The 55207-nt window shown below is 62.3% G+C and carries 55 protein-coding genes and 1 riboswitch (2 of these 56 only partly in view); of the genes, 25 read left to right on the top strand and 30 right to left on the bottom strand.

From position 1 onward, the window contains the following. Nucleotides 1–100 carry the final stretch of an apolipoprotein A-IV repeat region-like domain-containing protein gene (locus tag AC1D3C_RS07690; RefSeq protein WP_477482484.1) on the top strand. It extends 6236 nt beyond the left edge of the window, so the window shows 100 of its 6336 coding nt (coding positions 6237–6336); its start codon lies beyond the left edge, outside the window; it ends in the stop codon at nt 98–100. A gap of 444 nt (nt 101–544) precedes the next feature. Here the strand turns inward: AC1D3C_RS07690 and AC1D3C_RS07695 are convergent, their stop codons facing one another. Genes AC1D3C_RS07695 through AC1D3C_RS07710 form a run of 4 tightly spaced genes read right to left on the bottom strand, consistent with a single transcriptional unit; the run spans nt 545 to nt 4530 of the window. Further along, entirely contained in the window at nt 545–1159 is a 615-nt protein-coding gene (locus AC1D3C_RS07695; protein ID WP_151042206.1) for an ABC-type transport auxiliary lipoprotein family protein, read from the bottom strand. Nucleotides 1160–1196: 37 nt separating this feature from the next. Beyond that, nucleotides 1197–2567, bottom strand: a complete 1371-nt coding sequence (locus tag AC1D3C_RS07700) for an MlaD family protein (protein WP_038542820.1) — start codon at nt 2565–2567, stop codon at nt 1197–1199. Between the two features lie 8 nt (nt 2568–2575). Next, entirely contained in the window at nt 2576–3421 is an 846-nt protein-coding gene (locus AC1D3C_RS07705) for an ABC transporter ATP-binding protein (protein ID WP_038542818.1), read from the bottom strand. Further along, nucleotides 3421–4530: an ABC transporter permease gene (locus tag AC1D3C_RS07710; protein WP_247137455.1), complete on the bottom strand. Its 1110-nt coding sequence runs from the start codon at nt 4528–4530 to the stop codon at nt 3421–3423. Before AC1D3C_RS07710 ends, AC1D3C_RS07705 begins: the two co-directional genes overlap by 1 nt. A 154-nt stretch (nt 4531–4684) precedes the next feature. On the opposite strand from AC1D3C_RS07710, the gene dgcA reads away from it, so the two are divergent. Further along, a complete protein-coding gene (gene dgcA / locus AC1D3C_RS07715; RefSeq protein ID WP_247137452.1) occupies nt 4685–5668 on the top strand; it encodes an N-acetyl-D-Glu racemase DgcA in 984 nt (327 codons plus the stop codon). Here the strand turns inward: dgcA and AC1D3C_RS07720 are convergent. From AC1D3C_RS07720 to AC1D3C_RS07740, 5 genes are all read right to left on the bottom strand, one after another. Next, nucleotides 5638–6825, bottom strand: a complete 1188-nt coding sequence (locus AC1D3C_RS07720; RefSeq protein ID WP_247137451.1) for an MFS transporter — start codon at nt 6823–6825, stop codon at nt 5638–5640. The two genes, dgcA and AC1D3C_RS07720, sit on opposite strands and share 31 nt — an antisense overlap. Before the next feature lie 109 nt (nt 6826–6934). Then, a complete protein-coding gene (locus AC1D3C_RS07725; protein WP_080719155.1) occupies nt 6935–7738 on the bottom strand; it encodes a UDP-2,3-diacylglucosamine diphosphatase in 804 nt (267 codons plus the stop codon). 91 nt (nt 7739–7829) lie between these two features. Further along, complete coding sequence (locus AC1D3C_RS07730; protein WP_477482485.1) at nt 7830–8597, bottom strand: glycerophosphodiester phosphodiesterase; 768 nt, start codon at nt 8595–8597, stop codon at nt 7830–7832. An 8-nt stretch (nt 8598–8605) separates the two neighbouring features. Beyond that, nucleotides 8606–9433, bottom strand: coding sequence for a carbohydrate ABC transporter permease (locus tag AC1D3C_RS07735; protein WP_477482486.1), 828 nt, complete (start codon nt 9431–9433; stop codon nt 8606–8608). Continuing rightward, a complete protein-coding gene (locus tag AC1D3C_RS07740) occupies nt 9420–10289 on the bottom strand; it encodes a carbohydrate ABC transporter permease (protein ID WP_038542808.1) in 870 nt (289 codons plus the stop codon). Before AC1D3C_RS07740 ends, AC1D3C_RS07735 begins: the two co-directional genes overlap by 14 nt. Nucleotides 10290–10470: 181 nt before the next feature. On the opposite strand from AC1D3C_RS07740, the gene AC1D3C_RS07745 reads away from it, so the two are divergent. The 3 genes from AC1D3C_RS07745 (at nt 10471) to AC1D3C_RS07755 (ending at nt 15065) form a co-directional block, all read left to right on the top strand. Continuing rightward, on the top strand, nt 10471–11730 hold the full coding sequence (locus AC1D3C_RS07745; protein WP_477482487.1) for an ABC transporter substrate-binding protein: 1260 nt from the start codon (nt 10471–10473) through the stop codon (nt 11728–11730). A gap of 178 nt (nt 11731–11908) precedes the next feature. Next, nucleotides 11909–14215 (top strand): NADP-dependent malic enzyme, encoded by a 2307-nt coding sequence (locus AC1D3C_RS07750; RefSeq protein ID WP_477482488.1) that lies wholly within the window; start codon nt 11909–11911, stop codon nt 14213–14215. A 148-nt stretch (nt 14216–14363) separates the two neighbouring features. Then, the gene (locus AC1D3C_RS07755; protein WP_477482489.1) at nt 14364–15065 is read left to right on the top strand and encodes a hypothetical protein; all 702 of its coding nucleotides are present in this window, start codon (nt 14364–14366) and stop codon (nt 15063–15065) included. Here the strand turns inward: AC1D3C_RS07755 and bluB are convergent, their stop codons facing one another. The 5 genes from bluB to AC1D3C_RS07780 form a co-directional block, all read right to left on the bottom strand. After that, complete coding sequence (bluB, locus tag AC1D3C_RS07760) at nt 15066–15752, bottom strand: 5,6-dimethylbenzimidazole synthase (RefSeq protein ID WP_477482490.1); 687 nt, start codon at nt 15750–15752, stop codon at nt 15066–15068. Nucleotides 15753–15846: 94 nt separating this feature from the next. Beyond that, nucleotides 15847–16038: riboswitch (cobalamin riboswitch) on the bottom strand. Nucleotides 16039–16065: 27 nt separating this feature from the next. Further along, a complete protein-coding gene (locus AC1D3C_RS07765) occupies nt 16066–16902 on the bottom strand; it encodes a TolB family protein (RefSeq protein ID WP_477482491.1) in 837 nt (278 codons plus the stop codon). A gap of 9 nt (nt 16903–16911) precedes the next feature. After that, nucleotides 16912–18585 carry an NAD+ synthase gene (locus AC1D3C_RS07770; RefSeq protein ID WP_477482492.1) on the bottom strand — a complete coding sequence of 558 codons (1674 nt, stop codon included), beginning with the start codon at nt 18583–18585 and terminating at the stop codon, nt 16912–16914. 60 nt (nt 18586–18645) lie between these two features. Further along, nucleotides 18646–19056 carry a GFA family protein gene (locus AC1D3C_RS07775; RefSeq protein WP_477482493.1) on the bottom strand — a complete coding sequence of 137 codons (411 nt, stop codon included), beginning with the start codon at nt 19054–19056 and terminating at the stop codon, nt 18646–18648. 159 nt (nt 19057–19215) lie between these two features. Beyond that, entirely contained in the window at nt 19216–20589 is a 1374-nt protein-coding gene (locus tag AC1D3C_RS07780; protein WP_247038314.1) for a class II 3-deoxy-7-phosphoheptulonate synthase, read from the bottom strand. 260 nt (nt 20590–20849) lie between these two features. Between AC1D3C_RS07780 and AC1D3C_RS07785 the strand changes: the two genes are divergently transcribed. Next, a complete protein-coding gene (locus AC1D3C_RS07785) occupies nt 20850–22184 on the top strand; it encodes a TadE/TadG family type IV pilus assembly protein (RefSeq protein WP_477482494.1) in 1335 nt (444 codons plus the stop codon). Nucleotides 22185–22209: 25 nt separating this feature from the next. On the opposite strand, the gene gor is transcribed toward AC1D3C_RS07785, so the two are convergent. The 3 genes from gor to rpiA form a co-directional block, all read right to left on the bottom strand. Further along, entirely contained in the window at nt 22210–23598 is a 1389-nt protein-coding gene (gene gor / locus AC1D3C_RS07790; protein WP_477482495.1) for a glutathione-disulfide reductase, read from the bottom strand. 117 nt (nt 23599–23715) lie between these two features. Beyond that, a complete protein-coding gene (locus tag AC1D3C_RS07795; RefSeq protein ID WP_038542790.1) occupies nt 23716–24408 on the bottom strand; it encodes a DUF2059 domain-containing protein in 693 nt (230 codons plus the stop codon). Between the two features lie 18 nt (nt 24409–24426). Continuing rightward, entirely contained in the window at nt 24427–25122 is a 696-nt protein-coding gene (gene rpiA, locus AC1D3C_RS07800; RefSeq protein ID WP_038542788.1) for a ribose-5-phosphate isomerase RpiA, read from the bottom strand. Nucleotides 25123–25310: 188 nt separating this feature from the next. On the opposite strand from rpiA, the gene AC1D3C_RS07805 reads away from it, so the two are divergent. Further along, nucleotides 25311–26012 (top strand): HAD family hydrolase, encoded by a 702-nt coding sequence (locus AC1D3C_RS07805; protein WP_477482496.1) that lies wholly within the window; start codon nt 25311–25313, stop codon nt 26010–26012. A 56-nt stretch (nt 26013–26068) separates the two neighbouring features. On the opposite strand, the gene AC1D3C_RS07810 is transcribed toward AC1D3C_RS07805, so the two are convergent. Further along, the gene (locus tag AC1D3C_RS07810) at nt 26069–28006 is read right to left on the bottom strand and encodes a L,D-transpeptidase family protein (RefSeq protein ID WP_477482497.1); all 1938 of its coding nucleotides are present in this window, start codon (nt 28004–28006) and stop codon (nt 26069–26071) included. Between the two features lie 382 nt (nt 28007–28388). Here AC1D3C_RS07810 and fumC point away from each other — a divergent pair, with 382 nt between their 5' ends. Next, complete coding sequence (gene fumC, locus AC1D3C_RS07815; RefSeq protein WP_477482498.1) at nt 28389–29780, top strand: class II fumarate hydratase; 1392 nt, start codon at nt 28389–28391, stop codon at nt 29778–29780. 294 nt (nt 29781–30074) lie between these two features. Then, a complete protein-coding gene (locus AC1D3C_RS07820) occupies nt 30075–31145 on the top strand; it encodes a GGDEF domain-containing protein (RefSeq protein WP_477482499.1) in 1071 nt (356 codons plus the stop codon). A gap of 7 nt (nt 31146–31152) precedes the next feature. Here AC1D3C_RS07820 and AC1D3C_RS07825 read toward each other — a convergent pair whose 3' ends face one another. The 4 genes from AC1D3C_RS07825 to AC1D3C_RS07840 form a co-directional block, all read right to left on the bottom strand. Then, nucleotides 31153–31959, bottom strand: a complete 807-nt coding sequence (locus AC1D3C_RS07825; RefSeq protein WP_477482500.1) for a M15 family metallopeptidase — start codon at nt 31957–31959, stop codon at nt 31153–31155. After that, the gene (locus AC1D3C_RS07830) at nt 31943–32332 is read right to left on the bottom strand and encodes a hypothetical protein (RefSeq protein ID WP_038542779.1); all 390 of its coding nucleotides are present in this window, start codon (nt 32330–32332) and stop codon (nt 31943–31945) included. Before AC1D3C_RS07830 ends, AC1D3C_RS07825 begins: the two co-directional genes overlap by 17 nt. 122 nt (nt 32333–32454) lie before the next feature. Continuing rightward, nucleotides 32455–33063, bottom strand: coding sequence for a pyridoxamine 5'-phosphate oxidase family protein (locus AC1D3C_RS07835; protein ID WP_477482501.1), 609 nt, complete (start codon nt 33061–33063; stop codon nt 32455–32457). Between the two features lie 68 nt (nt 33064–33131). After that, nucleotides 33132–34073: an alpha/beta hydrolase gene (locus AC1D3C_RS07840; protein WP_477482502.1), complete on the bottom strand. Its 942-nt coding sequence runs from the start codon at nt 34071–34073 to the stop codon at nt 33132–33134. A gap of 47 nt (nt 34074–34120) precedes the next feature. Between AC1D3C_RS07840 and AC1D3C_RS07845 the strand changes: the two genes are divergently transcribed. After that, nucleotides 34121–34600, top strand: a complete 480-nt coding sequence (locus AC1D3C_RS07845) for a MarR family winged helix-turn-helix transcriptional regulator (protein ID WP_247038430.1) — start codon at nt 34121–34123, stop codon at nt 34598–34600. Here the strand turns inward: AC1D3C_RS07845 and AC1D3C_RS07850 are convergent, their stop codons facing one another. Beyond that, nucleotides 34601–34975: a gamma-butyrobetaine hydroxylase family protein gene (locus AC1D3C_RS07850; RefSeq protein WP_038549149.1), complete on the bottom strand. Its 375-nt coding sequence runs from the start codon at nt 34973–34975 to the stop codon at nt 34601–34603. Between the two features lie 220 nt (nt 34976–35195). On the opposite strand from AC1D3C_RS07850, the gene moaA reads away from it, so the two are divergent. Continuing rightward, entirely contained in the window at nt 35196–36185 is a 990-nt protein-coding gene (gene moaA, locus AC1D3C_RS07855; RefSeq protein WP_477482682.1) for a GTP 3',8-cyclase MoaA, read from the top strand. Between the two features lie 45 nt (nt 36186–36230). Here moaA and AC1D3C_RS07860 read toward each other — a convergent pair whose 3' ends face one another. After that, nucleotides 36231–37577, bottom strand: coding sequence for a lactonase family protein (locus AC1D3C_RS07860; RefSeq protein ID WP_477482503.1), 1347 nt, complete (start codon nt 37575–37577; stop codon nt 36231–36233). 129 nt (nt 37578–37706) lie between these two features. Between AC1D3C_RS07860 and AC1D3C_RS07865 the strand changes: the two genes are divergently transcribed. Further along, on the top strand, nt 37707–38585 hold the full coding sequence (locus AC1D3C_RS07865; protein ID WP_477482504.1) for a LysR family transcriptional regulator: 879 nt from the start codon (nt 37707–37709) through the stop codon (nt 38583–38585). Nucleotides 38586–38596: 11 nt separating this feature from the next. On the opposite strand, the gene AC1D3C_RS07870 is transcribed toward AC1D3C_RS07865, so the two are convergent. Next, the gene (locus AC1D3C_RS07870) at nt 38597–41158 is read right to left on the bottom strand and encodes a methyl-accepting chemotaxis protein (RefSeq protein ID WP_477482505.1); all 2562 of its coding nucleotides are present in this window, start codon (nt 41156–41158) and stop codon (nt 38597–38599) included. A gap of 277 nt (nt 41159–41435) precedes the next feature. On the opposite strand from AC1D3C_RS07870, the gene AC1D3C_RS07875 reads away from it, so the two are divergent. From AC1D3C_RS07875 to mobB, 4 genes are read left to right on the top strand one after another with little or no spacing between them, the layout of a single operon-like run. Beyond that, the gene (locus AC1D3C_RS07875; protein ID WP_477482506.1) at nt 41436–42341 is read left to right on the top strand and encodes a DMT family transporter; all 906 of its coding nucleotides are present in this window, start codon (nt 41436–41438) and stop codon (nt 42339–42341) included. Nucleotides 42342–42391: 50 nt separating this feature from the next. Beyond that, nucleotides 42392–43618: a multidrug effflux MFS transporter gene (locus tag AC1D3C_RS07880; protein WP_477482683.1), complete on the top strand. Its 1227-nt coding sequence runs from the start codon at nt 42392–42394 to the stop codon at nt 43616–43618. Next, nucleotides 43618–44256: a molybdenum cofactor guanylyltransferase MobA gene (gene mobA, locus AC1D3C_RS07885; RefSeq protein ID WP_477482507.1), complete on the top strand. Its 639-nt coding sequence runs from the start codon at nt 43618–43620 to the stop codon at nt 44254–44256. The genes AC1D3C_RS07880 and mobA overlap by 1 nt, the downstream gene beginning before the upstream one ends. Beyond that, a complete protein-coding gene (mobB, locus tag AC1D3C_RS07890; RefSeq protein WP_477482508.1) occupies nt 44253–44765 on the top strand; it encodes a molybdopterin-guanine dinucleotide biosynthesis protein B in 513 nt (170 codons plus the stop codon). Before mobA ends, mobB begins: the two co-directional genes overlap by 4 nt. Here mobB and AC1D3C_RS07895 read toward each other — a convergent pair. The 4 genes from AC1D3C_RS07895 to AC1D3C_RS07910 form a co-directional block, all read right to left on the bottom strand. Then, nucleotides 44762–45220 (bottom strand): DUF2442 domain-containing protein, encoded by a 459-nt coding sequence (locus tag AC1D3C_RS07895; RefSeq protein ID WP_477482509.1) that lies wholly within the window; start codon nt 45218–45220, stop codon nt 44762–44764. The two genes, mobB and AC1D3C_RS07895, sit on opposite strands and share 4 nt — an antisense overlap. Then, nucleotides 45210–45440: a DUF4160 domain-containing protein gene (locus AC1D3C_RS07900; protein WP_038542755.1), complete on the bottom strand. Its 231-nt coding sequence runs from the start codon at nt 45438–45440 to the stop codon at nt 45210–45212. Before AC1D3C_RS07900 ends, AC1D3C_RS07895 begins: the two co-directional genes overlap by 11 nt. Before the next feature lie 108 nt (nt 45441–45548). Then, nucleotides 45549–47972, bottom strand: a complete 2424-nt coding sequence (locus AC1D3C_RS07905) for an OmpA family protein (RefSeq protein WP_477482510.1) — start codon at nt 47970–47972, stop codon at nt 45549–45551. Nucleotides 47973–48050: 78 nt separating this feature from the next. Continuing rightward, the gene (locus tag AC1D3C_RS07910) at nt 48051–48290 is read right to left on the bottom strand and encodes a hypothetical protein (protein ID WP_157885123.1); all 240 of its coding nucleotides are present in this window, start codon (nt 48288–48290) and stop codon (nt 48051–48053) included. On the opposite strand from AC1D3C_RS07910, the gene AC1D3C_RS07915 reads away from it, so the two are divergent. The 4 genes from AC1D3C_RS07915 to AC1D3C_RS07930 all read left to right on the top strand — a co-directional run bounded on the left by AC1D3C_RS07915 (nt 48283) and on the right by AC1D3C_RS07930 (nt 51207). Further along, the gene (locus AC1D3C_RS07915) at nt 48283–49062 is read left to right on the top strand and encodes an ABC transporter substrate-binding protein (protein WP_038542752.1); all 780 of its coding nucleotides are present in this window, start codon (nt 48283–48285) and stop codon (nt 49060–49062) included. The genes AC1D3C_RS07910 and AC1D3C_RS07915 overlap by 8 nt on opposite strands. A 120-nt stretch (nt 49063–49182) precedes the next feature. After that, nucleotides 49183–49965, top strand: a complete 783-nt coding sequence (locus tag AC1D3C_RS07920; RefSeq protein WP_477482511.1) for an ABC transporter permease — start codon at nt 49183–49185, stop codon at nt 49963–49965. Further along, nucleotides 49962–50792 (top strand): ABC transporter permease, encoded by an 831-nt coding sequence (locus tag AC1D3C_RS07925; RefSeq protein WP_477482512.1) that lies wholly within the window; start codon nt 49962–49964, stop codon nt 50790–50792. The genes AC1D3C_RS07920 and AC1D3C_RS07925 overlap by 4 nt, the downstream gene beginning before the upstream one ends. Before the next feature lie 151 nt (nt 50793–50943). Further along, nucleotides 50944–51207, top strand: coding sequence for an usg protein (locus tag AC1D3C_RS07930; protein WP_007764766.1), 264 nt, complete (start codon nt 50944–50946; stop codon nt 51205–51207). Nucleotides 51208–51226: 19 nt separating this feature from the next. On the opposite strand, the gene AC1D3C_RS07935 is transcribed toward AC1D3C_RS07930, so the two are convergent. Then, a complete protein-coding gene (locus tag AC1D3C_RS07935) occupies nt 51227–51949 on the bottom strand; it encodes a DUF2270 domain-containing protein (protein ID WP_477482513.1) in 723 nt (240 codons plus the stop codon). A gap of 136 nt (nt 51950–52085) precedes the next feature. Between AC1D3C_RS07935 and AC1D3C_RS07940 the strand changes: the two genes are divergently transcribed. The 5 genes from AC1D3C_RS07940 to AC1D3C_RS07960 form a co-directional block, all read left to right on the top strand. Then, on the top strand, nt 52086–52907 hold the full coding sequence (locus AC1D3C_RS07940) for a class I SAM-dependent methyltransferase (protein ID WP_477482514.1): 822 nt from the start codon (nt 52086–52088) through the stop codon (nt 52905–52907). A gap of 159 nt (nt 52908–53066) precedes the next feature. Then, nucleotides 53067–53621 carry a DinB family protein gene (locus AC1D3C_RS07945; protein ID WP_477482515.1) on the top strand — a complete coding sequence of 185 codons (555 nt, stop codon included), beginning with the start codon at nt 53067–53069 and terminating at the stop codon, nt 53619–53621. 2 nt (nt 53622–53623) lie between these two features. Then, the gene (locus AC1D3C_RS07950) at nt 53624–54034 is read left to right on the top strand and encodes a CopD family protein (protein ID WP_247138506.1); all 411 of its coding nucleotides are present in this window, start codon (nt 53624–53626) and stop codon (nt 54032–54034) included. A gap of 96 nt (nt 54035–54130) precedes the next feature. Next, a complete protein-coding gene (locus AC1D3C_RS07955; RefSeq protein ID WP_477482684.1) occupies nt 54131–55030 on the top strand; it encodes an NAD(P)-dependent oxidoreductase in 900 nt (299 codons plus the stop codon). Nucleotides 55031–55037: 7 nt separating this feature from the next. Then, nucleotides 55038–55207, top strand: partial view of a DNA alkylation repair protein gene (locus tag AC1D3C_RS07960; protein ID WP_477482516.1) — the beginning only. It continues 520 nt past the right edge of the window; only the first 170 of its 690 coding nucleotides appear in the window; it begins with the start codon at nt 55038–55040; its stop codon lies off the right edge, out of view.

A 55207-nucleotide genomic window follows, 5' to 3' on the forward strand; every position in this document is an offset into this window, starting at 1 on the left:
CCGCACCGATCGCGACAAGACGGTAACCCAGAGCTACCTCACCTCGGATACGGGCAAGGTCTACACGATGCTGGCCCACGCCGCCGGCCGGTTCAACTAAGAGCCGGATCGGAACAACCGATACCTAAAAAGCCGCCTTTCGGGGCGGCTTTTTTGTTGGCTGATCAGTGCAGATTCGTAGAACCTGAGTCGTTTGAACGGGCGGCACCTCCAAGAACCGGAAGAGCTATCGTTCCGGACAGGGTCCAGGTAACCGGTCCATCGCGGTGAACGATATGCCTCATCTCCTGCGAACTGGTGTTGAGAAGGCTACGGAGAGGCTGAGGCTTTAGGTCAAACGCGTTCAAGTTATCGAGCGTTGGTAGCACCCAACCGAAACTCCAGATCGGCTTCGCCGTCACGGCTACGATGGATGATCTTATGTTCGTCGAAAGCGAGAGGTCGGGACAGTTCAGCCTCGAAGCAAAAGCCCCAATGGGCATCAGCAGCGATCTGATTGGATACGAACGATTTTACCCGCCGAAACCGATAGGTCCTGCGAGCATCACATCGACTTCAGCGACCAGTCGACGATCTCCGCGCCGACCTTGGCGAAGGCGCGATCCAAGGCCTCGATGAAATTGCGATTCTCGGCACCCGAGACCGGGGCCGTCGCCTTGAACACGCTCTGGGCGCGCACCGTGCCGTTACGGTCGTTGAGGATTTTGGCCGAGATTTCGACGTTGGCGAGACGAGGGCTGCCAGCCGTCACCTCGAAGGCGCGGATATCGGTGACGATCTGGTAATCGATCGCCAGGCCCTGCCCCGGCTTGCCGACGCCGCCGAGACGGCCGGAGTTCTCGAAGGCTTCGACGAGTTTCGACTGGACGAGCGCCGGCAGGCGGTCGCCCCAGCGGGAATCGGCGAGATACTGGATTTCGGAAGCCGAAACGCGCACCACGACCTGTTCGCTGTTCAAGAGCTTGAGCGCTGTCGGTTCGGGCACCAGGATCTGCCGGTTACGGGCGGATTGGCCCTGGCCGGACGGAGTGATCGACAGGTCGAACGTGTCGTTGTTGGCCTTGCTGCCGCAGCCAGCCAACAGTGCCGCGACAAGCGGCAGCGCAAGCAGAACCGGGGCACGGGCCGCGCGTCGCATCAGAACCTCCGAACCGGTCATCAAAACCCCACTCTTTCCAACACTGAAAATGCCCCGCCTACCGCCGCGTTCTGCCGTCATATTGCTTCACCGTCTCGCCGCCGAAAATCAGCCGCTGCGGGTTCTGGTCGAAATTGTTGATCGTCTGGTCGAGCGACTGCACCGTGCGGCGCGCGTCGTTAACCAGCGTCTGGATGTCCCGCAGGCCGCCCGCCGAAAAACGCGACAGGTTGTCGGCGATCGGGCCGACCCGGCCATTGATATTGTCGGCCATGGTGCGGAAGGATTCGAGCGTCTTGCGCGCCTCGGCAAACAGACCTTGCGAGTCGTCGCTCGACACAAGCCCGTCCACCTTGGCAAGAATGCCGTCGACGCGGCTCGAAGCGTCGTTGAGCTTCTTTGCCAGATCGGTGAAATCGCCGATCGCGCGGTCGATATCGTCCTTCCGGTGGGCAAAATTGTCGACAACGCCGCGGGCCGAGCCGATTGTCTGGCGGGCATCCTCGGAAGCGGCGGTGATATTGCGGATCGTGGTGGCGACCTGATCGGTATTGACGGCACCCAACACGCCATCGGCACGTTTCAGAAGGGTCTGGGCGTCCGAACCCGCCTTTTCGAAGTTGGCGGCGGCGTTCCTGACATTGGTTACCAGGTCGTCGAACTTATCCGAGGCCATGGCGATGTTGCGGGTGGCGCGCTCGGTATTGGAGACCACGGCATTGATCTTTTCCGCGTCAATCGCCTTCACCAGCCGTTCAGCTGCGATAAGGGTCGAGTTGAGCGTTCCGGAGACCCGGTCGATCGTCGCCGACAGCGTCGAAAGGCTGTTCAGGAACTTGTCGATGCTGTCGGAATTCTGGGCAAGCGCCGACGTGAAAGTCTCGACGTTGCGGATGGTCTGGGTCAATGGACCGCGCGCGTCGGCGACAAATCCCTGGATGTCGCCGATCGCCTTGTCGGCGCGTTCGAGGATCTTGTCGGCGGTGGCGAGCAGGTTGGTGACGCTCGACTGTTCGGCGATCAGCACCGCAGGCCGGCCGTTCTCCATCGATTTCTGGAGGATGTTCTCCTCCCCCTTGGCGCCGCCGGAAAGCTCGATATAGGCCGCACCCGTCAGGCCCTGCACTTCGAGCGCCGCCTGGGTGGACTGATAGACCGGAGCATCGGCCCGCACTTCGGTGAACGCGATCGAATAACGCGGATCGTCCGGATCGATGGTCAGGCTGCGAACCGAACCGACCGGAATACCGTTGAACCGGACCGGAGAGCCGACGGACAAGCCGTTCGCCGATCCGGGGATGCGGATCGCCAGTTCGGCCGTCGGTCCGCCACGGCCCGATTGCGCCATCCAATAGACGAAGCCGAAAGCGGCAGCGATCACCAGCAAGGTGAAGAAACCGACAAGGGCGTAGTTGGCTCTGGTTTCCATAGATTACGTCACTCTTTTACTTCTGCCGCAGGCTGCTTTTCTTGGACCACGACTGATCGCGCCCGCTTGCCGCGGAAATAGGACTGTACCCATGGATCGTCACAGGCAAACATATCCTCAAGCGTACCCTCGACCAAGACCCGTTTCTCGCCAAGCACAGCAATTCTGTCGCAAACCGAGAACAGGCTGTCGAGGTCGTGTGTCACCATGTAGACCGTCAATCCCAGCGTATCGCGCAGCCTGGCGATCAACGCATCGAAATCGGCAGCGCCGATCGGATCGAGGCCGGACGTCGGCTCATCAAGGAAAACGAGGTCGGGATCGAGCGCCAGGGCACGTGCAAGCGCAGCGCGCTTGATCATGCCGCCCGACAGTTCGGATGGATATTTGTCTGCCGCATCAGGCGGCAGGCCGACCATCTCGATCTTCAGGTAGGCAAGTTCGTCCATCAGCGACTGCGGCAGATCGAGATATTCGCGCATCGGCAGCTGGATGTTTTCCTTCACCGTCAGGGCCGAGAACAGCGCTCCATGCTGGAAAAGCACGCCGAGCCGCGTATCGAGCGCCATGCGCTCGTCTTCCGAGACGGTGTCGTAATCGGCACCGAGAATGTGGATCGTGCCGGAACGGTGCGGCAGAAGGCTGAGCACGGTGCGCATCAGCACCGATTTGCCGGTGCCGGATGCGCCGACGAAACCCAGGATCTCGCCGCGATAGATGTCGAGGTTCAGGTGGTCGAGCACCAGCTTATTGCCGAAGCCGACCGTCAGGTCGCGCACCGACAGCACCACCTGCCGGCCGTTCGACTTGTCCTTGATCGCGGTCTGCGGCGCCTCTTCCAAACCGTTCTCCATCAGAAGTCGATCGCGGAATAGAAAAGGGCGAACATCGCATCTATGAAGATGACGGCGAAGATCGACTTCACCACCGAGGTGGTGACGTGCTGGCCGAGCGATTCGGCGCTGCCGCCCACCTTCATGCCTTCGACGGCGGCAACGATGCCGATCGCCAGCGCCATGAACGGCGCCTTGATCATGCCCGAAGCGACGGAGGTATGGTCGATCGCCTCGTGAAGGCGCGACAGATAGGTATCGAAGGTAATGCCGGAATAGGCAAATGCGACGACGGCCGCCCCGAACAACGCCGAAAAATTGGCAAGGATCGTCAAGAGCGGCAGGGCCACCGTCAGCGCCACCAGGCGCGGGAAAATCAGCACGCCGACCGGATTGAGGCCGATCACCGTCAAGGCGTCGATCTCCTCGCGCATCTTCATCGAACCGATTTCGGCGGTGATCGCACTACCCGAACGGCCGGCGATCATGATCGCCGTCAGGAGCACGCCGATCTCGCGAAGCTGCAGGATACCAACCAGATCGACGACGAAGATTTCGGCGCCGAAGTAACGCAGCTGGAAGGCGCCCTGCTGGGCGATGATCGCGCCGATCAGGAAAGACATCAGCACGATGATCGGCACGGCGCGCACGCCCATGCGGTCGATATGGGTGACGACCGAGGCCGGCGAGACGCCGGCGCCGCGGCCGAATTTCATTTGCGCACCGCGGACCGCCGATCCGAGGATATGCATGGCCGCGTAGAAATCGCCGCCGAGCGAAACCATCACCTCGCCGACCGGCGCAAACAGCCGTTCGAACAGGTTTCCCTTGTTTGCGCCGTCTGCAGGCGGCGCGGGAGTATGTTCGGGCAGCACGTCGATCAGTTCGCGAATCGGGCCTTCGCCGCCGACCAGGGCCGGTTCCCCGCCCTGCCCGCCCTTGGCGGTCATCAGCCGGCGAATGAGCCAGGCACCGGCGGTATCGACGCCGGTTATGCCGGAAAGATCGATCTCCACCTTTCCGCGGTTCTTGGCATGCTCAAACCGCTCGAACTCCTTGAGCACAGGCGCAATCGTCGGGCCGCGCCATTCGCCGGCCAGCACGTACCGTTCACCGTCGCCGCCGGGCATATCTTCGGCCTTGATTTCGGCTGGCTGGGACGTCACGTGTTTCTTTCGCGCTTCAAGCTTGTCAGGAGTTTCAACACGATGCGGTTGATCGCACTTTCGAGACCGGCAATATAGCTGCGTCATAGGGATTTGCCACAACGGGACGCGTAAAACCATGAGCCGTCACCTCGAAGCCACAATAGAGACGTTTCCAATCTCCGGGTCGTTCACGATTTCCCGCGGCTCCAAGACCGAAGCGGAAGTCATCACCTGTGTCGTTAGTGAAAACGGCATTTCCGGCCGCGGCGAATGTGTGCCTTACAAGCGCTACGGCGAAAGCCTGGACGGTGTGATGGCGGAGATCGAAGCGATCGCCGATGCCATCCGCGCCGGCCTGACGCGCGAAGAATTGCAGAGGCGGATGAAGCCCGGAGCCGCGCGAAACGCCGTCGACTGCGCCCTTTGGGACCTCAAGGCGAAGCTCGGCGGACGGCGCGTTGCCGATATGATCGGCGCCACCAGCCGCAAACCCTTCGTCACGGCCTTCACTTTGTCGCTGGGCGAACCCGAGGCTATGGCAGCCGAGGCGGGCAGGAACGCGCAACGGCCGCTTCTCAAGGTCAAGCTCGGAACAGATAATGACGAAGCACGGCTGAGGGCCGTTCGCGACGCCGCGCCGGCAGCGCGAATCATCGTCGATGCCAACGAAGGCTGGACGGAGGAAAACCTCGCCCGCCATATGGCAATCGCCGCCGAAACGAATGTGTCGTTGATCGAACAGCCATTGCCGGCCGGGCAGGATGCGGCGCTTGGCCGTATCCGCCGCCTCGTTTCCGTCTGCGCCGATGAAAGCGTGCATGCCACCGAGGACCTGGAAAACCTTCGCGACCGCTACGACGTGGTCAACATCAAGCTCGACAAGACCGGCGGCCTCACCGAGGCACTGGCGATGAAGGCGGAAGCGCAGCGGCTTGGATTTGCCGTGATGATCGGGTGCATGGTCGGCTCCTCGCTTGCCATGGCGCCGGCCGTTTTGCTTGCCCAGGATGCGGACTACGCGGATCTCGACGGGCCGCTGCTGCTGGCTCGCGACCGGCCGGGCGGGCTGCGCTATGAAGGCTCTCTCGTCTATCCGCCGGAAGCTGACCTCTGGGGCTGAAGTTTCGCTGCAAATGCAATGATCGACAGGCCGACAAGCGCCAGGACGGACATGGCAACATAGCTGGTCAGGCCGAACTGGCGGTAGAGCACGCCGGAAAGCACCGTCGACAGGCCCAGGAAGACGCCATTGTAGAACACATAGGCACCCTGCATCGAGGCCTCCTGATCCTCTCGCACCGCCTCGACCAACCGATGCTGGATGCCGATATGCACGAAGGCGAAGGTGAAGGCGTGGGTAGCCTGCAGCGCCAGATATCCCCAAAAATCGAGCGGCATCGGAAACAGCGTCCAGCGCAGCACCGCGACCGCACAGCCGATTCGCATCAGCGTCCACGGCGAAATCCTTCGCGCAATCCAGCCGGCGGCGAAAAAGACCAGGATTTCCGACACGACTGCAGCGCTCCAGAGCACGCCGATCGAGCCGCTTGAAAACCCGACCTGCTGCCAGTGAATCGTGCCGAACGTATAGAACATGCCATGCCCTGCCTGCGCCACCGACGCGCCGATCATCAGCACGTGCAGGTCGAGCCTTTTCAGCGAACTCGGCTGGGGCATCCTGTCGGGGTCCGGCCTGATAACCGCCCGGCCAAGCCTGGGCGCCGCGAACGCCACAGCGACGGTCAGCAGAAAGCCGACCGCTATCGCCGACGGAATGGCCTGCAAACCCAGGAAGCCGCGCATTTCGCCGACAAGAAGCGTCACGGCCACGAACCCGACGGACCCCCAGACGCGCATCGAGCCATATTGAAAGCCCCAGCGCCGGACACCGCTCACGGCAATCGATTCGACGATTGGCGCATAGGGTGCGAAAACCGCCGCCTGAATGGCGACGATGATCAGAACCGGCCAGAAATCGCGGGTGAAGAACATGGCGAATGCCGTCAGCAGCGACAGGGCGCCGGACCAGGCAAGCATCAGGGTCCGTTCCGTCATACGGTCGGCAAGCAGTCCCGCCACCGGGGCGGCAGCCACGCGCAGGAAAAGCTGCGAGGCGAGCGCGATGCCGATTTCGAATTCGGTGAAGGCCAGCCCGTCGAGCCAGACGGGCAGATAGGGTAGAATCACGCCATTCACCCCGAGCGGCGCGCCATAGGCGATCGCACAGCGCAACTGGAAGAACCGGGGCGCTGTCTGCGCCGTATTTGAGGGAATCACGATTTCACGGGTGGGTTGCTGAAGTTTCAGCTTACCTAACACACACCCTCATGCCTGCCTATGGCAAGAAATGGCCCTCCGACCGGCCAGCCCGTCTGTCGCGGGCCACTCAGGCGGCCCGCATGTCCCCGACGGATTGCGGCGCCGGCAAGGCCTTGATCTCGGCCGTCGCGACGATGTCCTGCCAGGAAATCATTTCCAGCGTGCCATCGAAATTCTCGGCGATCGCAGTGCAGCTTTCCACCCAGTCGCCGGTATTGACGTAGTGGATGCCGTCGATGTCCTCCATCACGGCGTGATGGATGTGGCCGCAGATGACGCCGTCGACGTTGTTGCGACGGGCTTCGTCGGCGACGACCCGCTGGAACTCGCCGATGAAATTGACGGCGTGCTTGACCTGCAGCTTGGCCCATGCGGAGAAGGACCAGTAGGGCATGCCGAGACGGCGGCGAATGGCGGCAAGCCCGATGTTGATGACGATCGCGGCATCATAGGCCCAGTCGCCGAGATAGGCGAGCAGGCGTGCATTGCGGACCACGACGTCGAATTCGTCGCCATGCAGGACAAGGTATTTCTTGCCGTCGGCCATTTCGTAGATTTCGCGCTCCGCGACTTCGATGCCGCCGAAATGCGTGCCCGGGAAGGAGCGCAGGAACTCGTCGTGGTTGCCGGGAATGTAGACGATGCGGGTGCCCTTGCGCGCCTTGCGCAGCAGTTTCTGGACCACGTCGTTGCAGCCCTGCGGCCAATACCAGTTGCGCTTCAGCCGCCAGCCGTCGACGATGTCGCCGACCAGGAAAATGGTATCCGCTTCATGATAGCGCAGGAAATCCAGGAGGAAGTCCGTTCGGGCGGCCTTGGAGCCCAGATGGACGTCCGAAATGAAGAGCGTTCTGAAATGCCTTGTATCCATCTCACCGGTCACGAAGTCGTCCTTTCGCTGCCGCTTCTGATGGCTTCAAAACCAGACTCGTGTTTCAGGATGATGACAGGATGCCGCATGACTACCTCATCTCCCGCTTGGCGCGGGTCGCAATCGCGATATCCGGGCGATCGGTGGTGAAGCTCGCCATACCGAGATCGAACATCCGCGTTGCCATTTCGATGTCGTGCGCGGCCCATCCGTGGATGATCACGCCGCGGTCGCTCAACGGGGCAATTGCGAGCGCGGAGATCATTTCGGCACGAATGCCGATCTCGAAAACTCCATAGGCGGCCAAGGCGGCGTCAATGCCGACCCAGCCCACCTGGCGGATGACTGCCGGCGAGCAGAGCCATACGAAGCCGAGAAGCTCCGAAACATTGTGGCCGGCCGCCTCAAGCGCCTTTCGGAAGGCGTCGAGCCGCTCCAGCGAGAAACTCGTCACCATGCAGCGGGAAAGCATGCCGCTGGCGACCAGCCGCTCGACAATCGCCTCCTCCATGCCCTCGTAGGCGGTCCCATCCGGCCGTGTCTTGATCTCGAGGCGCAGGTCGACCAGCGACAGCGCGAAGATGTCGATCACCTCGTCGAGGGTCGGAATGGTTTCACCTGCCGCGCCGACGATGACGAATTTCGACAGTTGTTCGTAGGTGAGCCTGCCGATCTCGCCCTTGCCGTCGGTCATCCGGTCGATCGTTGCATCGTGATGGACGACCAGAACCTCGTCGGCAGTGTGGTGGACGTCGAATTCGACGAGTTCAATCGGCAGCGCGGCGGTCTGGCGGAAGGCGAGCCTGGAATTTTCCGGCCACAGATGGGTGCCGCCGCGATGGGATGCGATCTTGGTCATTCGAAACCTCACTTGATGCCGCCGAGACCCGCGCCCTGCACCAGCTGGCGTTCGGCAAATAAGAAAAACACGATGCTCGGCAACAGGACTACGCAGCTCGCCGCAAGGATCAGGGGCCAGTCGGTAAACGGCTGTTCGCGCACCGACGCCTGAAGGTTGGCGAGCGCGATCTGCACGGTCTGCGTATCGCCGCGCAGCACGATCAGCGGCCAGAGATAGGAGTTCCACTGGGCGATGAAGGCAAACAGCGCCATCGAGGCGATCGCGGCCCAGCAGATCGGCACGATGACATCGATCAGGATCTTGAAATGGCTGGCGCCGTCCAGGCGTGCCGCCTCCTCGTAGACCTTTGGCACGCCCATGAAATGCTGGCGCAGGAAGAAGGTCACGAAACCGGAGGCAAGCTGGGGCAGCACCGCCGCCCAGATGCTCGGCACCAGCTTCATCTTGGCCATCAGCAGGTAATTGGGAATGATGCAGATCAGTTCCGGAATGGTCAGCGTGCCGAGCACCGCCCAGAACAGCATGTTGCGGCCGCGGAACTCCATGCGGGCAAAGGCATAGGCTGCAAGGATCGAGGTGATCATTGTACCGACGGTGGTCGACAGCGCGATAATGATCGAATTGATGAAATAGGCGCCGAGCCCTGCCTCTGTGAACACCCGCAGATAATTGCCCGGATGCAGCGACCATTCGGCGACATTGGGATTGAGGAGGTCGGACGGTGCGAGCAGCGAGGCGCCGATGCCGATCAGGAAGGGAAAGACCACACCGAGGCCGAGCAGCGCCGCCCCCGCCCAGCCGAGGAAATGGAGGAGACGATCAGGAAAGGTCATAATTCACTTTGTCCCTGGCAAAGGCGAGCTTTGCGAGCGTGATGGCGACCAGTCCGAGAAACAGGAGCACGGCCAATGCCGATCCTGTCGAGATGTCGAACAGGGTAAAGCTCAGGTAATAGAGGAAGTTCATCAGGACATCGGTGCCGTTGGCCGGCCCGCCGCGGGTGATGACGTTGACGAGCGTGAAGATCTGAAAACTGTCGATCACGGAGACCACGAGCAGGAACAGTGTGGTCGGCGCGACCAATGGAAAGGTGATGTCCCTGAAGCGGCGCCAGCGCCCTGCCCGGTCGATGCGCGCGGCTTCGTAATAGTCGTCAGGAATGGCATTGAGCCCGGCAATGAACAGCAGCGTATCGTAACCGAGCTGTTTCCAGATCGCCACGATGCCGACCGCGACCAGCGCCAGGTTGACGTCCTGCAGCCAAGGAACCTTGCCGATGCCGATGGCGCCGAGCGTCAGGTTGATGAAGCCGATATCGGTGTTGAACATCCAGCTCCAGATCACCGAAATCGCCACGGAACTGGTGACATAGGGAAGGAAATAGACGCCCCGCAGCAGCCGTGCAAAAGCATGGCTTTCCCTCAGGAGATGGGCAAGCGCCAGCGCCAGGATCAGTCGCGGCGGCACGCTCACCAGCATCAGGAGAAAGGTCACCCAGAGGGAATGATGGAACTGGTCCGAGCCGAACAGCTCAAGATAGTTGTCGAAGCCCACATATCTGGAGCGGCCGTTGAGGATATTGGTCTGGTGGATGCTGAGCCAGGCAGAATAGACGATTGGCCAATAGATGAAGAGGCCGAGCAGCCCGACACAGGGCAGAAGATAGAGATAGGGCCTCAATATCCGCATCGCATTCCAACGTTTTCCCAAGGTCACGCTTTGACTTAGCGGGCCAGTGCGAAAGTCTCGTGACATTTTCCACTCCCCGCGTCATTCGCCTGTAACGTCCCCTTCCTACCCTTTCGCGATAGCGGTCTGGGCCGTCGAACCGGTATTTCAACCGCCGTTTCAACGAAAAGGAGAGAATGGGATGTTGAGGAAACTGCTTATCGCGGCCGCCGTCGCGGTGCTTGCGGGCCAGTCGGCTCTTGCCGCCCCCGTCGAAATCACCTTCTGGCATTCGCTCCCCAAAAAGGGCACGGACGCGGTCAACCAGATCGTCGACAAGTTCAACGCCTCGCAGAGCGAGTACAAGCTGAAGGCCGAATATACCGGAAATTACGACGACACGACCACCAAGCTGCAGGCCGCAATCCCGGCCGGCCAGGCACCGGACCTCATGATGCTGGAGGTCACCCGCTACGGCCTGTTCGCCGATTCCGGCGTGCTCGAGCAGCTCGACCCCTACCTTCAGAAGGAAGGCGGCGAATTCCTTGACCAGTACCAGTCGTTCGCGCTTGAAGGCCCGAAATATCTCGGCAAATCCTACGTGCTGCCGTTCAACGTCTCGACACCGGTCATGTACTACAACAGGGACGCTTTCCGCGCTGCAGGCCTCGACCCGAATGCACCGCCGAAGACGTGGGATGAACTGCGCCAGATGTCCGCCAAGCTCACGGTTCGCCAGGGCAATGACGTCAAGCAGTGGGGTGTCATCGGGCTCGGCCAGTTCGTGCGCTGGGCCTTCGTTGCACAGGCCGGCGGCGAATGGGTCAGCCCCAAGGACAATTCCGTTCTGATGGATAGCGCCGCCTCGATCGGCGCCTATACCTACATGGCCGACCTCATCCGCAAGGACAAGGTTTCGCCGGAAGCAGCGGCGATCAACGAAAGCCTCGGCAGCCAATATTTCACCAGCGGCCAGGCCGCGATCAATTTCGATTCGACCGGCGGTTTCGGTGCGCTCCGCGGTGCGGTGAAGTTCGATCTCGGCGTTGCCCCGCTGCCTTGCGGCGTCAAATGCGCTGCCCCGATCGGCGGTGCGACGATCGGCATCAACTCGGCCTCCGACGAAGCCCATCGCAAGGGCGCCTGGGCGTTCCTGAAATTCATCTCGCGCCCGGAAATCAATGCGATCACCTTCGTCGAGACCGGCTACCTGCCGATCATGAAGAAGACCGCCGACGTCGACATCGCCAAGAAAGCGATCGCTGAAGAGCCCGGTTATTCGGTTGCCATCAAGCAGCTCGACGTGGCCTTTGTCCGCTCGCGCCCGCCGGCAATGCCGGCGATCCGCGCCAAGGAACCATCGGTCTGGGAAGCGATCGTGCTCGGCAAGACACCGGAAGCACAAGCCCTGAAGACCTTCGGCGCCGAAATGCGGACCATGCTGTCGAAAAGCGGCGGCTGATACGAAGAGCGTGACATAAGGGCCTTGACCCAGACGACGAAAAGCCCGGAGAGGCCAAGCGCCTCTCCGGGCTTTGTTTTATTCGGCGAGGCAAATATCTGGGATGGACCCCCGTTCGATTTGTTGTATTGAGGGACCCATTCCCGAGAAAGACGCCGAGGTCGCAATGACATCGAATATGCCCGTAACTTCCCCAGCCAATGCCGATCTCGATGAGCAGGCGCTGTTCTTCCACCGCTATCCGCGGCCCGGCAAGCTGGAGATCCAGGCGACCAAGCCGCTCGGCAACCAGCGCGACCTGGCGCTTGCCTATTCTCCGGGTGTCGCAGCACCATGTCTGGCGATCCGCGACAACCCGGACATGGCCGCGGACTATACCGCCCGCGCCAACCTCGTCGCCGTCGTTTCAAACGGTTCGGCCGTGCTTGGGCTCGGCAATATCGGCCCGCTGGCCTCCAAGCCGGTCATGGAAGGCAAGGCCGTCCTCTTCAAGAAATTCGCCGGCATCGACGTTTTCGACATCGAGATCGACGCGCCCGGCATCGAGGCGATGGTCTCGACGGTTTCGGCGCTCGAGCCGACCTTCGGCGGCATCAACCTCGAAGACATCAAGTCGCCGGAATGTTTCGAAGTCGAGCGCCGGCTGCGCGAAAAAATGAACATCCCGGTCTTCCACGACGACCAGCACGGCACGGCGATCATCGTCGCCGCCGCGGTCCTGAACGGGCTTGAGCTCGCCGGCAAGAACATCGCCGAGGTGAAAATCGTCACCTCGGGCGCGGGTGCCGCGGCACTCGCCTGCCTGCATCTCCTCGTTTCGCTCGGCGCGAAAAAGGAGAATATCTGGGTCCACGACATCGAAGGCCTCGTCTATGACGGCCGCAATACGTTGATGGACGAGTGGAAGGAAATCTACACTCAGAAGTCCGACAAGCGCGTGCTTGCCGACAGCATCGGCGGTGCCGACGTGTTTCTCGGCCTGTCCGCCGCCGGCGTGCTGAAGCCCGAGCTCCTGGAGCAGATGGCCGACAAGCCGCTGATCATGGCGCTTGCCAATCCGACGCCGGAAATCATGCCCGAGCTTGCCCGCGCCGCCCGTCCCGACGCGATGATCTGCACCGGCCGTTCGGACTTCCCGAACCAGGTCAACAACGTGCTGTGCTTCCCCTATATCTTCCGCGGCGCGCTCGATTGCGGCGCCCGGACGATCAACGAAGAAATGAAGATGGCGGCGGTCAAGGCGATCGCAGCGCTTGCCCGCGAGGAAGTTTCCGACGTCGCGGCGCGCGCCTATTCCGGCGAGTCGCCGATTTTTGGCGCAGACTATCTGATCCCCTCGCCCTTCGATCCACGCCTCATCCTGCGCATTGCGCCTGCGGTCGCAAGGGCCGCTGCCGAGACCGGCGTCGCCGCGCGCCCGATCCAGGATTTTGAGGCCTATCTCGACCAGCTGAACCGCTTCGTCTGGCGCTCCGGTTTCGTGATGAAGCCGATCTTCAGCGCCGCCAAGGTTTCCGAAAAGAACCGGGTGATCTTTTCGGAAGGCGAGGACGAGCGCGTGCTGCGCGCCGCCCAGGTCCTGCTCGAGGAAAAGACCGCGACGCCGATCCTGATCGGCCGTCCTTCGGTCATCGAGGCGCGGCTTGCCCGTTTCGGCATCCGCATCCGCCCGAATGTCGATTTCGCCGTGGTCAACCCGGAAGACGATCCGCGCTACCGCGATTATGTCGACGAATATTTCGCACTGGTCGGCCGCGAAGGCATCAATCCGGAAGCGGCGCGCACGATCGTGCGCACCAACAATACGGTAATCGGTGCGCTGGCGGTCAAGCGCGGTGATGCGGATGCGCTGATCTGCGGCGTCGAGGGCCGTTATGACAAGCACCTCAGCGACGTGAACCAGATCATCGGCAAGCGTCCGGGCGTCTGCGCCTTCTCGGGCCTCAGCCTGGTGATTTCCCAGCGCGGCGCGATGTTCTTCACCGACACGTTCGTCAACTACAACCCGTCCGCGCAGGAAATTGCCGAGATCACCATTCTGGCGGCAGAGGAAATCCGCCGGTTCGGCATCACCCCGAAGGCGGCGCTGATCTGCCACTCGAATTTCGGCTCGCGCGATTCCGAGAGTGCGCAGAAGATGCGGGCTGCCCTGAAGCTGGTGCGCCAGCGGGCGCCGGAGCTGGAAGTGGACGGCGAAATGCAAGGTGGTTCGGCATTGTCGGAAACGCTGCGCAAGCGGGCCATGCCGGACAGTTCGCTGACCGGCGAAGCCAACCTGCTGGTTTTCCCGAACCTCGATGCGGCAAACATCTCGCTTGGTCTCGTCCGCAACCTCACGGACGCCCTGCATGTCGGCCCCATCCTTCTCGGGGCGGCCCAACCGGCGCATATCCTGTCGTCCTCGGTCACGTCGCGCGGCGTGGTGAACATGGCGGCGCTCGCCGTCGTGGAAGCATCGCAACCCAATCTGCAATTTCAATCCTGAGTTGCATAATTCTCTCGATGCGATGATTTGAGCCCCGCCCGGGGCTCAGCCGGCCCCTGGATAGATTTCACCGTGCGGTGATCGCGGCTTTATGAGATTATCAACCGGCACGTTCCATGATGGCATCTTCTACTAACTAAAGGAGAGGATGCCGGAATTGCCGATACCGCTTCGCGGCCTGCTGACCATACCGCTCTTGTTTTTGCCTGCCGCAGCGCTGGCGGGAGACCCCGCCGTTTGCGCAGCGCTTTACCGGAAACTTGGAAACAGCCCGGAAATCATCGGCAACACGTCTGCGGCGCGCTCCTACGCCCAGCAGCTCGGCGAATATAATGCCGACATCCGTGAACTGCGGGTCGACATGCGCCGCGCCGGCTGCGGCAACGGCAGCGTCGTAGTTCTCGGCGGCCCCAATGCCGAGGTCTGCGGCCAGATGCGGGATGCGCTGGGAAGAATGGAGCAGAGCCGCGACACGCTGATGGCAGAGCGCAACGGTTCGCGGCAGATGATCCTGCCCTCGGAAGAGCGGAATGCCATTCTCGCCGCCATTCGCGAACAGCGCTGCATCCCTTCTTTCGAGCCGCTGCCGCCTGTAGTCGACGACAAGCGAAAGGTGCCGGGCATCGAGCTTCCCAGGCAAGAGGAGCCTTATTCCGGAATTACCAACCTGCGCACCCACCCGCCGCAAAAGCCGCAGGCGACCGCAGTCCCGCCGCCAGTGCTCACACCACCGCCGGAGCGGCCATACGACCCAAGCAAAAAGGTGCGCACCGTCGGGCCGACCTTCCTGCCCGAAGCGGGTATCGATCTCACCAATCCGAAATCGGCAGGACCGCAGCCGCAGCAATAGTCAGCGGCCGTTCCATCGGTCCTGAAAGATCAGCGCGTCCAGGCCCAAGCGCTGGCGCCAGCCCTTGAGCGCCAGTTCGGGTTCGCCGTAGAGCCGATCGACGTAACCGAGGCAGAGCCAGGCGACGATCTCGACGCGGTCGGGAATGCCGAGCAGCCCGCGCACGTCCTCGTCGCGGAAAATGCTGACCCAGCCGACACCGACGCCCTCGGCCCTTGCCGCCAGCCAGAGGTTCTGCACGGCGCAGACGGTCGAATAGGCATCCATGCGCGGATTATGGGTCCGGCCGAGCACGACCGGACCGGCGCGGTCCGGATCGCAGGTGACGCAGATCGACAGCGGCGCCTTGACGATGCCTTCGAGCTTGAGACTGCGATAGAGGTCGCGGCTTTCCTCGGCAAACATCTCCACGGCCTCGTCATTCGCACGCGAAAAGGCGGCCCGGGCGGCCTCGCGTACCGCCGGATCGCGGATGAGGATGAAATTCCAGGGCTGCATGAAGCCGACCGAGGGTGCGGCATGGGCGGCGCCGAGCAGCCGCATCACCAAGTCGTCCGGCAGCGGATCGGGCAGGAACTGGTCGCGCACGTCGCGGCGTGTCTCGATCGCCCGGTAGACGGCGGCGCGTTCGACCTTGGAAAACTCGCCTGCAGGCAGCAAGGCATGCGCGAAAGGATCAGTCTGCATCGTCAAGTCCCCAACAATGCCGTCGCTCCCTTGCCTTCCCGGCTTGAAGCCTTTGGGCAAAAAGAGGTTCGAAACCTTTCCGCCGTCCGCGCGGGCTGGTCTATCTTGTCAGGCCGGTCTTCTGACTTGGCTTCATCCGCCTGCACCGCCGCCTTCCCGGAAAAATCCCAGTGGCTTTAAAATCCTGCGGCCGAGCGTCCACCTCACAGCGTTGGGCACGTTCCGGTTCCACCCCGGATTCCCGATTCTCCGGCTTGTCGCCGGCACCTTACAGGATTGTTTATGCCCTCACGCTATCTTCGGCGCAAGGCGTTCATGCGACAGGGAAATAGCGCACATAGGCAAACTCATCGCCATCAGGCGACCAGTTCGGCGAATTCATCGTGCCTTGCCCGCCGAAAAGCTCGAACAGCGTTTCGACATTGCCGCCGTCCATGTCCATCAGCCTGACGCGGACGTCAAGATCGCGCGGATGGTCGAAGACATCGGCGTCGTAGGAGACAAAGACGATCTTGTCACCCTTCGGTGACGGATGTGGAAACCAGTCGCCGTAACCGCCGTCGGTGATCCGCTCCGCGACGCCGCCTGCGGCCGGGACGCGCCAGATCTGCATCAGCCCGGTGCGACTGGAATTGAAGTAGATCCATTTTCCATCCGGCGAATAGTCTGGCCCGTCATTGCGGCCCTCGCCGAATGTCAGCCGCGTCTCTGCGCCACCTTCGATGCCGATGGTATAGATGTCGAACTCGTCGCCGCGGATGCCGCAATAGGCGAAGTTTTTTCCGTCCGGCGACCAGCCATGCCAATAGGACGGCAGATTCCGGGTCACCAGCCGCGGCACGCCGCCGCCGGCGGGAAGCACATAGATCGTCGACTTGCCGAACTCGACCTTGTCGGAAATGGCGATCAGCGAACCGTCCGGCGAAATGCCGTGGTCGTTGTTGCATTGGCGGGCAAAGCCGGTATCGACCGGTTCAGGCCCGTCATCACCCGCCGGTGACAGACGATAGATCAGGCCCTCGCTGTTGAGCATCAGGTAGCGCCCGTCCGGCGACCAGTTGGGCGCCTCGAACAGGGCTTCCGTCTGCCAGACCACCCGCATCGCCCTCGTCCGGATATTGAAGATCTCGACGGAGCTGCGCGGGGCCATGATCCTCTCCTATCGATCGCGGAAACGGTTGGTGATCGGATAGCGCCGATCGCGGCCAAAATTCTTCTTGGTGATCTTGACGCCCGGCGCCGATTGGCGCCGCTTGTATTCGGCGAGATAGAGCAGGTGTTCGATCCGGTGAACAGTCGCGATGTCGTGGCCGCGGGCGACGATCTCCTCGGTGCCCATTTCCAGCTCGACGAGGCATTCGAGAATGTCGTCGAGCACCGGATAGGGCGGCAGCGAATCCTGGTCGGTCTGGTTGGGTCTGAGTTCCGCGGACGGGGCCTTGGAGATGATGTTCTTCGGGATCACCTCGCCGCTTGGGCCAAGAGCCGTCGGCGGCAGGTGTTCGTTGCGCCAGGCGGCCAGCGCGTAGACCTGCATCTTGTAGAGGTCCTTGATCGGATTGAAGCCGCCGTTCATGTCGCCGTAGAGCGTTGCGTAGCCGACCGACATTTCCGACTTGTTGCCGGTCGTCACCACCATCGAGCCGAACTTGTTGGAGATCGCCATCAGGATCGTGCCGCGGGCGCGGCTCTGGAGGTTCTCTTCGGTAATCCCCTCGTCGGTTCCTTCGAACAGCTCGGCCAGCGCTGACGAAAAACCGTCCACCGGCTCGGCGATCTGCACGATGTCGTACCGGCAGCCGAGCGCCCTGGCGCAATCGGCTGCGTCCTTCAGCGAATCCTCGGAGGTGTAGCGATAGGGCAGCATCACCGTGCGCACCCTCTCCTCGCCCAGCGCATCGACAGCGATCGCCGCGCAGATGGCACTGTCGATGCCGCCGGACAGGCCGAGAACGACCGACTTGAAGCCGTTCTTGTTGACGTAGTCGCGGAAGCCCAGAAGGCAGGCGCGATAGTCCGCCTCCTCCTTTTCCGGAATGCGCGCCATCGGCCCGCGAGCGCAGTGCCAGGTCTCGCCAATCCGTCTCCATTCGGTGACGGCAACGGCCGCCTCGAACTGGCTCATCTGGAAGGCGAGCGACTTGTCGGTGTTGAAGGCGAAGCTGGCGCCGTCGAAGACCAGTTCGTCCTGACCGCCGAGCTGGGCCGCGTAGATCATCGGCAGGCCTGTCTCGATCACCTGCTTCAGAACGACCTGATGGCGGATATCCACCTTGCCGCGAAAATAAGGCGAACCGTTCGGCACCAGCAGGATTTCCGCCCCGCTCTCCGAGAGAGTCTCGCAGACGCCAAGATCGCCCCAGATATCCTCGCAGATCGGAATGCCGAGTCGCACGCCGCGGAAATTGACGGGGCCCGGCATGTCACCGGCGATGAAGACCCGCTTCTCGTCGAACTCGCCGTAATTCGGCAGGTCGATCTTGTCGCGCACGGCGATTACCTTGCCGCCGTCGAGCACGGCGATCGAATTGTGCCGGCCTTCCGCGCCTTGACGTGGAAAGCCGATGATGACGCCAGGGCCGCCGTCTGCCGTATCGGCCGCAAGCTCCTCCACCGCCTTCAGGCAGGCGTTGAGGAAAGCCGGTTTCAGGACGAGGTCTTCCGGCGGATAACCAGACAGGAAGAGCTCGGTGAACAGGATGATATCCGCCTCTTCGCGGGCGGCATCTCTTCGGGCTTCTCGGGCCAGCGCCAGATTGCCGACGATATCGCCGACTGTCGGGTTGAGCTGGGCAACGGCGATACGAAATGTCTGGCTGATATCCTGGGTCATGGTACCGATTTAACGTCCGCAGCAGACGGCGGCAACGCTGTTCCGAGAGTTTTTTGTCGTTCAGGCAGATACGGGACGATCGCCCGGATAATGCGGCACGCCGTCCTCCGGCAGTTCGTAGAAATCTCCCTTGTCGGCGCAATAGATATGCTCGCCCATGACAAGCCCGCTCGGCTGATCGAAGGCGCCCGCCAGGATCGAAATGCTTGCCGCGCCCTCCGCCTGCCAGAACAGTGCCGAGCCGCATTGCGAGCAGAAGCCACGCCGCGCCTCGTCGCTGGCGCGATACCAGCTCAGCGTCTCCTCGCCTTCGAGCGTCATGTTTTCGGCACGAACGCTGGTCGCCGCATAATAAAGCCCGGTCTGGCGGCGGCATTGCGAGCAATGGCAGGCCGTGACTGTCCGCAGCGGACCCGCCGTCTCAAACCGGATCGCGCCGCACAGGCAACGACCACTGTTCTTCTGCTGCATGCACCATCCTCGACAAATCGACGGCCCAGTGTCGCGAGCGTGGGCCGCGGGGTCAAATCTATTCCGCTGATGATGATCATCAACGGAAGCTATATCAAGATACGGAAAGGCCGGCGTCGCCGCCGGCCTTCTCCGATTTCAACGATGATGCGCGGCGGTTCAGCCGTTGACGACCATCCGCTTTTCGTCGCGGCCACTCTTCATCCGCTCGGCGAGCAGGAAGGCCAGTTCCAGTGCCTGGTCAGCGTTGAGGCGCGGGTCGCAATGGGTGTGGTAACGGTCCTGCAGGTCGCTCGCCGTTACTGCCCGGGCGCCGCCGGTGCATTCGGTGACGTCCTTGCCGGTCATCTCGATATGGATGCCGCCCGGATGGGTGCCTTCGGCGCGGTGGATCTGGAAGAAGCTTTCGACTTCCGACAGGATCCGGTCGAACGGCCGGGTCTTGTAACTGTTGAGCGTGATCGTGTTGCCGTGCATCGGATCGCAGGACCAGACGACTTTTTTGCCTTCCCGTTCGACGGCACGGATCAGCTTCGGCAGCGAGTCGGCGACCTTGTCGTAACCGAAACGGCAGATCAGCGTCAGCCGACCGGCTTCGTTCGTCGGGTTGAGCGCGTCGATCAGTTCGATCAGGTTGTCGGCCTGCAGCGACGGGCCGCATTTGAGGCCGATCGGGTTCTTGATGCCGCGGAAATATTCGACATGCGCATGGTCGAGCTGGCGGGTACGGTCGCCGATCCACAGCATGTGGCCGGACGTTGCGTACCAGTCGCCCGAGGTGGAGTCGACGCGGGTGAAAGCCTCTTCGTAGCCGAGCAGCAACGCTTCATGGCTGGTGAAGAAATCCGTCTCGCGCAGGCTCGGCTGGTTTTCCGCAGTGATGCCGATCGCCTTCATGAAATCCATGGTCTCGCTGATGCGGTCGGCGAGCTTGCGGTAACGTTCGCCCTGGGGGCTGTCCTTGACGAAACCGAGCATCCATTTGTGAACGTTTTCGAGATTGGCATAACCGCCCATCGCGAAGGCGCGCAGCAGGTTGAGCGTCGCGGCCGACTGGCGGTAGGCCATCATCTGGCGTTCCGGATCGGGAATGCGCGACTCCGGCGAGAACTCGATGCCGTTGATGATATCGCCGCGGTAGGACGGCAGTTCGACGCCGCCTTGCATTTCGACATTGGACGAACGCGGCTTGGCGAACTGGCCGGCGATGCGGCCGACCTTGACGACCGGAAGCTGGGCGCCATAGGTCAGCACGACCGCCATCTGCAGGAACGAACGGAAGAAGTCGCGGATATTGTCGGCACCGTGTTCGACGAAGCTTTCGGCGCAGTCGCCGCCCTGCAGCAGGAAGGCGTTGCCTTCCGCGACACTGGCGAGTTGCTTCTTCAGGCGGCGGGCCTCACCGGCAAATACGAGCGGCGGAAAGGTGGCGAGCTGGGCTTCAGTCGCTGCCAGCGCGGCCTTGTCCGGAAATTCCGGGACCTGCTGGATCGGTTTCTGCCGCCAACTGCTCGGGGTCCAATTCTGTGCCATCTCACTCACCTGTTTCAGCCTCGGCCATCCTCCGCCGGGCAAGTCTTTAAAATCGAGGCGGCTTATAAACCTTAACAGCACCGTTGCATAGCCGTTTTGCCTGCTTTCACCGCCACTCGTCCGCGCCATATTCGGAGCAGCCGGTCAGATCGCATGCAGTATGAAATCAAGACATCCGCGGGTTTTTACTATCGTTCTTAGCTACAACTTCACGAATTTGCGCGACGCTCCGCCGAAAATTTCTTGCTGGGGAGCAGGCGATGCATCCGATGACACGTCTATGGAAAGATCGCCGCGGCAATTTCGGCGTCATGACCGCGTTGCTGCTGGTTCCGCTGATCGGCACCGCTGGCATGGCGCTTGATTTCGGCCACGCACTTACCATCAAGCAGCAGCTCATCGGGGCAGCCGATGCGGCCGCTGTCGGCGCGGTCGCCGAAAAATCGAAAGCCGTCGCCCAGGCTATGCAGTTGCAGGGCGACGGAAGCGTGGCGCTCGATCCGGCCGAGGCCCGAAGCATCTTCCTCGGCCAGATGTCCGGTGAGCTTTCCACCCTGCCCGTCAGCGTCGATATCGCCCTGGTGAAGACCAACGGTATCCTGACCTCGCGCGTATCATTCAGCGCCACCTTGCCGACCACCTTCATGACAATCGTCGGCAAGGATGACATCACCGTTGCCGGCCAGGCCACCGCGCAATACCAGACGCCCTCGTTCATCGACTTCTACATGCTGCTCGACAACACGCCTTCGATGGGTGTTGGGGCGACGCCGGCAGACGTTGATAGGATGAAATACGCGACGCGGTTCGGTGACAGCAAAGGTGAGAACGCCGACTGCGCCTTTGCCTGCCACATCGTCTATGAGAACGGCGACGAAGATCCGAACAGCTATTACAACGTCGCCAAGAACAACAACGTCACCACCCGCATCGATGTTGTCGCAGCCGCGACCAAGGCGCTGATGGCGAAAGCCACCGATACCCAGACGGTCGCAAACCAGTTCCGCATGGCCGCCTATACCTTCGGAAAGACCGCCATGGATGCGAAGCTCTTCAAGGTCGCAAACCTCGACTACAATCTGGGCGAGGTCAGCAAGGCCACCAACCAGATCACCCTGATGAGCATTCCACGCCAGAATTACAATAATGACCAGCAGACCAGTTTCGACGACGCGCTGAAGGGTATCAACACTGAAATCAAAGGAGTGCCTGGCAACGGGACCAGCAATACCGACCGGCAACAGATCGTCTTCTTCGTGGCCGACGGTGTTGGAGACAGCTACAAGCCGAAGGGCTGCACCAGTCCGAAGGGCGCCAACGACGGGCGCTGTATCGAGCCTATCGATACCACCGCCTGCGAGACGCTGAAGCTGCGCGGCATCCGCGTGGCAGTACTCTATACGACCTATCTTCCACTGCCGGAAAACGGCTTTTACAAGAGCTGGGTTGCGCCCTTCCAAAGCACGATCGCTTCGAAGATGGAGGAATGCGCCACGCCGGGCCTTTTCTTCGAGGTCAGCCCGACGCAGGGCATTACCCAGGCCATGCAGACGCTTTTCCTGAAGATCGTCGCCACGCCGCGCATCACCAGCTAGTGCCGCGCCAGAGCCCGGGAGCGCGTCAGACGCGCTCGCCGTTCTTCACCCGGTAGCTTGGGTTGTACATGGTGACGAGTTCTTCCGAAGCCGTCGGATGCACCGCCATGGTGCGGTCGAAATCGTCCTTGGTGACGCCGGCCTTCAGCGAGATGCCGAGAAGCTGCGCCATCTCGCCGGCATCGTGGCCGAGGATGTGGGCGCCGACCACCTTGCGGCTTTGCGCATCGACGACCAGCTTCATGATCATCTTCTCAGCCCGTCCCGAAAGCGTCGCCTTCATCGGCCGGAACTCGGCGCGGTAGACTTCAAGCTCCGGATAACGCTTGGCGGCCTCCTCTTCCGACAGGCCGACCGTGCCGATCTCGGGCTGCGAGAAGACGGCGGTCGCGATCAGGTCGTGGTCCGGGGCGGTTGGATTGTTCCTGTATTCGGTTTCGACGAAGCACATCGCCTCGTGGATCGCCACCGGCGTCAGCTGCACCCGGTCGGTGACATCACCGAGCGCATAGATATGCGGCACGCTGGTGCGGGAATATCGGTCGACGACGATGGCGCCACGCTCGTTCACCTCGACGCCCGCGGCTTCGAGGCCGAGCCCCGTCGTGTTCGGATCGCGGCCGAGCGCCAGCATGATGGTGTCGACGGCGATCGTCTCGCCGTTCATCGTCCTGGCGACAAGTCCACCGGCTGCCGCCTTGGTCACCTCCTCGATCACATCGGTCAGAACGATGCGAATACCCTTTTCGACCATCGCCTTGTGCAGGCCCTGGCGCATGTCGTGGTCGAAGCGCGAGAGGATTTCCTTGCCGCGATAGATCAGGGTCACGTCGACGCCGAGGCCGTGGAAGATGTTTGCGAATTCGACAGCGATATAGCCGCCGCCAGTGATCAGGATGGAGCGCGGCAGTTCCGGCAAATCAAAGGCTTCGTTGGACGAGATGCAGAGTTCGTGGCCGGGCAGCGCCGCATGCGGGTTGGGCGCCCCGCCGGTCGCGATGACGATCTTTTCGGCGGTCACCGTCTTGCCGGTCTTCACGAGCCGGATCGTGTGGGGGCCGACCAGTTCGGCGCGGGTTTCGAGGATTTCGGCGCCGTTGTTTTCCAGGCCCTTGCGATAGAGGCCTTCAAGGCGGGCGATCTCCCTGTCCTTGGCGGCGATCAGCTTCTTCCAGTCGAACGTGCTCGCCCCGACGTCCCAGCCGTAACCAACCGCATCCTCGAAATGCTCGTGGTACTGGGAGGCATAGACGAAGAGCTTCTTCGGTACGCAGCCGCGGATGACGCAGGTGCCGCCGAAACGATATTCCTCGGCGATCGCCACCCGCTTGCCTAGCGATGCTGCCACGCGCCCGGCCCTCACGCCGCCCGATCCGCCGCCAATCACGAAGAGATCATAGTCATAGGCGGTCATGGTATTCTCCTTGAGAGCAGGCGGCGGGATGTGGCTCACATATAGGGACGGGAGCCCCAAAAGGAAAAGCCCGGATTGTTCCGGGCTTCCATAAAATTCAGCGGATCGAGGGATCGATCAGGGTTTGGGTGCAGGAGCCGGAGCCGGCTTGGCAGCCGGAGCAGCGGGCTTGGCCGGAGCGGTCGCGGCCGGAGCAGCGGGCTTGGCCGCAGGCGCAGCGGCGGGCTTGGCCGGTGCAGGCTTTGCCGGCGCGGGTGCGGCCTGTGCTTCCGCAGGAGCCGGATCGACGACCGGCGGCTTGATCGGGTTTGCATCGATGATGCCGCGCAGCTTTTCGGAACTTTGGTTCGTCAGGTCGCGGGAAACCCCGTTTGCCCAGATTTCAGCGGCCTTGGTCAGTTCGCGGCTGACGAGCGGCTGGTTGGTCAGCAGCTTTTTGCCGGTTTCCGTGTTGAAGAAGGTAGAGATCGACTTCAGTTCGTCGACCGAGAAGCTCTTGGCGTAGATGGTCGCGGCTTCCTTCTCCAGATCGGCACGGCGCGGCGCAAGCACGAGTGCCTGCTCGTCGACGACGTTGGAGATCTGCCCCTGGAAGTTGGGAGAGGCCTGGATGAACTGAGCCTTCAGACGCTCCGCCAGGTTGGGCAGGATGTTGTCGTAGCGATCCGTAACGTTGAGCGACGCGATCGCATCGCGTGCAGCGGCAAGCTGGGCTTCCGAAACTTCCTGTGCGCGAGCCGATACCGTGAAGGCGCCGGAGAAGAGGATAGCCACAGCGGCGGCACGGCCGAGAACCGCGAATCTGATCATGAGTTTGTTGCTCCTAGTTTACTTCGCCTCGAGCGTCCGCGCTCCAGCCTCACCGGCAATGATCGCTAAGGACGCCATATGGATGAACAGCCCGTGTTCCACGACACCGGGAATGAAATTCAGCTCCGCTGACAGAGCGTCTGCATCAGGAATGCGGCCAAAAGATGCGTCGAAAATGTAGTGGCCGCCATCCGTCGTGAAGACATCTGCCCCCGATTTACGCAGCTTCAACTCGCCGCTCAACCCCAATCTGGAGGCGGCCTTTTCGATCGCGATCTGGGTCGCCGTCTGACCGAAGGGATTGATTTCGATCGGCAGCGGATAGGCCCCGAGCATGCCGACGAGCTTGCTTTCGTCGGCGATCACGATCATGCGGGCAGACGCCGCCGCGACGATCTTTTCGCGCAGCAATGCACCGCCGCCGCCCTTGATCAGGGTCAGGTTGGCATCGACTTCGTCGGCACCGTCAATCGTCAGATCGAGCTCCGGAAGCTCGTCGAGCGATTTCAGCGGGACACCGAGCTCGACGCAGAGCCGCGCGGTACGCTCGGACGTCGGCACGCCTTCGACCTTGAAGCCCTCGTGAACCTTTTCGGCGAGTAGCCTGACGAATTCGTCCGCCGTCGAACCGGTGCCGATACCAAGCCTCATGCCGTCCTCGACATAGGCCAGTGCCGCTTGCGCCGCCTTGACTTTCATTTCCCGGGCGTCCATCCGCCAAAAGCTCCCCGCTGTTTCGCCGACCCGCTGTTTACACGCGTCTCCCGGCAAACGAAAGTCCCCTCACGGCGGGTTTTACGAAGCCTTGGGTTTTACGAAGGTGGGCGAATCTCGCATATTTGCATTTCACGGCAGCATTGCGTAATCCGGGACATCCCCCGAACGACGTTCACGAGGTTCCATTGACCGCTCCACTCGTCATTTTCGACCTCGACGGCACGCTGATCGACACCGCACCGGATCTGATCGACAGCCTCAATTATACGATCGAGGACGTCGGCCTGCAGCCGGTGACGTTCGAGGACCTCACGCATCTCGTCGGCCAGGGCGTACGCGTCATGATCCGCCGCGCCTTCGAACTGCGCAGAGTTCCGCTCGACGAGCCGACCGCGGCCAGGCTGTTCAACCGCTATATGGAGCATTATGAGGCGGAGATGCCGGGCCGAAGCCGCCCCTACGACGGTGTCGTTGCATGTCTCGGCCGCCTGTCGGCCGCCGGCATGCGGCTCGCCGTCTGCACCAACAAGTCCGAACGGCTCGCCTTCCCGCTTCTTGAAAAGCTCGGCCTTCTGGATCGCTTTGTCGCGATGACCTGCGGCGACACCTTTGCCGTCCGCAAGCCGGATGCCCGGCATATTTTCGGCACCATCGAACGGGCCGGCGGCGACCCCGCGACGAGCGTGATGATCGGCGACAGCGTCAACGATATTCTCGCCGCGCAAAATGCCGGAATTGCCTCGATCGCCGTGAGCTTCGGTTATTCCGACGTCGCCGTCGATACGCTCAACCCGGACCGGGTGATCGGCGGTTATCACGAGCTGACCGTGGAAATGGTGGAAACGCTGATTTCGGCCGATGTGAAGCGGGTGGCGGCAGCCACGTAAAAAGGCGGCACGAGGCCGCCTTCTTCTGCAAGCCAAACTCGATCCCGGCAGAAAGCTCAGCTCTGGGCCGCACGAACCTTGGTTGTCGCGGCAAAGGCTCTCACCGTCGCATCGTCACGACCATAGACGTCGTCGAAATATTCGACCTTGCCGTCCTTGTTCGGCCAGGCGGTGAAGTAGGAGACATAGACCGGGATCTTTACCGGTACCTTGGTGGCGACGTTCTGGCCGGCGGCAATCCGGCCGTTCACGTCGTCGATCGTCGTGCCGAGCACGGCGGCGGCCATCTTGCGCGGTTCGGCAAGACGTACGCACCCGTGGCTCAGTGCCCGCATGTCGCGCTGGAAGAAGCTCTTCGACGGCGTGTCATGCATGTAGATCGCATGGCTGTTCGGGAAGAGGATCTTCAGATCGCCGAGTGCGTTGTCGCCCGACGGCGGCTGGCGCACGGAAATCTTGTCGGTCGAGCCGAACCAGTTGACGCTGCTCGACGGCACCGCCTTTCCGCCGATCGACACCTCGTAACCCATCCGGTCGAGATAGCTCGGATCCTGGCGCAGGTGCGGCAGCATCTCGTTGATGATGATCGACTGCGGCACGCCCCAATAGGGGTTGAACTCGACCGTTTCGATCTCGTCCTGGAAGAAATAGGTCTGATTGGCCTTGCCGCCGACCACGACGCGCATCGAGAACTGCTCGGCACCGCGGTCATGATAATAGACCATGAAGGCCGGCTGGTTGATGAAGACGTAACGCTGGCCGAGATCGTCCGGCAGCCAGCGCGCCTGTTCCATGGCGACTTCGACCTTCTCGATCTTGTCCTTCGACGTGTGGCCGACCATCTTGCGCACCGTCGCGTTGCCGATGACGCCGTCAGCCTTGAGGCCGACTTCGGCCTGGAAGGATTTGACGACCTCGACGAGCTCGGGCGTGTAGTCCGGGGTCTGCTGGTAAGCCGTCAGCGTCGCCGCATGCTTGGTCTTCAGCGCTTCGGAACCGGTATGCTGGATGGCGGCGATGATGCTCGCCATATCCGGGCTGCTCTTGCCCGGCTTCAGGAGAATGTCGTCCGGCAGCGAAATGCGCGGACCGTCGTTGGCGGCGGCGGCGCGCAGCGTCGCCAGCTCGGCCTTCAGCGCCTGGAATTGGGAACCCTGCGGCGCAAGGCTTTGGAGATAGGCTGCGACATCGGTTCCGGTCTGCGCGAAAGGCAGGACGAGGGAAAGCTTGACGTCCTTGCGCTTGAAGTCGTGGTAGCCGGATACCTTGTTCGGATCAATACGGCCGCGCACCATGTCCTGCGCAAACATCAGCACCTTTTCCGACAGCGCCAGTTCGAACTGCATGAGGGCGCGGTCGTGGCTATCGGCAGCGGAAACCGGCGCCGACGTCGTTGCGGAAACATTGATGGGGGTTGCCGCATCGGCGGGCGCGGCAACGCTTGCGGTGGTCAACGCCGGGGCCCGCAGGATGTAGTCGGCCGGTTCCAACCCGTATTCGCCAGCCCGCTCGAAGAGCGACAGCACTCCCCTCGCCTTGTCATTAACGTCGCCGGCGGTGACCCAGAGAGGCTCCGCGGCCTTGCCGTAGAAGGCTTCGAGAGCGGTGGCAATTTCCGGCGGGGCCGAAACCCTGGCCTCTGTGATAAGGCGCGTGCCGTCCGTCGCGGACGCCGCAGCGAAGGCGGTCGTCTTCACAACCCGCTCGGCGTCCGGCTTATACGTGTAATAACGCGGCCCCGAGACCTTCGGCAGCGGTTCGGGATCGGCGAGACTGCGCTCGCTCGGCATGCTGGCATTGCCGCCGACACCCGGCAGGCCGTTATCGGCGTGCCTTGGGCGGTCTGCCCCAGGACCACCACGCAAGAGATCGAGAAGGGTCACGGCATGTGCGGGAACGGCGGCTCCGGTAAAAATCGAGATGCCGGACACGAGCGCCAATGCGATCGAAGTTTTTTTGTGTTTGTGCTGCAATGTCGTCCCCGTCACCTGCATCCGCGTCCTGATCCGCGGGCTCGAATATGTATCACGCCATCTAACCGATCGCGCGAGGGATGGAAAGAAACGCCCGAGTGTCCGGCGGGTTTCAGTTCCGTCGAAAAACAGCATCGGTGCGCAGTCGGAAGGTTAAGAAACTATTCGTTAAATTTTTACTGACGGCCATCGACAAGGACCCCATCAGGGGGCGAATTCTGCTGCATAATTACGCGGTCCGTGTCATAAAAGGCACGACGAAAGCGTACCAAAAAGCCTGTTTCGGCGGCTTGCGGACGTTCAGCAATCGTATAGTAATGCCGCCGGCCGGCTCCGACGCGGTAACGCGTTGTTGATCTTTTAAGACACCGGCAGCGACCACGAGCAAAAAGAGGCAGCGAAGATGGCATCGACCCGCACCGAAACCGACACGTTTGGCCCGATCGAAGTGGCAAGCGACCGTTATTGGGGCGCCCAGGCGCAGCGCTCGCTCGGCAACTTCAAGATCGGCTGGGAAAAGCAGCCGCTCGCGGTCGTTCGGGCGCTCGGCATCGTCAAGCAGGCCGCCGCCCGCGCCAACATGGAACTGGGCGGCCTCGACGCTTCGCTCGGCAAGGTCATCGTCGCGGCGGCGCAGGAAGTCATCGACGGCAAGCTCGACGACCACTTCCCGCTGGTCGTCTGGCAGACCGGTTCCGGCACCCAGTCGAACATGAACGCCAATGAGGTGATCTCCAACCGCGCGATCGAAATGCTCGGCGGCGTGATGGGCTCCAAGAAGCCCGTCCATCCCAACGACCACGTCAACATGAGCCAGTCGTCGAACGACACCTACCCGACGGCCATGCACATCGCCTGCGTCGAAACCATCGTGCGGCACCTGATCCCGTCGCTGAAGCAGCTGCACGAAGCGCTGGACGTGAAGGTCAAGGCCTTCTCCCACATCATCAAGATCGGCCGCACCCATACGCAGGACGCCACCCCGCTGACGCTCGGCCAGGAATTTTCCGGTTATGCGGCACAGGTCGGCTCGGCGATCGCCAATATCGAACTGACGCTGCCGGCGCTCTCAAAGCTCGCTCAGGGCGGCACGGCGGTCGGTACCGGCCTCAACGCCCCGGTCGGCTTTGCCGAAAAGGTAGCCGAGGAGATCTCGAAGATCACCGGCCTGCCCTTCGTCACCGCCCCGAACAAGTTCGAAGCGCTCGCGTCGCATGATTCCATGGTCTTCGCCCACGGCGCGATCAACGCCGCTGCCGCCGCTCTCTTCAAGATCGCCAACGACATCCGCTTCCTCGGTTCCGGTCCGCGTGCGGGCCTTGGCGAACTATCGCTGCCGGAAAACGAGCCGGGGTCGTCGATCATGCCGGGCAAGGTCAATCCGACCCAGTCGGAAGCATTGACCCAGGTCTGCGCCCACATCTTCGGCAACCACGCAGCGCTCACCTTCGCCGGCAGCCAGGGCCATTTCGAACTGAACGTCTACAATCCGATGATGGCCTATAATTTCCTGCAGTCGGTGCAGCTGCTCGGCGACGCCGCGGTCTCCTTCACCGACAATTGCGTCGTCGGCATCGAGGCCCGGGAAGACAATATCAGACGCGGCGTGGAAAATTCGCTGATGCTGGTCACCGCTCTCAACTCCCGGCTCGGCTACGACATCTGCGCCAAGATCGCCAAGACCGCCCACAAGAACGGAACGACTCTTCGCGAAGAAGCGGTCGGCGGCGGATACCTGACGAACGAGGAATTCGACCAGTATGTCCGCCCGGAGAACATGATCGGTCCCAAATAAGGCGACCTGATTTACAATATAACGAGCAGGCCCGCCTCCCCGAATGGCGGGTTTTCTCTTTCGGTCAGCCTACAATGATTAATTCCGACAATATATCAACATTCTAAAGGTGAATATTTCTTCGGGCTCGAAGTCTGTAAACCCATTAGTTTTGAGGGTAAAAGCGGGTATTTCAGAAATGCGAAATAAATTTAAGAATAAGCTCTTCAGCTCGCACCCCTTAATTCTTTTCCAACATTTTTCACATACTACTTCGTTTCATAGCATACAGGTGAGATCTAGTGGGGATCGTCGATGACGACGGCAACAGCGCCGAGAGCGCAATCTAGCGATCTGATCGGCCAGATCATCTATGCGGTGCGATCGATGGGCGTCGCGCCGATCCCTCGTAACTATCAGCTTTTCTACGAGGCCTATATCGGCTCCAATCCTGACCTGACCCGCGATCTGGCGGCGCTCGGAAGCCGTGCCACGCAGGAGGAACTGGACGCACTTTCGCATCGCTACCTTGGAACGGGCCAGGTGGCGGTCATCGAAGACGCCCATACCAGGATTCTTGGCGAACTGGACGCCCTCCTGAAACTGTTGCGCCAGGAGCAGAGCTCGCTCGAAAGCTACGGCAAGCTGCTTGGTGAAACCGCTCAGCGGATCAACTCCAAGAGCAGTTTTTCCAACGACCTGCTGACCAGCGCGCTGGCGCTGCTGAGCGAAGCGACTGGCAGCACCATGGCGCATGGTGAAAAGACCGTCGGCGGCGTCGTCCAGCGCTCGCAGGAAATGGACCAGGTCCGGCGGGAACTCGACGAATACAAGCGGATCGCCAACACCGATTCTTTGACCCGGATCGCCAACCGCCGAGCCTTCGACGAGCGCCTTGCGGCGACTTACGACAATATGGCCCTGCTGCCGGTCACCGCACTGGTGTTGGCCGATATCGACAACTTCAAGAAGATCAACGACAGCTACGGCCATCCGGTCGGCGACAAGATCCTTGCGACGGTTGCTTCCGTGATCCGCTCGAACGTCCGCAAGGATGTCTTCGTCGCCCGCTCCGGCGGCGAGGAATTCGCGATCATCGTCGAAGGCAACACGCCGGAAGAAGTTATGATCATCTGCGAGCGGGTCCGCCGCGCGCTGGAAACCCGGATCTTCCGCAATTCACGCTCCGGCATCGATTACGGCCCGGTCACCATCTCGCTCGGCTTTGCAATGGGTTCGCAGGCGAGTGATCCCGGCGAGCTCTACGCCAATTCCGATACGGCGCTCTACAATGCCAAGAACGCCGGCCGGAACCGCTCAGTCTTCTTCGATGACAGCATGAAGAAGGACTATGTCGGCAAGAGCTGGCTGATCTACAGGAAGTAGATTTCCCTCAGTCGCAGGCCGAGACGCCGGCGGCAGCGGCGATGACCAGCAGTTCCGGGCGGTATTCGAAATGCATGGTGTCGTAGTGATACCAGCGACCGCCCCAGATARAGCCATGGCGCTCGAATGCCGCGACGATCTTCATCGGAAAGCGGTTTTTGTAGTTCGGGACATTGCCGGGCTTGCCTCCCGACCACAGCCAGTAATCGGCGTGTTTCGTGTTGAGATCGATCGCCGCGCCAAAACCGTGGACGGAGAGATTGGTCTGTCCCGCAACCTTGCGCCAGTTGAAGACGCCGGCCGACGGCGTCAGGTAGGTTTTCAGGCCCGGGTCGGCGGCAAGCTCATCCCGGACGGCGGCGAGCGCCTTGTCGACCCCGTTACGGCTGGTGACCCGCAACGTCTCTCCGAACCATGCGACCGGCACAAGGCTCGACTGCACGGCATTGGCACTCGCGCCATAAAGGCGCTTCATCAACTCGTCGCTGCGGATGCGGCCCGGATCGGAATCGACCGGCGGGCGGTATTCGCACGAGCCGGGCCGATATGCCTGAGACAGGCTGTCCTCGACATCGCCCTCGGCCAGCATTTGCGCATGGCTGCGCCTGATCCCGTCGTCGATCGGAATCGGCGCGCCCTCCTTCATCATCAGCCTGCCGTCGCGGCTGGCCTCGATCACGTCGGGATAGGCCTTCACGAGGGCCGCGATCTTCTCCTCCAGGCGCAATTCGCGCGCCTCGCCTGGGCCACAGACGAGGATCGACAGCATCAGGGCTGCCGACCGGAGGAACGGCCTGTCAGTAGACCAGGACATTGACGTAATCGCCGCGGGGGCCTCGAAAGATCTGCACGTTGATCATGACATTCCCGCGAACGACGGCGTTGCGGGCGGCCCGGTCGATGGTACCGCGGCTGATCATGCGCTCGACGAGTTCCCGATTGCCGGCGTCGGCGAAGAAGCTGTCGCTCTGGTCACCGCGTTGCGAGACGCCGAAGCGATGAAAATTTGCGCGGTCCTGGCGGATGATCTGCCACGGCTCCTGCAGGCGCACATTGTTGGAATTGTACAGGTCGGCCTCGCCGATGAAGGCCGTATATTCCTCGATCAACTGGTCGGCCCGCGCCGCTTGGGCGCCGAACATCGTCGCAGCCAGGATCACCGCCGCAAAGCCGGTTCCAAACTTCATAAAGTCCCCCGTGCCCCGTCCCCTGTGGCGGGTCGATTCGATTGTTGCCTCGAGCGCTGAAAATGTCCATGAGGACACCGACGATGGACGCCTTCTTCACGAAGAAAACGCCGACGCGGTATCTACCACATCGTCTTGGCGGCGCGCTCCGGCCATTCGCGATCGTAGGTATCCTTGTCGAAATCGGCCTTGGCCGCCTTCAGGAGCGTTCCGGGCGTCGGCAGGCTCTTCGGGTCGACGAAATGCTCCGGGTTCCAGAGTTCGGCGCGCATCAGGGCGCGGGCGCACTGGAAATAGACCTCGTTTATGGTGATGATCGTGACGCTGCGCGGATGCCGGCCATCCATCTCGAAGCTTTCGAGCAGCGCAGGCTCCACCGAGATCACGGCGCGGCCGTTGACGCGCATCGCCGTGTTCGAGCCGGGGACGAGAAACATCAACGCCACGCGCGGGTCGCGCACGATGTTGATCAGCGAATCGATGCGGTTGTTGCCGCGCCAGTCGGGCAGAAACAAGGTCGCATCGTCCTGGATACGCACCGCCCCGCCGAGATCGCCGCGCGGAGAGCAGTCGAGCCCTTCCGGCCCCACGGTCGAGAAGGCGACAAAGGGCGAAGCCTCGATCATCTGCCGGTATTCCGTGGTCAGCGTCTTCGTCACCTTGGCGAGCGAAGCTTCCGAGACGCCGTCATAGATCGCCTTCAGTTCCTCGACGGATGTGATGATGGTCATGGCTCGCCCCTTCGGTATCCGCGGGCCGTAGCCCGCGTGGGCGACACTATGATGACGTACCCTGTGGATCAAGCAGCGGCGTCGTTGCCGGGCTTGTCGACGATGGAGGTTTCGCGTAACGGCCGGGCATCGCCCGTCAGGAAGGCCGCGATGGTCTCGATCACGCCGTGGTTGCTGACGATGCGGCGATGCCCGAGCCCGTTCGCCCATTCGAGCCGCGCCGTGGCAAGCCCTTCGAAGCGGCGGGCATGGTCGGCGGCGACCTCCTTGTCCTCCTCGGCATGCACCACCAGCAGGGGCGTCCCCAACCGAGCGGCGCTCGCAACCGTATCGAAGTCGTCGAGCGAGGCACCGGCTACATCCTCCGCCCGCCGGATCAGTTGCGCCTTCACGCGCGGCGGCAGGCCGACCATCCGCGAAAAATCGTCGAACAGCCAATGGATATGGCTAGGCGCGCCGATGACGACCAGTTTCGCGGGAGAGATCGAGCCGACTTGCCTCATCACCCCGCCGGCGGCGAGCATCATGCTGGCCCCGCCGAAGGAATGCCCGACCGCCGCATCGAAACGGCCAAACCGCTTCTCCGCCGCAACGATCGCCTCGACGGCCTGTCGCATGTTGAGGCTGCGACCACTGGAAAGCCCGTGACCAGGAAAATCCAGCACCACGACCTCGGCGCCGTTTTCGGCCAGGCCCGCAGGCAGGGCGGCGATATAGGCGGCATTGGAACCCCAGCCGTGCACGACCAGATAACGGGGCCGGCCGGGCTTGCCGTCGCCGTTGAAGCGATAGGCCATCACCGTCGATTTTCCGACAGTGAGCGGGATTTTCTGGGTGACCGCGAGCCGTTCGCGTCCCTCGTTCTCCATCGCCAGAGCCTTGCCGCCTCTAGGACGGCGCGAGGGTGTCAGGCAGAAGAGCCGAAAGGCGAGCTTGGCCGCGGTATCGGGGAAAAGCCGTCCCGAGACGGCAAACGCGAAACGGGTGACCTTGAGTGCAAAGGATGACATAGTGAGAAAACCCGATAATGTTCAATATTGAACAATAAAGTACAACGATGAACAAAAATCAATCCCTCCCTTGGGATCATCCGCGTTTTCGCAGTTGGATTGCCGTCGCCCGCGCCTGCCAGTTGATGCAAACCGTGCTGACCCGCGAGCTCGCCGAACTCGACATCAAGCCGCCGCATCTCGACATCCTGATCAATCTCTACCGGTTCGAAGGGATTTCGCAGCAGGAGCTTGCCCGCAAGCTGCTGGTGGGACGTTCCAACATGAGCATGGCGTTGCCGCAGATGGAAAAGCGCGGGCTGATCGAGCGACGCGGCGACAGCAAGGACAAGCGTGTCCTGCGCCTCTACCTGACCGAGGAAGGCCGCGCGGTGACGGAAGCTGCGATGGGCATCCAGACGGCGCTGATCGAGCGTACGCTCTCCTCCGAGCCGCTGGATCAATGCATGGCGATGGCCGAATCGATGGAGCGGCTGATCGTCACCCTGCAGTCGGAGGTCCGTGAGGACAGCCGCGAACCGGTGTGATCACCGCGTCCGTTGCGGCGGATCGCGCGACAGACCCTTTTCGGCCAGATTGCGCTCATAGTCGGCAAACAGCTCGGCGCCTCGCTCGCCGAGTTCGCGCAGGTAAGGCCAGGTGAAGATGCCGCTGTCGTGGCCGTCGTCGAAACGGATCCGCACGGCGTAATTGCCGGCCGGAGTGATCGCCGCAATGCCGACGTTGCGCTTACCGGGCACGGTCACCTGCTGGCCGGGACCATGACCCTGCACTTCCGCCGAAGGCGACAGTACGCGCATCGTTTCCGCCGACAAGGGATAGGCCGCGCCGTCGCTGAAGGTGACGTTCAGCGTGTGGCGGTCCTTGGAGACCCGCAGTTCCGTCGGCCAAATGTCGCTCATGCTTTTCAGGCTCCCGATTGTCATATGCCTGGCGGAGGATTAGGAGCTACGGCGCTTCGCCGCAAGCTGTTTTGCGTCCAGCATCGTTCTATCTGATCGATGTCGTACACTTGACGCGACGGCTCGAAACGCCCACTTTCAGGGCAAGGGAGAATGCCACGTGAACAGTTTCGCAGGACCGGTCGGAGGCGCAGCGCCGATCATCGCCGACCAGGCGCCGATGATCGATCCGTTCGGCCGCGCCGTCACCTATCTGCGCGTCTCGGTTACCGACCGCTGCGATTTCCGCTGCACTTACTGCATGGCGGAAAATATGACCTTTCTGCCGAAAAAGGACCTGCTGACGCTGGAAGAGCTCAACCGGCTCTGTTCCGCCTTCATTTCCAAGGGCGTCCGCAAGATCCGGTTGACCGGCGGGGAGCCGCTGGTGCGCAAGAATATCATGTTCCTGGTGCGTGAACTCGGCCAGCACGTGAAGGACGGCACTCTCGACGAGCTGACGCTGACCACCAACGGCTCGCAGCTGGCGAAATACGCCGACGAGCTTTACGACAGCGGCGTGCGCCGCATCAATGTTTCGCTCGACACGCTGAACCCGGAAAAATTCAAGGCGATCACCCGCTGGGGCGATTACCACAAGGTCATGGAAGGCATCGACGCCGCCCAGAAGGCCGGGCTGAAGATCAAGCTGAATGCCGTGGCGCTGAAGGATTTCAACGAGTTCGAGATCGCCGACATGCTGCGTTTCGCGCATGGCCGCGGCATGGACATGACGGTGATCGAGACCATGCCGATGGGCGAGATCGACGAGGACCGCACCGACCAATATCTGCCGCTGTCGAAACTGCGCGCCGCTCTCGAAGAACAGTTCACGCTGACCGAAATCCCCTACAAGACAGGCGGCCCCGCCCGTTATGTCGAAGTTGAGGAAACCGGCGGACGTTTAGGGTTCATCACGCCGATGACCCATAACTTCTGCGAGAGCTGCAACCGCGTGCGCCTTACCTGCACCGGCACGCTCTATATGTGCCTCGGCCAGAACGACGCGGCGGACCTCCGCACGGCGCTGCGCGCTTCAGAGAACGACGACTACCTGTCGGCCGCGATCGACGAGGCGATCACCCGCAAGCCCAAGGGCCACGATTTCATCATCGACCGCACCCACAAACGCCCCGCGGTCGCCCGCCACATGAGCGTCACCGGCGGGTGATGTCCGCGCGGGCGGCAAGCGTCGCGGCGGCTGCCGCAGCCGGGATCATTGCGAAATATCGACATGATGCACTCCGTGCGGCAAGGCCACCCGCCCGATCCGTTGCAGCGACGGTGTATCGCCCTTGATCACCCTGAAGACTTCAAGCCCTGCCCTGGTCTCGGGGCCTGCGCCCTGATGTCCCTCGAAAACGGTTGTGAGAAGGTGATCGCCCGTCAGGTCGAAGGTTCCGCCTTCGGGCAGAACGCCCTCGAACGTATAGTCGCCAACCTTGTGCAGCCTGCCCGCGCCCGGATCGAACGTCAGAAGCGATACGGCCGCCTCTCGGCCATGACGCGGAGACCTGGGCGGAAAGGACGTGCCGCGCATGTTGATCGTCGCGACAAGCCGGCCATCCGGGCTCACCGCCATTCCCTCGGCCGAAACGCCGGTGTCGACCGTCATCAACCGCTCGTGCCGGGCTTCGGACGCCTCGGGATCCGCCAGCCGGACGACGGTCATGGTGGAGGACGCATTCGGGATGCGGCCGTCGAGGCTGGTCGCAGTGAAATCGCGCCCCCAGTTCGATGTCAGATAATGGCGGCCATCCGGCGTGAAGCGGCCGACAAAGGGATCCCTGCCCACCTCCACGCTATTTCCCCAGGGCTGCAAGGCAGGCTTCTGATCGCTATCGGCAAATTCGAAGAACGCGACAYGGTTCTGCGTGTTGATATTGGCCGCCAGAAACCGCCCGGAAGGATGCCATTGCACATTGGTCGCCGTCACGCCGCCCCGCGGAGCGTCCAGCGATCCGGTTATGCCGAGTTCGGCCAGATCGAAGCGGGCGACCTCACCGAATTGGCCATCGGTAAATTCGACGATCTGAAGCAGGGCCGCATCGGCGGTGTTGGAGACGACCGCCACCCGCTGCCCGTCCGGGCTGACGGCCAATGCCTCCGGATTGATGCCGATCTCCACCGTATCGGCAAGCTTCGGCATCGATGGGTCGGAGAGATCGACGGCAAACAGCCGTCTGCCGGGCGGCAGATCCCTGACCGTTCCGCCGCCATCCGGCCGCTCGCCCAATCGTTCGGTCACGAAAGCCGTGCGCCCGTCCGGCGTCAGTTCCAGGATTTCAGGCGCCGCCGTCACCGAGTTCGAGACGGGGAGTGAACCTCTCGTCACGTGGCCATTGGCTATCGAAAGAATGGTGAGCACGTCCCTATGCCCGGCCTCCTTCGGAGCCAGTAGGGAATCGGCATAGGTGCGCGCCAGATAGTCGCCGTCGGAGATGACGGCGACGCGACCGGCCGATATCGCGCCGAGGATATCGGCCGATTGTGCAGCAGCAGTACCAGACGCCACGGTAACCAACGAAAGGGCCGCGCCCGCGAGAAAAGCCAATGCCTTCATGATCCATTCTCCTTCCGAGAAGCGGCGTCACCTGCCGCCTATTGCCTGAAGGGAGGATAGGGTCCAGTCTGATAGAGTTCCAATCGGAATTCCATTATCTGTGATAGGCAAAATACATCAGGAATGTCGATGGATATTCGCTCCATGGCTTGCTTCGTGGCGGTCGCCGAAGAATTGCATTTCCGCCGGGCTGCCGAGAGGATGCACCTCACCCAGCCCTCGCTCAGCCAGCGCATCCGCGCCCTCGAGCTGGAGATCGGCACGGACCTCTTTGCGCGCGATCGCCGCAGCGTCGCGCTGACGCCGGCCGGCCAAGCGTTCCTCGAACCCGCCCGCCGGGCGATCGAAAATGCCGACGTTGCCCGGCAGCAGGCTCTACGGGCGTTTCGGGGCGAAGTCGGCCGGCTGAGGCTGGGTTTCACGGTCATCGCCTTCTACGGCATTCTGCCGGAAGCGGTGCAGGCATTCCGGAAGCGCTATCCGCAGGTCGAGATAGAGCTTGTCGAACTCAATTCCCCATCACTCGAAACCGCATTGATGACGGGAACGATCGATCTGGCGGTCCTGCATCCGCCGCTCGCCAATCCGGAACTCGCGATCCATGAACTGCCGGCCGAGCATCTCGTCCTGGCATTGCCGGAAAGCCACCCGCTTGCAGTGCGAACCGAGATCCGGCTCTCCGACCTAGCGGGCGAACCTTTTCTTCTCGCACCCCGCTCCATCGGACCGAGCATCTACGACAGGGTCATCGCTCTCTTCCGGGACCAGGGCATCAGCCCGCGCGTCGTGCAGGAGGTTACACCCATGACCACCCTTGCAGGCCTGGCGGCGGCGGGGGTCGGAATGGGGTTCGTCACAGGCGGCCTGTCTCGCCTGCCGCGTCCCGGCGTCGTTTTCCGGCCGGTCACGCCGACGCCGCCATCGTTGCCGATGGCGGCGTCCTGGTTGAAACCGCAGCTTTCCGCAATCGGGCAGCGCTTCCTCGAAACGGTCTCGGCGCTTGCCTGACTGTCCGGACTTCAGGCAGCGTCGCTGCGGCGGAAGCCCGAGCGGCGTTCGTTGGCGCCGGCATGGAAGCTGATGTTCGGATCGCGCGTCTTGAAGCGCTCGATCTTCTCTGACAGCGTCTCCACACGTTGGCGCAGGCCGTGGATCTCGGCGTTGTTTTCCTCGACCATCGCCGCGTTGCGCTGAGTGATCAGCTCGACCTCCTGAACCGCCTTGGTGACTTCGTTGATGCCGGTCGACTGCTCGCCGGTGGCCGCCGAAATCTGGGACACCAGTTTGCGGACGTCGGTGATGTGCGTGATGATCTCGGTGAGTGCCGTACCCGTCTCCTCGACCAGATGCACGCCGTTGCTGACCTGGGTCGAGCTTGCCGAGATGAGGCCCTTGATTTCGCGGGCAGCGCCGGCGCAGCGCTGCGCCAGTTCGCGGACTTCCTGGGCGACGACCGCAAAGCCACGGCCTGCCTCGCCGGCACGGGCCGCCTCGACGCCGGCATTCAGCGCCAGCAGGTTGGTCTGGAAGGCGATCTCGTCGATGACCCCGATGATCGTCGCGATCTTTTCGGAGGAACGGCTGATCTCGCCCATGGCATCGACCGCGCGGGACACGACCTCGCCGGAGCGGACGGCGAAATCCTCGGTCTCGTTGACCGAAACGGATGTCTGCTTGGCGCTTTCGGCCGTCGAGCGGACGATTTCGCTCAGATGGCGCAATGCACGCGAGCTCTGTTCGAGCGCTGCCGCCTGCTGTTCCGTGCGGCGGGCAAGATCGTCCGCCGAAGCGGCCAGATTGCCGGTGCCGCCGTCGATTTCTTCCGCGGTCGAGCGCACGTCGGCGAGCGTGGCACGGAGCGCCTCGACAGCCTGGTTGTAGGTGCGCGCCATCTCGATGAAGTCTTCCGGCAGGTTTTCATCCATGCTGCGCTCGAGGTCGCCCTCGGCGAGTTTGCCGAGCATGTCGTTGAGCGCCGTCAGCGCCTGGCGCTGCTCACCGGCAATGCGGGCACGCTCGGAGGCGCGGCGCTCGGACTCTGCGGTCGAGAGTTCGCGGGCTGCAGCGGCATCCTGCTCGAGGCGGACATTTTCGACGGCTGCATCGCGGAAGACGGTGACCGAGCGAACCATGTCGCCGATCTCGTCGCCACGTTCGCGGCCTTCGATCTTGACCTCGAGATCGCCGTCCGCCAGCCGCTTCATCACTTCGGTAACGCGACGCAGCGGGCCGCGCAGCGTTTCCACCAGCATCAGGCCGCCGGCAATGGCGAGCAGCGTGCCGACCACCATGGCGATCAGCGACAGCTGGGCGGAACGCTCGCTGTCCTCCTTGCCGACTTCCTGGGCCTGGGCCACGAAATTCTTGAGGCCGGCCATGCCGCCCGTCAGAGTTTCGGCGGCGGCGGCACGGGCCTTTTTCCATTCGGCGGCAATGGACAGAAGCTTGGCGGTATCCTCCTCGATCGATTTCAGGCGGGGCTGAAGCGTGGTCGAGAATTCGCGCATGGCAGGATTTCTCGCGAGTTCGGAAACTTCCGCGCTGGCATCCTTCAGCTTTGCCATGACGTCGAGGACGACCTTGCGCGCGTCTTCCGTCTGGGTGGCGCGCAGCCGCTCGACGTAGAGCTGCATGGCGTCGATCAGGCGCAGCGACTCGGCGCTGCGGTCGAGAAGCGTGCGCAGGCTGGCGACCTCGCCCTCGATGCTGGCGAAACGGCTGGCCGCATTGCCGGCCTTGTTGGTGACTTCCGCTTCCATCTTGGCCTGGAACGTCTCCATGCCGGAAACGGTGTCACGCACCGCCTTTGCCTTTTCCGGAACGTCCTGACTGCCCTTGATGGTGGCAGCAAGAGCAGCGATCGCATCGTTGATCGGCTTCAGCTGCTTGATACCGTTCGGGGTGAGGAAGGCCTGAACTTCCTGGAAGGTCTTGTCCAGAATACCGAGATACATGTCGGCGGTGCTGATTGCGCCGTCGTCGGTACCGGTCTCCTTGACGGAATTGCGAAGCTCGCCGATCTGTTCGGCGATCGCCTTATAGGCATAGGCTTCCAGCACCATGCCCTTGGCGAACTTTTCCTTGCCTTCGAACTGCTTGCGGACGTTGGCAACCTGGTCGGAAACCCCTGTCGCAACGGTGCGGACATTGTCGATGCTGTCGTCGAGCGCTGCGGCGTTTTCGTCGCGCCTCTGCTTTATCTTCCAGAGCATGTCCGTATCGGCGCGCATCCTGGGCGCAAGCCCGGTCACGACGGCGATGCGCTCGCGGTCCCCGGCCGTCACGAGCAGCCCGCCGAGCACGCGGACGCCGCTCTCCTGCTTGTCGATGGCCGCCTTCAGGGCCGCAAGCGACGCATTGTCGGGCTTGCCGTTGAATTCCTGGAGAACCGCCTGGAGATTTTCGAAGTCGCCGATGTTCTCGATCGTCGCACGCGTCACCGTCATATGGCCGTTCAGCATGCTGGCCGTATAATAACCCGCAAGGCCTACCCCGGCGATCAAAAGGACCAGCGGGATGACAAAAAGAAGGACCTTGGTGACGATCCTACGGCTCTGAAGAAGACGATCGATGAAAGACATTTTTCCCCCAACTGCAAACCAGAAGCGGCTTCGCGTCAGCGCATTCGCGAAACAGCAACGGCACGATCCCAGCGTCATGCGGGAATGAATGGCTTTCACAATCGTCAAATTCGGTTGAACAACGGTTAATTCGGGACCCTTACAAATCATATTATTACACTGTGTCGGATATCGGAATTTCCCGCCGCTATCCAAAAGAGTACCGCCCGGGAGGCAATCAGGCTGGCGATGCGTAAGTCGTTGCTTTAAGAGACCGGATACCGGAGGAATCTCGCAGATGGCATGGTCTGAAAATTCGCGGGGCGCGTTATTCATGTCGCTCGCCATGGCGGCTTTCACCTGCAACGATGCGCTGGTCAAGTCGGTCACCTCGGAGCTCAGCATCCCCCAGATCATGGCCGTGCGCGGCGTCATGGCGACGGTGCTGATCTACTGTGTGGCGCGCTACATGGGCGTGACCCTTTCGGCCAAGGCGGTCATGCATCCGCTGGTGCTGCTGCGCACCCTGTTCGAGCTTGGCGCCACCCTGTCCTTCCTCTCGGCACTTGCCCATATCGAATTTGCCGCCATTTCGTCGATCATGCAGGCATTGCCGCTCGCCGTGACGTTAGGTGCTGCCCTCTTCCTGGGCGAGCCTGTCGGCTGGCGGCGCTGGACGGCGATCGGCATCGGCTTCCTTGGCGTGCTGATCATCATCCGCCCGGGTCCGGAAGGCTTCACGCCGGCCGCGGTGCTTGCCGTCATCGCCTGCTGCTGCACGGCATGCCGCGATCTCACCACCAAGCGCATCCAGGCCGACATTCCTTCGCTGACGGTGACGCTCTTCACGTCGCTCGCCAACACTATTCTCGGGGCGATCCTGGTCGTGCCGATGGGCGGCTGGCAGCCGGTCAGCACCTATGCGCTCGGACATCTGGCGATTGCTTCGGTGATGGTGTTCGCAGGCTATCAGGCCGTCATCCAATCGATGCGGACAGGCGAGATCTCCTTCATAGCGCCGTTCCGCTATACCGGCCTGCTCTGGGCATTGGCCATCGGCATTTTCGCCTTCGGCGAACGTCCGAACGCCTATATGCTGGTGGGCGCGGCCGTCGTTATCGGTTCCGGCCTTTATACCTTCTATCGCGAACGCAAGCGCCAGGGCATCGCCTCCGGCAAGGCAGCAGCCGTCCCGCCTGCCTGACGACCGGCCGGATGAAAGAGTTGAAAGGCAGCGTGAAAGGACAAGACGACGTGCAGCAAAGCCGATTTCTGGACAGACGAACCCCGCCCCATATCCTGACGCTCGTCGTCTGCGCCGGACTAGCCGCCCTCTCGCTCAACGTCTTCCTGCCTTCGCTTTCCGCAATGGCGACCCATTTCGGTACCGAATATGCCGTCATGCAGCTGGCCGTATCCGGTTATATCGCCGGCACCGCGGTGCTGCAGCTGGTGCTTGGCCCGCTTTCCGACCTCTTCGGCCGCCGCCGCGTGATGATCGGCAGCATCCTGATCATGCTGGTCGGCACGGTGATCTGCCTGGTAGCCGCAAACGTCACCGTCTTCATGATCGGAAGGCTGCTGCAGACCGCTGTGGTCGCGGGTTTCGTCCTGCCGCGGGCGATCATCCGCGACACGGTGCCGATGGAGAGCGCCGCCTCGATGATCGCCTACGTCACCATGGGCATGTCGCTGGTGCCGATGATCAGCCCGACGATCGGCGGGGCGCTCAACGACATGTTTGGATGGGAAGCGAATTTCGCCTTGATGCTCGGCCTCGGCCTGTTGACCCTGACGCTCGTCTTCACCGATCTCGGCGAAACGAACCACCTGCCGGCCACCAGCTTCATCGCCCAGTTCCGCAGCTGGCCGGATCTTTTTCGCTCACGCCGATTCTGGGGTTATACGTTCACCTCGACCTTCTCGTCGGGCGTGTTCTTCTCGTTCCTCGGCGGCGCACCCTTCGTCGGCACGGCGATCTATCACCTCTCTCCGACCATGCTCGGCGCGCAGTTCTTCCTGATCGCGGCCGGCTACATGATCGGCAACTTCATTTCGGGCCGCTACACCCGCCATTTCGGCACGATGACGATGATGATCTCCGGCAGCGTGGTCAGCCTGCTCGGCGTCCTCATCACCGCCGTATTCCTCGTCGTAGAAGCGCCCTGGCCGCTCGCCTTCTTCGCGCCGCTGGCGCTCACCGGCGTTGGCAACGGCCTCACCCTTCCAAGCTCGAATGCCGGCATCGTCAGCGTCCGGCCGCATCTCGCGGGCTCGGCTTCCGGCCTCGGCGGCGCCATCACCGTCGGTGGCGGTGCTGCACTTTCGACCCTTGCCGCAACGGTGCTGAAGGACGAGGGCGGCGCCATGCCGCTTCTCGTCGTCATGGGCGTCACGACCATCCTTGCGCTCGTCGCCACCGTCTATGTCCGGCAGATCGACCGCCGCGAAGGCGCGATCTCGACAACGGACGACGACTGATGACCGCACCCGCCGCTCCCCCCAGCAAATCTCCCGGCCTGATCCTCGCCGGCGGAAAATCGAGCCGCATGGGCACCGACAAGGCTTTTCTCACCATCGGCGACGACACGATCCTCGCCCACGTCGTGCGGCGGCTGTCACCCCAGATCTCGGAAATCACCCTCAACGCGCCGACGGGTTTCCCCAATCCACTCGGTCTGCGCCTGCTGCCGGACCCGGTTCCCGGCCAGATCGGCCCGCTCGCTGGCGTGCTCGCCGGCCTGCGCGACATCCAGGCCCGCAGCCTTGAAGCAACACATCTCCTCACCGTCCCTTCCGACAGTCCCTTTATACCCGCCGACCTCGTGCACCGGCTCGAAGCTGAGGCGGACGATCCGAACGCGATCGTCATCGCCGCCTCGGACGGCCGCGATCATCCGGTCTTCGGGCTCTGGCCGGTTTCCATCGCCAGCGATCTGGAAACCTGGCTCTCCGATCCCGACAACCGGCGGATCAAGGCTTTCCTCGAACGTCACCGCATGGCGACCGTCGAATTCCCGATGATCAAGACGCCGCAAGGGCTGCTCGATCCCTTCTTCAACATCAACACGCCCGAGGATCTTCAAGAGGCGCGTCGTTTCGCCGAGGAGCTTTCATGACCCCTCCCCGCGTCTTTGGCATTTCCGGCTGGAAAAATTCCGGCAAGACGGGCCTGGCGGTGCGGCTGGTGGCGGAATTCACCCGCCGCGGCTATGCGATCTCGACGATCAAGCACGCCCACCACGATTTCGACATCGACAAGGTGGGAGCGGATTCCTTCCGCCATCGCGCCGCCGGTGCCCACGAAGTGGCGATCGTTTCCGGCACCCGCTTTGCGATCATGCACGAGTTGCGCGGCGCGCCGGAACCGAGCTTCGAGGAAATCCTCTCCCGCCTCGCCCCCTGCGATCTGGTGCTGATCGAGGGCTACAAACGCGAACCTGTCCCGAAGATCGAGGCCCGCCGCCTCGACGCGAACAACCGCGAACCGCTGGCGCCCAGCGATCCCCACATCGTCGCCATCGCCGCAGACCACCCCGTCCCGGATGCAGCCATCCCCGTCTTCGACCTCGACGATACGAACGCGATTGCCGATTTCATTGCACAGGTGACGGGGCTTAGCCCCTAAGCCTTGCCCTGGTGTTCTACAAGATAGCGCGTCGCAAGCGCGACATGGCGAGGAATAGGCTTGTTCTTGCGGTAGTCGGCAACGAGCCGGCGCGAGATCTCCAAGGCCGACGCCATTCCGTCCAATGTCATGCCGAGCTTATCCATAGCGGTGCGAAAATCATCGTTATCGAATGTGACCGGCGGTAACGCGGCGAGCCATACCGCCGAGAATTCAAGGTCCTCCCCCGGCCATTCCAATGCGTTGCGATATTCGCTAACCCGCATCTGCCGGAAGAGATCATCGTCGTGTCGAAGCGGAATGTAGATGCGACGGCTTTCCAGTGCGGGCGCCAGATCGACGACCTTCGTCTCTCCATCTTCCCAGACAATCCTCACCTTACGCCCCTCGAGCGCATCGGCGTCCGCTATCCTCGGCAAAGGTCCACCAACGGTGACGATCTCTTCACCTTTCATTGAGGCGCTCCCAGGCTTCATTCAACACCTTCCTGTTTTCCCGTACCCAAACCAATGCGCGTTCCAGACTTCGCCGATCGATGGAGCCCGCAAGAATTTCCAAGTCGGATAGACGGACCAGGACTTCGTGATCCGGCGTAACGATATGAAAATGAGGTGGATGGTGATCGCCGGCAAAAATCTGGATCTTCAGATTTCCGAGTTTTACGATAGTCGGCATCACCCATCCCCGCGGCGCCATCAAAAATAGTGCATTATGCGCACTATTTCAAGGTGCAAAAAAGCCGCCGGATCGCTCCGGCGGCTTGGTTTGAGGTGTCCGAGACCGTTACCGGTTCGAAGCGACCGGTTTGACCAGTGGGGTGATGCGGCGCACGGTCACGCGGCGGTTTTCCTGTTCGGGACCGTCGGTGCGGACCTTGAGGTAACGTTCGCCGTAACCTTGGGTCGCCAGATTTTCCGGCGGGATGCCGAATGCGTCCGTCAGCACCCGGGCAACGCTTTCGGCGCGCTCGTCGGAGAGGACGAGGTTGCTGTCCTCTGTACCGACCGCATCCGTATGACCTTCGATCAGGAAGGTTTCGGAAGGATCCCGCTTCAGAACCTTGCTGATCGCGTCGGCGACCTTGCGCAGCGAGCTCGCCTGGTTCATCGGGATTTCGGCACTGCCGGTGGCAAAGGTGATCGTATCCAGGTCGATACGCGGCACCTTGTCCCGGATTCGGGCGGAGTAGCGCACTTCGTCCATCGAATAGACGCGCTCGACCCGCTCGACCGGCGGCTGTTCCAGGAACTCGTAATAATCCCGGTCCGGCTCGGTCGAGGTGTCGATGATGTAGTTGTCGAGCGGCACGCTCAGCCGCATCGGCGGCAGGTCGTCGCCCGGATCGCGCCAGACGTAGTCGCGGCCGCGGCGGTTATCCATCAGCTCCGGCGAATAATAGAGCACGTATTCCTCGCCGCCCCTGACGATTCGCGAGCGCTGGACGATCTCGCCATAGCTGTTGCGGACGGTGACGATCCGCGTGCCGTCGTCGCGCACGATCACTTCGCGCACGCGGCCGTCGCGGAGCTGCTCGTATTGCGGCGCCCGATCGCGATCATTGTAGAAACGACGGCTGTCGTCATGGCGAACGACGGTCTGGTTGTCGATCGAGATGATCACGCGGCCGCCATCGCGGTCGCGATCGCCGTTGCGGTCACGGCTGCCCCCCAGGCCGGCTGCGTCGCGGAAATCCCAGCCGCGGGGCCGTTCGAACTGCGGACGCTGGTCGAGGCGCTGGCCACGCTCTTCGGACAGCTGGCGGAACTCCTGCAGCTGTTCGCGCGTGGCGCGGGTGCTGCCTTGAGCCTCTGCATCGGATTTCGGTGGCGCCAGCTGCTGCTGGTCGGCCTGCTGCGGAGCCTGACGGCGCGGACGTTCTCCGTCCCGTGGCGGACGTGCGGAAGGCGCCTCCTTGGCGCTGTCGAGCACGGCGGCACCGTTCTGAACGGGCAAGACGACCTGTTCACCGCTTTTGGCTGCGGCCGGATCCTTGGCAAGCTCCTTGGCGCGTTCGACCTGCTGAGGTGTCGTTGCCGTCTGGGGCGCGGTCGGCTGGGTGCCCGGCTGGGCTCCAGTCGCCTGCTGGCCCTGCGGCTGGCCCGGCACCTGCTGACCCTGGGGCACCACTGGTTGTCCTTCGGTCGTCTGACGGCGCGGCGTTTCGCCGGCAGGCGGCTGACCCGGCGCGGCCTGGCCATTTGCCGGCGGCTGCTGGTTGCGCCTGTCCTGCGCGGTTCCGGTGCCCGGAGCCTGTCCAGGGACCTGAGCCGGCGCCTGGCCCGTTGCGTTGCCGCGAGCCGGATTTTCGGGTGCGGCTCCCGGAGCCGTGGCGCGATCGGTAGCCGGCGGCTGTGTCGGCTTTGGTGTTTCGGCCTGCTTTTCAGCGGGAGCTGCCTTGGGCTGCTGGGCATTGCCGCTGGCCGGCTTTTCGGGTGTTGCTTCCGGCGTCGCCGCACGATTGGTGGCAGGTGGCAGCGGCTTCGGGGTTTCGACCTGCTTCCCGGCCGGCGCTTCCTTCGGCTGCTGGGCATCGCGGCGAGCGGGAGCTTCAGGTGCGGCTTCCGGCGTTGCGGCGCGATTGGTTGCCGGCCGTTCCGGCTTCGGCGTTTCGGCCTGCTTTTCAGCGGGAGCCGCCTTCGGCTGCTGGGCCTCCCTTGCGGCCGGCGGCTCGGTCGGCTGCTCGCGCGGGCGACGCGGCTGAGCATCGTTTCCGCCCTGCCCCTGACCGGTCTCCTGCTGCTGACGGCGCGGACGTTCCTGCGCGGGCGCCTCGGCTGCCGGACGCTCGGCCTGCGGGGCCTGGCGTGGTGCTGCTTCGCGGGGCGCAGCTTCGCGCGGCGCGGCTTCCCGAGGAGCGGCTTCGCGAGGCGCAGCCTCACGGGGGGCGGCTTCCGGCTCAGCCTTGCGCTGGCGCTGCGGCTGTTCCTGCTGCTGGGCCTGGGGCGGCGCCTGCGGCCGTTCGGCCGGAGCCTGTTGTTGCCCCTCCTGAGGCTTGCGGCGGCGCTGCTGTCCCTCGCCTTCCTGCGCATCTGGAGGAATGATGACTTGTTGCTGCACCTCGATGACGCCCGGCATCCGGCCGGCCTCGATGGCGGGCCTCATCTCCAAATCAGGTTTCAAGGGGGCAGCACCGGCGGTCTGAAGCATCAGCGGCAACGATACGAGAGGCGCTGCGACGCTGGCGAACAGTCTGAATTTTTTCGACATGGACATTTCCTCTTCTAGGGGTGTCATCCCTTTCATGCGCGTCCTTTATTGCCTTTTTCGGCGGACTTACGCGGCGGCTCAACTGTATTGCACCAAAATGGTTCCGTTGCAGCCTGTTGCCGACGGCCTGAACCTCGCATGAATGTATTGTTCATCGGCAAAACCCAGGCAGACGTGCACGTAAAATGCCGTTGCAATTTTCTGCGAGCGGGTATCTAAAAATCCATTCGGGGCGCGCCTGCATGCGTGCCCCGTCTTCCTGCGGCCGAAAAAGACCAACACCGCAGGGTTGCCAACAGAGAGGATCAACATGAACATTTCCACCCGATTCCTTGCTGCCGCCTCGATCGCCGCCCTGTCGCTTTTCGCCGGTTCGGCGATGGCCCAGGAGAAACTCGTGATCGGCACCGAAGGCGCCTACCCGCCTTTCAACAACCTGGAAGCCAACGGCCAGCTCACCGGTTTCGACATCGATATCGCCAAGGCGCTCTGCGACGAAATGAAGGTCACCTGCACCTTCGTCACCAATGACTGGGACGGCATCATCCCGGCGCTGCAGTCGAAGAAATTCGATGCCATCATCGCTTCCATGTCGATTACTCCGGAGCGGAAGGAGCAGGTCACCTTCTCGAAGAAATATTACAACACCCCGCCGGCGATCGCCGTCCCGAAGGATTCGCCGATCAAGGAAGCGACCGCTGCCGGCCTCAAGGGCAAAACGATCGGCGCACAAGGCTCCACCACCCATTCGAACTATGCCGAAAAGCATATGCCCGACTCGGAGCTGAAGCTTTATCCGACTGCCGACGAATACAAGCTCGACATCACCAACGGCCGCATCGATGCCGTCATCGACGATATCGTCGTGCTGTCGCAGTGGATCAAGTCGGACGCCGGCAAGTGCTGCAAGATCCTCAGCCCGCTGCCGATCGACGTCGACATCAATGGCGAAGGTGCGGGCATTGCGGTCCGCAAGGGCGAAACCGCGCTGGCCGACAAGTTCTCGGCCGCGATCCTCGCGATCCGCGCCAACGGCAAATACAAGGCCATCAACGACAAGTATTTCGATTTCGACGCCTACGGCAAGTAATCGACCGGAGAACCCGGTTAACGCCCGGCGGGAGGCTTGCCCTTCCGCCGTTTTTCTTTTTAATGGCGTCAACACAAGACAAAAGCGGCACACAAAAAGGCCGCAGGGGAAAACGACCTTATGAGCGGATTCTTTTCCGCCCTCCTTTCGGCGCTGGATCCACTTTGCGGGCCCGTCGGGCTTTTTTCATTGTTCGGTTCCAGTAGCATCGTTGCCTGCGGCGAGGCCGGCTGGGGCGACGAGATCGCCTTCGGTGTCAAGGTGACAATCACGCTCGCGCTCGCCACGCTGCCTGTCGGGCTGGTCATCGGTTTCCTGATCGCGCTCGCCGCGCAATCGGAGGAAAAGCTGCTGAGGCTTGCCGCCGGCATCTACACGACGATCTTCCGCGGCCTGCCCGAACTGCTGACCCTGTTCATCGTCTATTACGGCTTGCAGATCCTCATCCAGGCCGTGCTCGCCTCCTTCGGGTACGCTGGGCGCGTCGAGATCAACGCTTTTTTCGCCGGCATGGCGGCGCTCGCCGTCGTCTTCTCCTCCTATTCCTCCGAGGTCCTGCTGTCGGCCTTCAGGGCGATCCCGCGTGGCCAGTACGAGGCGGGCGATGCGCTCGGTCTTCACCGCTCGCGCACCATGCTTCTCGTCATCCTGCCGCAGCTCATCCGCATCGCGCTGCCCGGCCTCACCAATCTCTGGCTGATCCTCTTGAAGGACACGTCCTATGTCTCGGTCATCGGGCTTGCCGACATCCTGCGCCAGACCGGCATTGCCGCGCGCGTCAGCAAGGAAGCCTTCTTCTTCTACGGCATCGCCTGCCTGCTCTATCTGATCCTCGCGATGGTCTCGTCCGTCGGGCTCGGCTTCATCGAACGCTGGGCGAAACGTTCGGAGGGCCGTCGATGAGTTACGTCAAGGAACTGATCCCGCCGCGTGCGCCTCCAGCCATGATCGGCAGGCAGCTGGCGCCGGCGCGTATTGCCGGCATCCTGGTCCTGCTTGTCTGGGCAGCCCTTGCGATCGCGCTTGTCTTCATGATGATCAGCGGCTGGAACGAGGATAAATTCCTGCGTTACGGCCCGCGCTATCTCCACGGCCTCTGGACCACCATTTCGCTGGTCGGCCTCGCCGTCATCCTCGGGGCCGTGCTGTCGGCACCGATCGCCTTCGCACGGATGTCGAGAAACAAGGCGCTGAACGGCCTCGCCTATGCCTATGTCTACGTGTTTCGCAGCACGCCGCTGCTCGCCCAGCTGTTCATGATCTATTACGGGCTCGGCAGCTTCAAACCGCAACTCGAATCCGTCGACCTCTGGTGGTTCTTTCGCGAAGCTTGGTATTGCGGCCTTTTCTCGCTGACGCTCAACACCGCCGCCTATCAGGCGGAAATCCTGCGCGGAGCGATCGAAAGCGTACCGCGCGGCCAGCACGAAGGCGCGGCCGCGCTGGGCCTTTCCAAACGCAACGCTTTCCGCAAGGTCATCCTGCCCCAGGCGCTGATCGTCGCATTGCGCCCTTATGGCAACGAGATCGTGCTTCTGATCAAGGGATCGGCCGTCGTCGCGATCGTCACCGTCTTCGATCTGATGGGCGAGACGCGTTATGCCTTCTCCCGCACGTTCGACTACCAGAGCTATCTATGGGCGGCGATCTTCTATCTCGCCATCGTCGAAGCGCTGCGGCACCTCTGGGCCTTCATCGAGGCGCGCCTGACGCGCCATCTGAAGCGCTAGCAGCACTCAGGCGAAACAGCTGCTAACATACTGTAAATTATCACGAATGTGCTCTTAAGGTGCAATTGTAAAGCTTCGGTTAAACATGGCATGTTCTCCTATCAGGTGACGCAACGACGTCACCTCGAAACAACAAACGGGAACTGCTTGCATGTCTGAAATGGAAATGATGCTGAAAGGCTACGGGCTGACGACCGCCCAGATCTTCTACCGCCTGCCGGACCATCCGGCCCTGCTGCAAAGCTATGTCTGGCAGAACTACGACCTCGCCCCGGACTTTCCGGAGATGAACGGCTTTCTCAAATTCTGGCAGGAGAAGCTCGACGGACCGCTGCATTCCGTCCGCTATGTCCACCGCAAGCTGATCTCGGCCAGCGAATGGCGGGCCGTCAAGGGCGAAATCATCCTGCACTAAGAAACAGCAGCTCCGCGTTTCAGACGTGCACTTCGCCATGGGCGAATTCGCCTTCGTCCGGCTCGCGGTGCAGGGCTGAGACAATCACGGCGGCATAAAGCAGCGTGACGAGCGCAATCACGCTCCACCCCGGCAGCGGACCGAGCGCGGCGTTATGGACCGCCTCCGACCACGAAAAGACGACATCCGCCTCAGTATCGTTGGGCAGGAGCTTGGGCGTCGAGATCTTCAGGAGCCACGCCATCAGCAGTATGACGTACATCCAGACGTAATTGCGCCTCACCCGGCGAAACAACGCCTCGCGGTAGCTGATCAGGAAACAGGGATTGCGCAGGCTGCTGGCGATCGCCTGTGCCCAGTCGGGCTTGAGGTCCGCCTGCGGATAAAGCGCCTGCGCGAAATAATGGCGTTCCAGCTTGCGAACCCTTGCGCGGTAGACGTCGAAGAACCGGTAGCGCCGCGCTTCGATCAGGAGAAGCAGCGAGATCAGCAGCATCGCAAACAGAACCACGCCGTGATGCGATGTCGGCGTCGACAGCGAGACCGACAGCAGCGCCGCCACCACCGTGATCGACCAGTTCGAGGTGCGGTCGATGCGGTCGCGCCAGCTGGTCATCCGCCCGAGTTCGCCGCGGTAATAGTGGATGATCACATTGGCCTTTTCTGCGGAGGTCATCGGCAGCGACGGCGCGCGCCGCTCGACATTCTGCTCCAGCACGCTCTTGCCCTCGTCGGCTGGCATGACCTTCTCCCGGAGGTGGTTCTCAAAAAGCCGTTCTGCTTCGACCTTTCAACGAACGAGCACCCGCCGCGTTCCCCCTGATGGACAAATGCCGGCTATCGGCTTAAAGCCGCCTGCGAAAAGAAGGACGCTGGCCATGAAGAAGATCGACGAGGAAGCCCTGGCAGAGGCCTATAACCGCGCGCTGGCGCTGGAGAAGGCGGGCGATATCGACGCAGCCGTCAAGGCCTACGAGCAGGTGCTCGAACTCGATCCCGAGGACCACGGCGGTGCCGCCGTGCGCATCGCGGCCATGGGCCGCGGCGAGACACCCCCCAAGGCGCCGGACGCCTATGTGGAAACCCTGTTCGACCAGCACGCCGAAAGCTTCGAGGACATTCTCGTCGAGCAGCTGGGCTATGCCGTGCCGGTGATCGTGCGCCAGCGCCTGCAGGAGCTGAAGCTCGGGCCGTTCAAGCGGATGCTCGATCTCGGCTGCGGCACCGGGCTTACCGGCGGCACGCTGCGCGACATGGTCGACGACATCACCGGCATCGACATTTCCGAGAACATGGTTGAAATCGCCCACGAAAAGGATCTCTACGAGACGCTTTACGTGGCCGAAGTCGAGGATTTCCTCGAAGACAATGACGACGAGCCCTTCGACCTGGTGACCGCCACCGACGTGCTGCCCTATCTCGGCGCGCTGGAACCGCTGTTCTTCGGCGCGGCAGAAAACATGGCTCCCGGCGGCTTGTTCGTCTTTTCTTCCGAGACCCTGCCCGACGAGAGCTTTGCAGGTCGGCCCTACATCGTCGGCCCGCATCAGCGTTTCGCCCATTCGGAAACCTATGTCCGCGAACGCCTCACCGCCACCGGCTTCGAGCTTCTCGAAATCTCCGACATCAACGTGCGGATGCAGGACGGCAACCCGACGCCGGGCCATCTGGTGATCGCGCGGCTGATTGTAAAGTCATGACAATCTCAGGTTGAGAGCGCAATGGCAATTCTCGGCGCCGTCACAGGTGATGACAGGCGCCGAGCACGACCAAGCGTCCAAATCATCCTAGTGTTCGCGAACCATCTTCTCATCGTCCCTCTTCATCGGTAGTTTGCCCTCCGCAACGGAGGGATTCGGATGACGCCGCAGCGCTATCTTCTTGCCCAGGCCTATAACAACGCATGGGCCAACCACCGGCTGCTGAAAGCCTGCGGAGAGCTTTCGCGCGAAGAGCTGGATGCGACGCGGGTCAGCTTCTTTCCGTCGATCATCCATACCCTCAACCATATCCTGACCGTCGACTGGCTCTATATCAGCGCGCTCGAAGGCAATTGCCTCGGTCCCGCCGCCTTCGAGCCGGAGATTCCCTGTCCGCTCTTCGCCGATCTCGATCGCGAACAGCGCGCCGCCGACCGCCGCCTCATCGATCACTGTCGACGCTCGGATGAGAAAACGATCGCCGAGGAGATCCGGATTCCCCGGAACACTTTCGTGCAGGTCGAGCCTGCCGACCGGCTGCTGATGCATCTCTTCCAGCACCAGATCCATCATCGCGGCCAGGTTCACGCCATGCTGTCGGGAACCACCGTTCAACCGCCGCAGCTCGACGAGTTCTTCTGCACGGGCGAAGACCAATTGAGACAACAAGATTTTGCCGAACTGGGCTTCACCGAAGCCATGATCTGGAGTTGACCATGCTGTATTTCATCATCAAGGCCCTGCACATTCTGTCCGACTTCCTGCTGATCGGCGGCATGCTGATCAACGCCTTCGTCATCGGCATGGTGCCGCCGACGATCCGCACCGGCGTCATCTCGGCGCTCAGAAGATACGACCGCACCGTCACCACGGCCGCACTCGGCGGTGCCTGGCTTTTCGGCCTGTGGCTCGCCTTCGGCTACGGTTTTTACACTTCCGGCTGGTTCGGCTTCAAGTTCCTGATCGTCATCATGCTGTCGGCGCTGCACGGCATGCAGGGCGCCTGGATGCGCCGCATGGAAGCCGATCCGCATCTCGACCCGCCGGCCTTCGTGCGCGCCGGCCTGCCGATCGTCCTCGGCTCGGTCGTCGTCATCGTCGCGCTCGCGGTCATCAAGCCGTTCTGAGCCAAGCGCAACGAGGGGAGCGCAGCTGCCTCGAAGGGTGCACCCCTCCGAAACCGAAATCTGCGCTTTTCCGGAGGTCTTCTTTGCTCTAATCCTCTGCCCACAAAATTCTGGAGGTTCAGCATGGCGAAAGTGGCATTCATYGGTCTCGGGGTGATGGGTTATCCCATGGCCGGGCATCTCAAGGTCAAGGGCGGCCATGACGTGACCGTCTATAACCGCACGGCCGCCAAGGCCGAGGACTGGGCGAAAAAATTCGGTGGCAAGGCCGCAGCGACGCCGGCCGAAGCGGCCAGGGATGCCGATTTCGTGTTCGTCTGCGTCGGCAACGACGACGATCTCCGCTCGGTGACGATCACCGGGACCGGCGTTCTCGCCGGCATGAAACCGGGCGCGATCCTGATCGACAACACGACGGCCAGCGCCGAAGTCGCCCGCGAACTCGATGCCGCGGCCCGAGAGAAGGGCGTCGGCTTCGTCGACGCACCGGTTTCGGGCGGCCAGGCTGGTGCCGAAAACGGCGTGCTCACCGTCATGTGCGGCGGCGACGAGGCGGTGTTCGAGAAGGCCCGGCCGGTGATCGACGCCTATGCCCGCATGGTCGGCCTCATGGGTCCGGCAGGCGCCGGCCAGCTCACCAAGATGATGAACCAGATCTGCATCGCCGGCCTCGTCCAGGGGTTGGCCGAATCGATCCATTTCGGCAAGCAGGCCGGCCTCGACATCGAGAAGGTCATCGAGGTGATCTCCAAGGGTGCGGCCGGCTCCTGGCAGATGGAGAACCGCTACAAGACCATGAATGCCGGCAAATACGATTTCGGCTTTGCGGTCGACTGGATGCGCAAGGATCTCGATATCGTGCTGACCGAAGCCCGCCGCAACGGCGCCAAGCTGCCGGTCACGGCCCTCGTCGACCAGTTCTATGGCGACGTGCAGGCGATGGGCGGCAAGCGCTGGGATACGTCCTCCCTGCTCGCCCGGCTCGAAAAGAAATAGGCCGGCCATGATCGGCCCCTCCTCCGACGTCGCCGGGATCATCGCGCATCTCGAAACGCTGCGATCGGAGGAGAATATCCTGGGGATGGCCCGTTTCGGCATCGTCACCGACAAGGCCATCGGCATTTCCAATCCCGACCTGCAGAAGATCGCGCGGACCATCAAACGCGATCACGG

The sequence above is a fragment of the Neorhizobium sp. P1_A6 genome, assembly GCF_056406795.1.

What these genes read in the sequence shown, in the direction of transcription:
- AC1D3C_RS07775 (WP_477482493.1), bottom strand. Translation starts at nt 19,056, where the DNA reads ATGCAGCAGAAGAACAGTGGTCGTTGCCTGTGCGGCGCGATCCGGTTT.
- AC1D3C_RS07780 (WP_247038314.1), bottom strand. Translation starts at nt 20,589, where the DNA reads ATGGCACAGAATTGGACCCCGAGCAGTTGGCGGCAGAAACCGATCCAG.
- AC1D3C_RS07865 (WP_477482504.1), top strand. Translation starts at nt 37,707, where the DNA reads ATGGATATTCGCTCCATGGCTTGCTTCGTGGCGGTCGCCGAAGAATTG.
- mobB (WP_477482508.1), top strand. Translation starts at nt 44,253, where the DNA reads ATGACCCCTCCCCGCGTCTTTGGCATTTCCGGCTGGAAAAATTCCGGC.
- AC1D3C_RS07875 (WP_477482506.1), top strand. Translation starts at nt 41,436, where the DNA reads ATGGCATGGTCTGAAAATTCGCGGGGCGCGTTATTCATGTCGCTCGCC.
- AC1D3C_RS07745 (WP_477482487.1), top strand. Translation starts at nt 10,471, where the DNA reads ATGTTGAGGAAACTGCTTATCGCGGCCGCCGTCGCGGTGCTTGCGGGC.
- bluB (WP_477482490.1), bottom strand. Translation starts at nt 15,752, where the DNA reads ATGCAGACTGATCCTTTCGCGCATGCCTTGCTGCCTGCAGGCGAGTTT.
- AC1D3C_RS07845 (WP_247038430.1), top strand. Translation starts at nt 34,121, where the DNA reads ATGAACAAAAATCAATCCCTCCCTTGGGATCATCCGCGTTTTCGCAGT.
- AC1D3C_RS07730 (WP_477482485.1), bottom strand. Translation starts at nt 8,597, where the DNA reads ATGACCAAGATCGCATCCCATCGCGGCGGCACCCATCTGTGGCCGGAA.
- AC1D3C_RS07755 (WP_477482489.1), top strand. Translation starts at nt 14,364, where the DNA reads ATGCCGGAATTGCCGATACCGCTTCGCGGCCTGCTGACCATACCGCTC.
- AC1D3C_RS07850 (WP_038549149.1), bottom strand. Translation starts at nt 34,975, where the DNA reads ATGAGCGACATTTGGCCGACGGAACTGCGGGTCTCCAAGGACCGCCAC.
- gor (WP_477482495.1), bottom strand. Translation starts at nt 23,598, where the DNA reads ATGACCGCCTATGACTATGATCTCTTCGTGATTGGCGGCGGATCGGGC.
- mobA (WP_477482507.1), top strand. Translation starts at nt 43,618, where the DNA reads ATGACCGCACCCGCCGCTCCCCCCAGCAAATCTCCCGGCCTGATCCTC.
- AC1D3C_RS07750 (WP_477482488.1), top strand. Translation starts at nt 11,909, where the DNA reads ATGCCCGTAACTTCCCCAGCCAATGCCGATCTCGATGAGCAGGCGCTG.
- AC1D3C_RS07930 (WP_007764766.1), top strand. Translation starts at nt 50,944, where the DNA reads ATGTCTGAAATGGAAATGATGCTGAAAGGCTACGGGCTGACGACCGCC.
- dgcA (WP_247137452.1), top strand. Translation starts at nt 4,685, where the DNA reads ATGAGCCGTCACCTCGAAGCCACAATAGAGACGTTTCCAATCTCCGGG.
- moaA (WP_477482682.1), top strand. Translation starts at nt 35,196, where the DNA reads ATGATCGATCCGTTCGGCCGCGCCGTCACCTATCTGCGCGTCTCGGTT.
- AC1D3C_RS07810 (WP_477482497.1), bottom strand. Translation starts at nt 28,006, where the DNA reads ATGCAGGTGACGGGGACGACATTGCAGCACAAACACAAAAAAACTTCG.
- AC1D3C_RS07820 (WP_477482499.1), top strand. Translation starts at nt 30,075, where the DNA reads ATGACGACGGCAACAGCGCCGAGAGCGCAATCTAGCGATCTGATCGGC.
- AC1D3C_RS07915 (WP_038542752.1), top strand. Translation starts at nt 48,283, where the DNA reads ATGAACATTTCCACCCGATTCCTTGCTGCCGCCTCGATCGCCGCCCTG.
- AC1D3C_RS07835 (WP_477482501.1), bottom strand. Translation starts at nt 33,063, where the DNA reads ATGACCATCATCACATCCGTCGAGGAACTGAAGGCGATCTATGACGGC.
- AC1D3C_RS07740 (WP_038542808.1), bottom strand. Translation starts at nt 10,289, where the DNA reads ATGCGGATATTGAGGCCCTATCTCTATCTTCTGCCCTGTGTCGGGCTG.
- AC1D3C_RS07725 (WP_080719155.1), bottom strand. Translation starts at nt 7,738, where the DNA reads ATGGATACAAGGCATTTCAGAACGCTCTTCATTTCGGACGTCCATCTG.
- AC1D3C_RS07950 (WP_247138506.1), top strand. Translation starts at nt 53,624, where the DNA reads ATGCTGTATTTCATCATCAAGGCCCTGCACATTCTGTCCGACTTCCTG.
- AC1D3C_RS07710 (WP_247137455.1), bottom strand. Translation starts at nt 4,530, where the DNA reads ATGCCCGGCGGCGACGGTGAACGGTACGTGCTGGCCGGCGAATGGCGC.
- AC1D3C_RS07940 (WP_477482514.1), top strand. Translation starts at nt 52,086, where the DNA reads ATGAAGAAGATCGACGAGGAAGCCCTGGCAGAGGCCTATAACCGCGCG.
- AC1D3C_RS07870 (WP_477482505.1), bottom strand. Translation starts at nt 41,158, where the DNA reads ATGTCTTTCATCGATCGTCTTCTTCAGAGCCGTAGGATCGTCACCAAG.
- AC1D3C_RS07695 (WP_151042206.1), bottom strand. Translation starts at nt 1,159, where the DNA reads ATGACCGGTTCGGAGGTTCTGATGCGACGCGCGGCCCGTGCCCCGGTT.
- AC1D3C_RS07945 (WP_477482515.1), top strand. Translation starts at nt 53,067, where the DNA reads ATGACGCCGCAGCGCTATCTTCTTGCCCAGGCCTATAACAACGCATGG.
- AC1D3C_RS07795 (WP_038542790.1), bottom strand. Translation starts at nt 24,408, where the DNA reads ATGATCAGATTCGCGGTTCTCGGCCGTGCCGCCGCTGTGGCTATCCTC.
- AC1D3C_RS07925 (WP_477482512.1), top strand. Translation starts at nt 49,962, where the DNA reads ATGAGTTACGTCAAGGAACTGATCCCGCCGCGTGCGCCTCCAGCCATG.
- AC1D3C_RS07920 (WP_477482511.1), top strand. Translation starts at nt 49,183, where the DNA reads ATGAGCGGATTCTTTTCCGCCCTCCTTTCGGCGCTGGATCCACTTTGC.
- AC1D3C_RS07840 (WP_477482502.1), bottom strand. Translation starts at nt 34,073, where the DNA reads ATGTCATCCTTTGCACTCAAGGTCACCCGTTTCGCGTTTGCCGTCTCG.
- AC1D3C_RS07770 (WP_477482492.1), bottom strand. Translation starts at nt 18,585, where the DNA reads ATGACCCAGGATATCAGCCAGACATTTCGTATCGCCGTTGCCCAGCTC.
- AC1D3C_RS07735 (WP_477482486.1), bottom strand. Translation starts at nt 9,433, where the DNA reads ATGACCTTTCCTGATCGTCTCCTCCATTTCCTCGGCTGGGCGGGGGCG.
- AC1D3C_RS07905 (WP_477482510.1), bottom strand. Translation starts at nt 47,972, where the DNA reads ATGTCGAAAAAATTCAGACTGTTCGCCAGCGTCGCAGCGCCTCTCGTA.
- AC1D3C_RS07900 (WP_038542755.1), bottom strand. Translation starts at nt 45,440, where the DNA reads ATGCCGACTATCGTAAAACTCGGAAATCTGAAGATCCAGATTTTTGCC.
- AC1D3C_RS07830 (WP_038542779.1), bottom strand. Translation starts at nt 32,332, where the DNA reads ATGAAGTTTGGAACCGGCTTTGCGGCGGTGATCCTGGCTGCGACGATG.
- fumC (WP_477482498.1), top strand. Translation starts at nt 28,389, where the DNA reads ATGGCATCGACCCGCACCGAAACCGACACGTTTGGCCCGATCGAAGTG.
- AC1D3C_RS07895 (WP_477482509.1), bottom strand. Translation starts at nt 45,220, where the DNA reads ATGAAAGGTGAAGAGATCGTCACCGTTGGTGGACCTTTGCCGAGGATA.
- AC1D3C_RS07705 (WP_038542818.1), bottom strand. Translation starts at nt 3,421, where the DNA reads ATGGAGAACGGTTTGGAAGAGGCGCCGCAGACCGCGATCAAGGACAAG.
- AC1D3C_RS07785 (WP_477482494.1), top strand. Translation starts at nt 20,850, where the DNA reads ATGCATCCGATGACACGTCTATGGAAAGATCGCCGCGGCAATTTCGGC.
- AC1D3C_RS07910 (WP_157885123.1), bottom strand. Translation starts at nt 48,290, where the DNA reads ATGTTCATGTTGATCCTCTCTGTTGGCAACCCTGCGGTGTTGGTCTTT.
- AC1D3C_RS07700 (WP_038542820.1), bottom strand. Translation starts at nt 2,567, where the DNA reads ATGGAAACCAGAGCCAACTACGCCCTTGTCGGTTTCTTCACCTTGCTG.
- AC1D3C_RS07935 (WP_477482513.1), bottom strand. Translation starts at nt 51,949, where the DNA reads ATGCCAGCCGACGAGGGCAAGAGCGTGCTGGAGCAGAATGTCGAGCGG.
- rpiA (WP_038542788.1), bottom strand. Translation starts at nt 25,122, where the DNA reads ATGGACGCCCGGGAAATGAAAGTCAAGGCGGCGCAAGCGGCACTGGCC.
- AC1D3C_RS07765 (WP_477482491.1), bottom strand. Translation starts at nt 16,902, where the DNA reads ATGGCCCCGCGCAGCTCCGTCGAGATCTTCAATATCCGGACGAGGGCG.